The 57,671-nt window shown below is 65.2% G+C and carries 45 protein-coding genes and 3 pseudogenes (2 of these 48 only partly in view); 14 read left to right on the top strand and 34 right to left on the bottom strand.

Annotation, left to right across the window (positions count from 1 at the left end; genetic code table 11):
- Nucleotides 1-211: the 3' portion of a YbjQ family protein gene (locus O1Q03_RS09695; protein WP_269503045.1), read on the top strand. The gene continues 152 nt to the left of window position 1, outside the view; the window shows 211 of its 363 coding nt (coding positions 153-363); its start codon lies beyond the left edge, outside the window; its stop codon occupies nucleotides 209-211.
- 27 nt (nucleotides 212-238) lie between these two features.
- On the opposite strand, the gene O1Q03_RS09690 is transcribed toward O1Q03_RS09695, so the two are convergent.
- A complete protein-coding gene (locus O1Q03_RS09690; protein ID WP_269503044.1) occupies nucleotides 239-1,489 on the bottom strand; it encodes an MFS transporter in 1,251 nt (416 codons plus the stop codon).
- A 547-nt stretch (nucleotides 1,490-2,036) separates the two neighbouring features.
- Nucleotides 2,037-3,653, bottom strand: coding sequence for a hypothetical protein (locus tag O1Q03_RS09685; protein ID WP_269503043.1), 1,617 nt, complete (start codon nucleotides 3,651-3,653; stop codon nucleotides 2,037-2,039).
- A gap of 80 nt (nucleotides 3,654-3,733) precedes the next feature.
- Between O1Q03_RS09685 and O1Q03_RS09680 the strand changes: the two genes are divergently transcribed.
- Nucleotides 3,734-4,039, top strand: coding sequence for a hypothetical protein (locus O1Q03_RS09680; protein WP_269503041.1), 306 nt, complete (start codon nucleotides 3,734-3,736; stop codon nucleotides 4,037-4,039).
- On the opposite strand, the gene O1Q03_RS09675 is transcribed toward O1Q03_RS09680, so the two are convergent.
- The 5 genes and pseudogenes from O1Q03_RS09675 to betC all read right to left on the bottom strand — a co-directional run bounded on the left by O1Q03_RS09675 (nucleotide 4,019) and on the right by betC (nucleotide 10,025).
- Entirely contained in the window at nucleotides 4,019-5,134 is a 1,116-nt protein-coding gene (locus O1Q03_RS09675; protein WP_269503040.1) for a LuxR C-terminal-related transcriptional regulator, read from the bottom strand. The genes O1Q03_RS09680 and O1Q03_RS09675 overlap by 21 nt on opposite strands.
- Nucleotides 5,135-5,454: 320 nt before the next feature.
- Nucleotides 5,455-5,768, bottom strand: a pseudogene (locus O1Q03_RS09670) (hypothetical protein).
- 310 nt (nucleotides 5,769-6,078) lie between these two features.
- The gene (locus tag O1Q03_RS09665) at nucleotides 6,079-7,218 is read right to left on the bottom strand and encodes a porin (protein WP_269503039.1); all 1,140 of its coding nucleotides are present in this window, start codon (nucleotides 7,216-7,218) and stop codon (nucleotides 6,079-6,081) included.
- A 257-nt stretch (nucleotides 7,219-7,475) separates the two neighbouring features.
- Entirely contained in the window at nucleotides 7,476-8,444 is a 969-nt protein-coding gene (choX, locus tag O1Q03_RS09660) for a choline ABC transporter substrate-binding protein (protein ID WP_269503038.1), read from the bottom strand.
- A gap of 45 nt (nucleotides 8,445-8,489) precedes the next feature.
- A complete protein-coding gene (gene betC, locus O1Q03_RS09655) occupies nucleotides 8,490-10,025 on the bottom strand; it encodes a choline-sulfatase (protein ID WP_269503037.1) in 1,536 nt (511 codons plus the stop codon).
- Nucleotides 10,026-10,229: 204 nt separating this feature from the next.
- Between betC and O1Q03_RS09650 the strand changes: the two genes are divergently transcribed.
- Both O1Q03_RS09650 and purU read left to right on the top strand, forming a co-directional pair.
- Complete coding sequence (locus O1Q03_RS09650; RefSeq protein ID WP_269503036.1) at nucleotides 10,230-11,156, top strand: choline sulfate utilization transcriptional regulator; 927 nt, start codon at nucleotides 10,230-10,232, stop codon at nucleotides 11,154-11,156.
- A gap of 204 nt (nucleotides 11,157-11,360) precedes the next feature.
- Nucleotides 11,361-12,248, top strand: a complete 888-nt coding sequence (gene purU / locus O1Q03_RS09645) for a formyltetrahydrofolate deformylase (protein WP_269503035.1) — start codon at nucleotides 11,361-11,363, stop codon at nucleotides 12,246-12,248.
- 134 nt (nucleotides 12,249-12,382) lie between these two features.
- Here the strand turns inward: purU and O1Q03_RS09640 are convergent, their stop codons facing one another.
- The 11 genes from O1Q03_RS09640 to O1Q03_RS09590 all read right to left on the bottom strand — a co-directional run bounded on the left by O1Q03_RS09640 (nucleotide 12,383) and on the right by O1Q03_RS09590 (nucleotide 26,670).
- Nucleotides 12,383-14,038, bottom strand: coding sequence for an APC family permease (locus O1Q03_RS09640; protein ID WP_269503034.1), 1,656 nt, complete (start codon nucleotides 14,036-14,038; stop codon nucleotides 12,383-12,385).
- A 178-nt stretch (nucleotides 14,039-14,216) separates the two neighbouring features.
- A complete protein-coding gene (locus O1Q03_RS09635) occupies nucleotides 14,217-15,080 on the bottom strand; it encodes a glycine betaine ABC transporter substrate-binding protein (protein ID WP_269503033.1) in 864 nt (287 codons plus the stop codon).
- A gap of 136 nt (nucleotides 15,081-15,216) precedes the next feature.
- Entirely contained in the window at nucleotides 15,217-16,365 is a 1,149-nt protein-coding gene (locus O1Q03_RS09630; RefSeq protein WP_269503032.1) for a hybrid-cluster NAD(P)-dependent oxidoreductase, read from the bottom strand.
- 29 nt (nucleotides 16,366-16,394) lie between these two features.
- Nucleotides 16,395-17,636, bottom strand: coding sequence for an aromatic ring-hydroxylating oxygenase subunit alpha (locus tag O1Q03_RS09625; RefSeq protein ID WP_269503031.1), 1,242 nt, complete (start codon nucleotides 17,634-17,636; stop codon nucleotides 16,395-16,397).
- Between the two features lie 52 nt (nucleotides 17,637-17,688).
- Entirely contained in the window at nucleotides 17,689-18,474 is a 786-nt protein-coding gene (locus O1Q03_RS09620) for an electron transfer flavoprotein subunit beta/FixA family protein (RefSeq protein ID WP_269503030.1), read from the bottom strand.
- Nucleotides 18,471-19,640 carry an electron transfer flavoprotein subunit alpha/FixB family protein gene (locus O1Q03_RS09615; RefSeq protein ID WP_269503028.1) on the bottom strand — a complete coding sequence of 390 codons (1,170 nt, stop codon included), beginning with the start codon at nucleotides 19,638-19,640 and terminating at the stop codon, nucleotides 18,471-18,473. Before O1Q03_RS09615 ends, O1Q03_RS09620 begins: the two co-directional genes overlap by 4 nt.
- A gap of 4 nt (nucleotides 19,641-19,644) precedes the next feature.
- The gene (locus tag O1Q03_RS09610) at nucleotides 19,645-21,570 is read right to left on the bottom strand and encodes a (Fe-S)-binding protein (protein ID WP_269503027.1); all 1,926 of its coding nucleotides are present in this window, start codon (nucleotides 21,568-21,570) and stop codon (nucleotides 19,645-19,647) included.
- 2 nt (nucleotides 21,571-21,572) lie between these two features.
- Nucleotides 21,573-23,636 carry an NADH:flavin oxidoreductase gene (locus tag O1Q03_RS09605; RefSeq protein ID WP_269503026.1) on the bottom strand — a complete coding sequence of 688 codons (2,064 nt, stop codon included), beginning with the start codon at nucleotides 23,634-23,636 and terminating at the stop codon, nucleotides 21,573-21,575.
- Between the two features lie 74 nt (nucleotides 23,637-23,710).
- Nucleotides 23,711-24,244: a DUF5943 domain-containing protein gene (locus tag O1Q03_RS09600; RefSeq protein ID WP_269503025.1), complete on the bottom strand. Its 534-nt coding sequence runs from the start codon at nucleotides 24,242-24,244 to the stop codon at nucleotides 23,711-23,713.
- A gap of 136 nt (nucleotides 24,245-24,380) precedes the next feature.
- Nucleotides 24,381-25,352, bottom strand: a complete 972-nt coding sequence (locus O1Q03_RS09595) for a dipeptidase (protein ID WP_034186088.1) — start codon at nucleotides 25,350-25,352, stop codon at nucleotides 24,381-24,383.
- Nucleotides 25,353-25,395: 43 nt separating this feature from the next.
- Nucleotides 25,396-26,670 carry a serine hydroxymethyltransferase gene (locus O1Q03_RS09590; protein ID WP_269503023.1) on the bottom strand — a complete coding sequence of 425 codons (1,275 nt, stop codon included), beginning with the start codon at nucleotides 26,668-26,670 and terminating at the stop codon, nucleotides 25,396-25,398.
- A gap of 444 nt (nucleotides 26,671-27,114) precedes the next feature.
- Between O1Q03_RS09590 and O1Q03_RS09585 the strand changes: the two genes are divergently transcribed.
- The 3 genes from O1Q03_RS09585 (at nucleotide 27,115) to O1Q03_RS09575 (ending at nucleotide 29,780) form a co-directional block, all read left to right on the top strand.
- Entirely contained in the window at nucleotides 27,115-28,140 is a 1,026-nt protein-coding gene (locus O1Q03_RS09585) for a GlxA family transcriptional regulator (RefSeq protein ID WP_269503022.1), read from the top strand.
- Nucleotides 28,141-28,926: 786 nt separating this feature from the next.
- Nucleotides 28,927-29,244, top strand: coding sequence for a hypothetical protein (locus tag O1Q03_RS09580; protein WP_269503021.1), 318 nt, complete (start codon nucleotides 28,927-28,929; stop codon nucleotides 29,242-29,244).
- Nucleotides 29,245-29,315: 71 nt separating this feature from the next.
- Complete coding sequence (locus O1Q03_RS09575; protein WP_269503019.1) at nucleotides 29,316-29,780, top strand: hypothetical protein; 465 nt, start codon at nucleotides 29,316-29,318, stop codon at nucleotides 29,778-29,780.
- A 125-nt stretch (nucleotides 29,781-29,905) separates the two neighbouring features.
- On the opposite strand, the gene O1Q03_RS09570 is transcribed toward O1Q03_RS09575, so the two are convergent.
- Nucleotides 29,906-31,318, bottom strand: coding sequence for a discoidin domain-containing protein (locus O1Q03_RS09570; protein ID WP_269503018.1), 1,413 nt, complete (start codon nucleotides 31,316-31,318; stop codon nucleotides 29,906-29,908).
- A 331-nt stretch (nucleotides 31,319-31,649) separates the two neighbouring features.
- On the opposite strand from O1Q03_RS09570, the gene O1Q03_RS09565 reads away from it, so the two are divergent.
- From O1Q03_RS09565 to O1Q03_RS09555, 3 genes are all read left to right on the top strand, one after another.
- Entirely contained in the window at nucleotides 31,650-33,068 is a 1,419-nt protein-coding gene (locus O1Q03_RS09565) for an aminotransferase-like domain-containing protein (protein ID WP_269503017.1), read from the top strand.
- 8 nt (nucleotides 33,069-33,076) lie between these two features.
- Nucleotides 33,077-33,877, top strand: coding sequence for an ATP-dependent serine protease (locus O1Q03_RS09560; RefSeq protein ID WP_269503016.1), 801 nt, complete (start codon nucleotides 33,077-33,079; stop codon nucleotides 33,875-33,877).
- Nucleotides 33,878-34,006: 129 nt separating this feature from the next.
- Nucleotides 34,007-34,894 (top strand): DMT family transporter, encoded by an 888-nt coding sequence (locus O1Q03_RS09555; protein ID WP_269503014.1) that lies wholly within the window; start codon nucleotides 34,007-34,009, stop codon nucleotides 34,892-34,894.
- Here the strand turns inward: O1Q03_RS09555 and O1Q03_RS09550 are convergent.
- From O1Q03_RS09550 to O1Q03_RS09510, 9 genes are all read right to left on the bottom strand, one after another.
- Nucleotides 34,883-35,797: a LysR substrate-binding domain-containing protein gene (locus tag O1Q03_RS09550; RefSeq protein ID WP_269503013.1), complete on the bottom strand. Its 915-nt coding sequence runs from the start codon at nucleotides 35,795-35,797 to the stop codon at nucleotides 34,883-34,885. The genes O1Q03_RS09555 and O1Q03_RS09550 overlap by 12 nt on opposite strands.
- Nucleotides 35,798-35,978: 181 nt before the next feature.
- Nucleotides 35,979-37,175 carry a formaldehyde dehydrogenase, glutathione-independent gene (gene fdhA, locus O1Q03_RS09545; RefSeq protein WP_011547090.1) on the bottom strand — a complete coding sequence of 399 codons (1,197 nt, stop codon included), beginning with the start codon at nucleotides 37,173-37,175 and terminating at the stop codon, nucleotides 35,979-35,981.
- A gap of 255 nt (nucleotides 37,176-37,430) precedes the next feature.
- A complete protein-coding gene (locus O1Q03_RS09540; RefSeq protein ID WP_269503011.1) occupies nucleotides 37,431-38,621 on the bottom strand; it encodes an HlyD family secretion protein in 1,191 nt (396 codons plus the stop codon).
- Nucleotides 38,621-40,444 carry an efflux transporter outer membrane subunit gene (locus O1Q03_RS09535; protein WP_269503010.1) on the bottom strand — a complete coding sequence of 608 codons (1,824 nt, stop codon included), beginning with the start codon at nucleotides 40,442-40,444 and terminating at the stop codon, nucleotides 38,621-38,623. The genes O1Q03_RS09540 and O1Q03_RS09535 overlap by 1 nt, the downstream gene beginning before the upstream one ends.
- Nucleotides 40,445-40,452: 8 nt before the next feature.
- Complete coding sequence (locus O1Q03_RS09530; protein WP_269503009.1) at nucleotides 40,453-41,391, bottom strand: glycosyltransferase family 2 protein; 939 nt, start codon at nucleotides 41,389-41,391, stop codon at nucleotides 40,453-40,455.
- Between the two features lie 10 nt (nucleotides 41,392-41,401).
- The gene (locus tag O1Q03_RS09525) at nucleotides 41,402-42,997 is read right to left on the bottom strand and encodes a DHA2 family efflux MFS transporter permease subunit (protein ID WP_269503008.1); all 1,596 of its coding nucleotides are present in this window, start codon (nucleotides 42,995-42,997) and stop codon (nucleotides 41,402-41,404) included.
- Nucleotides 42,994-44,277, bottom strand: coding sequence for a glycosyltransferase (locus tag O1Q03_RS09520; protein WP_269503007.1), 1,284 nt, complete (start codon nucleotides 44,275-44,277; stop codon nucleotides 42,994-42,996). The genes O1Q03_RS09525 and O1Q03_RS09520 overlap by 4 nt, the downstream gene beginning before the upstream one ends.
- Before the next feature lie 17 nt (nucleotides 44,278-44,294).
- On the bottom strand, nucleotides 44,295-44,864 hold the full coding sequence (locus tag O1Q03_RS09515) for a methyltransferase family protein (protein WP_269503006.1): 570 nt from the start codon (nucleotides 44,862-44,864) through the stop codon (nucleotides 44,295-44,297).
- A gap of 67 nt (nucleotides 44,865-44,931) precedes the next feature.
- Nucleotides 44,932-45,831 carry an alpha/beta fold hydrolase gene (locus tag O1Q03_RS09510; RefSeq protein WP_269503005.1) on the bottom strand — a complete coding sequence of 300 codons (900 nt, stop codon included), beginning with the start codon at nucleotides 45,829-45,831 and terminating at the stop codon, nucleotides 44,932-44,934.
- Between the two features lie 720 nt (nucleotides 45,832-46,551).
- Here O1Q03_RS09510 and betI point away from each other — a divergent pair.
- From betI to betA, 3 genes are read left to right on the top strand one after another with little or no spacing between them, the layout of a single operon-like run.
- Entirely contained in the window at nucleotides 46,552-47,136 is a 585-nt protein-coding gene (gene betI / locus O1Q03_RS09505; RefSeq protein WP_006482690.1) for a transcriptional regulator BetI, read from the top strand.
- 32 nt (nucleotides 47,137-47,168) lie between these two features.
- Nucleotides 47,169-48,638 carry a betaine-aldehyde dehydrogenase gene (gene betB / locus O1Q03_RS09500; RefSeq protein WP_078041628.1) on the top strand — a complete coding sequence of 490 codons (1,470 nt, stop codon included), beginning with the start codon at nucleotides 47,169-47,171 and terminating at the stop codon, nucleotides 48,636-48,638.
- Nucleotides 48,639-48,654: 16 nt separating this feature from the next.
- Nucleotides 48,655-50,355 carry a choline dehydrogenase gene (betA, locus tag O1Q03_RS09495; protein WP_269503001.1) on the top strand — a complete coding sequence of 567 codons (1,701 nt, stop codon included), beginning with the start codon at nucleotides 48,655-48,657 and terminating at the stop codon, nucleotides 50,353-50,355.
- A gap of 396 nt (nucleotides 50,356-50,751) precedes the next feature.
- Here the strand turns inward: betA and O1Q03_RS09490 are convergent, their stop codons facing one another.
- The 6 genes and pseudogenes from O1Q03_RS09490 to O1Q03_RS09470 form a co-directional block, all read right to left on the bottom strand.
- Nucleotides 50,752-51,459, bottom strand: coding sequence for a hypothetical protein (locus O1Q03_RS09490; protein ID WP_269503000.1), 708 nt, complete (start codon nucleotides 51,457-51,459; stop codon nucleotides 50,752-50,754).
- 37 nt (nucleotides 51,460-51,496) lie between these two features.
- A complete protein-coding gene (locus tag O1Q03_RS40155; RefSeq protein WP_442865775.1) occupies nucleotides 51,497-53,461 on the bottom strand; it encodes a glycoside hydrolase family 19 protein in 1,965 nt (654 codons plus the stop codon).
- Nucleotides 53,462-53,543: 82 nt separating this feature from the next.
- Nucleotides 53,544-54,059 (bottom strand): annotated as a pseudogene (locus O1Q03_RS09485) (contractile injection system protein, VgrG/Pvc8 family); the annotation flags it as partial.
- A gap of 521 nt (nucleotides 54,060-54,580) precedes the next feature.
- On the bottom strand, nucleotides 54,581-55,084 hold the full coding sequence (locus O1Q03_RS09480; protein ID WP_269502998.1) for an activator protein: 504 nt from the start codon (nucleotides 55,082-55,084) through the stop codon (nucleotides 54,581-54,583).
- 119 nt (nucleotides 55,085-55,203) lie between these two features.
- Nucleotides 55,204-55,870: pseudogene (locus O1Q03_RS09475) on the bottom strand (OmpW/AlkL family protein); the annotation flags it as partial.
- Between the two features lie 575 nt (nucleotides 55,871-56,445).
- A complete protein-coding gene (locus tag O1Q03_RS09470) occupies nucleotides 56,446-56,742 on the bottom strand; it encodes a cupin domain-containing protein (protein ID WP_269502997.1) in 297 nt (98 codons plus the stop codon).
- 430 nt (nucleotides 56,743-57,172) lie between these two features.
- On the opposite strand from O1Q03_RS09470, the gene O1Q03_RS09465 reads away from it, so the two are divergent.
- On the top strand, nucleotides 57,173-57,671 hold the 5' portion of the coding sequence (locus O1Q03_RS09465; RefSeq protein ID WP_269503131.1) for an ABC transporter ATP-binding protein. The gene runs 446 nt beyond the window's last position; 499 of the gene's 945 nt are visible here — the first part of the coding sequence; it begins with the start codon at nucleotides 57,173-57,175; its stop codon lies off the right edge, out of view.

Raw genomic sequence — 57,671 nt, 5'->3', positions numbered from 1 at the left:
GCTGCAAACGCTGTTCGGTGGCAACATCACGTTGTATACGTCGCTGTGCGAGAAGGCGCGCCAGCAAGCCTTCGACAAGATGCTCGCCGATGCGCGCAAGCTCGGCGCGAACGCGATCGTCGCGATGCGCTACGACTCGACCGAGATCGGGGCGGGCGTGACCGAAGTCATCTGCTACGGCACGGCCGTGCGCGTGACGCCGGACGCGTGACGCACGGCAGATGACGCATGACGCCCTTCAAGCGTCGCGTTCGAGCGACTTCATGTTGGTCAACTGAGGAAAGAGCCGCATCCACGTGAGCGCGACGGCGATCGTCGCCGCGCCGCCGACGACGATCGCGGCCGGCGCGCCCCACCACGCGGCCGTCACGCCCGATTCGAATTCGCCGAGCTGGTTCGACGTGCCGATGAACAGCGAGTTGACCGCGCTCACGCGCCCGAGCATGTCGTCCGGCGTTCTCAGCTGCACGAGCGACAGGCGCACGACGACGCTCACCACGTCCGATGCGCCGAGCGCCGCCAGCGCGACGAGCGACAGCACGAAATGCCGCGACAGCCCGAACACGATCGTCGCGATGCCGAACGCGACCACGCCGCCGAACATCGCGCGGCCGGGCCGCCCCTTCAACGGAAAGCGCGTGAGCCACAGCGTGCCCGCGAGCGCGCCGACCGCGGGCGCCGCGCGCAATGCGCCGAGCCCCCACGGCCCTACCTGCAGGATGTCGCGTGCGTAGATCGGCAGCAGCGCGGTCGCGCCGCCGAACAGCACCGCGAACAGGTCGAGCGACAGCGCGCCGAGGATCGCCGGCTCGCGGCGGATGAACGCGATGCCCGAGAACACCGAGCGCAGCGTGACAGGCTCGCGCGCGGGCGGCGCGCTACGCAGCGGGATCGTGCCGCTCAGCATCGCCGCGATCGCGAACGCGACGACGCTCGTGCCGAATGCAACCGGCGCGCCGAGGCCGTACAGCAACCCGCCAAACGCGGGCCCGAGAATCTGCGCGGCCTGGTTCGCGGACGTCGACAACGCGGTCGCGCGCGGCAGGTCGCTGCGCGGCACGACGGCCGGCAGCAGCGACGACACCGACGGCGATTCGAACGCGCGCGCGGTGCCGACGATCGCCGCGAGCGCATAGACACCCGGTGCCGCCAGCCACCCTTTCGCCGCGCCGAGCAGGAACACGCCGGCGGCCACCGCCTCGACGCTCTGGCAGATCGTCGCGATACGGCGCCGGTCGTAGCGGTCGGCCACCTGCCCGACGACGAGCGTCAGCGCGAACATCGGCACGAACTGCGCGAGGCCGACGAGGCCGAGCGCGAATGCGCTGTGGGTGAGCGTATACACGTACCAGCCGATCGCGATCGAGAGGATCTGGAATGCCAGCGACGACATCACGCGCGTACCCCAGAAACGCTGGAAGGGTGCGTGGCGGAACAGGTTGGCGGGTAACTGCGATGGGGAGCTGGATTCGGGTATTGGGGTGGTCATCGGGAAGGCGTTATCGAAGGGTGGCCGGTGATCGATGATCGCGCGATGCGGCCAAAGCGGGATGATATCGCCAAGGGCGGAAGGCCGGCAGGCGGCCGGTGCGGAGGACGAGAGCCCGCTTCAGGCGTGGACGCAGGTCATCGCACGGCGTTGCGGGAAAAAACGGTTCTTCGTGGATTATTGGGGATGTCTCTTGCCGACCCTTCTGCGCCGTTCGAGTCTTCCGCAACTCGATGGCGGCTATCCGAGTCCAACGGTCATCCGCCTTCACATTCGCTCGGCCAGGTGATCGGCCGACCCTGCCGCTGCATCGGATTGCACGGATTTGCCGGGCAGATGGTCACAACGCCCCGTCCGGCTAGACGGCGACTCCTCGACGGGCTGTCCTGTAGGACTCCGAGCAAGTGTCGGTCCGATCAACAATTTGCCGAAGGTGAATTCCGTAGCCGGCCGGATTCGATGCGAATCTCGCAAAAAACCCCTCGCACGAGGCGAGGGGCCCAAAGCCAGGCCGAGGGGAAAGCCTCTCGGCGAGAGGCTCGACAGCTTAGGGACGGTCCATACTCAGGTTGTAGAAGTTTTGCGCGGCATCGGCGCTGATCGATGCGGAAAGTCCCGCAGCGGCGATTCTCAGGCCGATCGATTCGTTGACGTTCGTGGCAGCGGCCCGATGCCGCAGGCCAACGACGGGATCGTTGATGGTCCAGGTATCCACGCGCCCATCCTCGATACGCGTCCGGGTATAGGAGTTCGCGGTGGTGTCGACAGAGTCGATCCTATTGCTGTAAGCCTCGAAGGCACCCATTGCGCCGCTCCGATTCATCGTCAAGTCCCAATATGCATTCGTCGTGCCGACGGTCGGCAGCGTCATGGTATAGGCCTTGGTAGCAACCGTGAAGCCACCAGGACGCGTCCAGAACATGGAGACGTGGCCATCGGTGCCGACAAAAGTGATCGCATACCCGGTGCCACCGTTGGAAGGCGTGCTTGCCAGACCGTCCGCCCCTTCGGTGAAGACCGGGAAATCAGCGTCCGTCCAGACGTAGCAAGGGATGCCGGCATAGCAGCGGCTGCCGGCCGTGACCTTGCCGTCGGCGCCGAGCGTCATGTTGACGCGACTCGGTACCAGATTGCCGGCGCTGTTGGCATTGGTCGCGTAGGTAAGACCCACCCAATTTCCCGCCTTTTGGTCCGTGGAGATCTTTTGCGCCGGTACCAGGAACCTTGCGTACGTGGAGGCGCCACGCACGTCGCGCAAGAGCGCGATCCCGCCCTTGCCGACGACCATGTCATAGCCGTACTGACTATCCGAATTGAGGAAGCGGCACGCCTGACTGGAATCAGCCGTAAGCGTATCGACCGCGCCATCGCGCTGATAGGTCACGTTGAGCTTTGCGGCGTCCACTGTCACCGACTCGATCGAGTTGTCGGCCGTATTGATACTGAAGTACTTGCCGCTACGAAAGCTGGCGCAGGACGCCGCCGAAGGTTGCAGGATAGTTTGAATCGGGCCGGTCGAATTGCCGCCGGGATTCGCCGCGACTGCCGTGGATAGATCTTCCAGGGTCGTGCCGGACGCGGCCATCGCGGCACCGAGTTTGTCGATGGCCTGGTCCATGGCGTTGCCGGCAGTGCTGCCGGTTGCTGCGACAAGCGTGTCCGAAATGGGGTTCGCCGCACCCAGATCGACAATGCCGCTAAGCGTGAGGCTGACTGCCGAGACCGCGCTGGTGACGCCATCGGAGGTCAGCTTGCCTTGCGCGGTCGTGTCGAAAGTATTGAAAAAATCAGTAGTGCTACCGCCTGCGATGGCCGCCGTAACGAGCTCGGTCAGAGGCGTGATATTCGCAACCGCAGCTGTGCCGGAGCCCGCATCCACGACCGAGTGCATCACCGTCCCGTTCGGAGCCTGGACGCTCAGCACGCACGGGCGCACGGCGTTCGGAATATCAACAGTGAAAGTGCCATCCGCGGCAGTCGTGGCCGTACCCGCCCCCGTCGCGCATTTGGCTTGAACGGTGGCTCCCGCCAGTGCCGCACCCGTCGCCGCGGTGCCGCTGATCTTCGTCGTCGAGGTAGTCGTAGCCGCCCCACTGTTCTCGCCACCGCCACAAGCCGTCAAGGTAGCCGCAGCGACAGCCACGGCAAGCAGTTCTGCTTTCATTTTTCTGGCTCCTTAAGGTATCCCGCGCCCGGATCTGAACGACCCGTAGCGCCTTCCCGTCCGCTGTTTTTGGTTTCGGCATGCGCAGCAAACAACCTGTGCAGCCGGGGAAAGTATGCGAGTGGAGCCAGAATGTCCGCATCATCAATATTGATAGTGAAACAACAGACCGTTTCACGGTATCGAACACACCTGCCATAGAGCGGCCGCCCACGCGAGCGAGCTTCAACGACCGATCCGTTTTTCCGACAAGCCCGGTATCGGCGATGCGTTCGGCAACGCGGTTGCTGCGAACAACCCTGTCTGCTTTGAAATACCATGCAGCAACAGGCTCGGTCATCGGAGCGCCGCTGTGCCCGCGCCAGTCAATTGACCTTGTGTTGTGAGAGTACCGATAACATCGTGCTCACGGCTTTGACCTGCGATCGAGCGTCGGTCTTTGCAAGAATGGCCCGCACCTGGTATCTGACCGTGTTGGGTGAGACCCCTTTGGTGTCCGCATAATCCTCCGGCGGCGTGCCTTCGATCAGCGCCTCCGCCACGGCCGCTTCCGCTGGCGTCAAACCAAAAGCCTGCTGCAACTGCTTGGCGGTGACAGGCGGCCCGTTTCCACGCATCCTTGCCGAAATCAGGACCGATGCGGAGCCGAAAGTGGTCAGCGATTGCCCCGGAATGGCGGCAATACTCATGAACAGGTCGTGACTGGCTCCGGTGGCGTTTCGCAGCGCCAGGCTTTCCCCGTGTCTGGATCGCGCAACCCGAAGGATCGCCGCGAGCAGTGCGTCATTCTCCGGAGCGTGTGGCGCTGCCAGTCGACCGTACCTGAGCCTGAGCGCAGTGCCGGCTTTCAGCATCGCCTCCCCAGCCTGATTGGAAAACACGAGGCGCCCATCCTTGTCGAGCGCGAAGACGGCAAGGCCCAGTTGCTCCATGAGTTCAGTCCCCAGCGCGGCGTCCCGGTGCAGTGCGTTGGCATCCTGCCAAAGATTGATCGTTCGGTGCAGGTGTGGGATCAGGCTGGCGGCAGTCTCCCGGTCTTCGTCCGAGTACGGAGTCCGCCCGGCGGCGCGCAGCAGGCCCAGGAGGGTGTCGCTGCTGCCTGGTCGGGTAAGGCGGGCTCCCAGAAGATAGCGCAGCCCTGCGGTCGGGATCTGGTAGTCCTGGTAGAACTCGCTTTGCGCTACGTCACGCTCGCTGATGTGATCCTGGCAGGCGACGAGCGTGCCGGCGGGCGCTCGCTCCACCAAGCTCCGTCTCGGGTCCAGCGCACCATAGTATTGCTCGTAGAGCGTGATGATCGGGTCCCAGTCGATCCCTGGTGAATACACCGAGAGCCCGGGGCGGTTGTTCTCCGAATCCCAACTGAACATATGGAACCACGTCGCGCCGATCGCCTCTGTAGTGCGCTGCAGGACTTCCAGGAAATCATCTTGCCGGATGGCGGCCTCGTAGAGGTCTCCAATCAGATGGTCTCTTAGCATGTCCGCTCCCCAACGGATTAGCGACCGGAGCCTGTCGGGCGGCTCTTGGGTCGAGGCTCGTAGATTTACTAGGTAAGGACGATAGCGAATCGTAATAACCCTGTAAAGCCACGTTGATCCGGAGGTGCGTAAACGCGAACACCGTGTCCGTAATGGATTTTTCGCCCGAGCCAATTAACGGGACGGTGTCAAGTAGGCAAACTGCGGACGCAGCCGCTCGCGCGGCCAGTTTTTAATTTCAGGACCCGGATGCAGTGGACTGGCCGCGTCCGTTTCTTCGTTTGCTGCTAAGACGGATCGCGCCACACACAGGTCAAGATCTACGAGATCGCAAGCGTCAAGAGACCTGAAATTGCATCCGTCACGATGTGCTCGACATAGGGGATGCGGTAGTGACTCGTGTGTGAGTACGCGTCGCCCAACGTTGTCAGGACGCCAACGATCAGCGCATTGCCGTATCGATGCGCGTAGAGTTTCGCCAAAGGCGTGAAAGTCAGCAGTACGGCGAGAGTCTAGCAAGCAGTCCTGTATGAAATGCAATAGTCCAGCGCGCGAGGCTCATGACATTTCCCCTGCTCCCCGGCATGCAGGTCATGCACGCACTGGTCGGCTGCCAGAAACGCTGGATAAACAGTCTGACGCGGTGCTTCTACTCGGTTGACATGATGCATTCCCATCGGTGACTGACCTGGGTGCCGGTTGTGAATGGCTGATAATGGCCGAATGCAGCCCGACGCGCGCTCTGCTGTAGTTGACTAGGGGCGGTGCTCGCTACAACCGTGAACGGCCCCTCGACCGGGAATTGTCGTGAGGACTTCCGACCGCCGGCATTCCTCCCCGCTGTCCCGCACAATTCCACAAACAACAAAAAAAAGCGCGAACCGCAGTTCGCGCCAAAGAGAGACCTCGCTGAAGACATCGAAATATCTACCGCACCACCCCGTTCAGAACGAATGCCGCATGCCGATCCGCACGTCGGCTTGCGTCTGCGTCGTCGACGGCGTGAAGCTATAACCGATGACCGCATCGACGCCCTGCGACGCGCGCAGGTAATCGCCCGAGATATACACGTCGGTGCGCTTCGACAGCAGGTAATGCAGGCCGGCCGTGCCCTGGTTCCAGTGGTGGCCTTCGAAGCGCGTGTGCTGATAGCCCGCGATGAAGCTCAGCGCCGGCGTGAACTGGTACAGGCCACCGCCTTCATACACCTGCATGTGCGACGACTGGCCGAAGCCCTTGATCGTCGTGTACGAGAAGTTCGCGTCGAGCGACAGCTTGCCGATCGTGTAGCTCGTGCCGATGCCGAACGTCCCCTGGCTGTCGACGTCCATCGCCGTGTTCGAGAACAGGTCGGTGCGCGCGCCGGTCGCCGGATCGACGGTGACGGTCTGCTGGCCGAGGAACGTATGCGTGCCGATCATCGCGTACGGGTCGAACGCATAGATGCCATTCGGGTTGTTCAGGCGCGTGTACGCGGCGCCGACCGAGAAGTCGCCCTGCGTGAAGCTCGCGCCCGCGCTCCATGCGCTGTTGCGGTGGAAGTTGCCGGCGACGTTGCCGAACGAGTACATCGCGCCGAACTTGAAGCCGCTCAGGTCGTTCGACAGGAATTTCACCGAGTTCGGGAGGCGGTCGCCGTTGAAGCGGTCGAAGTCGCCCTGGTGGATCGCATAGCCGCTGCCCCATGCGGAGATGTTGTAGATCGACACGAGCTCGTTGGTGATGTCGAGCTGGTTGCCGAACGACAGCGTGCCCCAGTTGTTCTGCAGACCGACGTAAGCCTGACGCCCGAACTCCGCACCGCCGAAGCCGAGCTGCCCGTTGCCGAGGTGGAAACCGCTCTCGAGCGCGAAGACGGCCTTCAGTCCGCCGCCGAGATCTTCCGTGCCCTTCAGGCCGAAGCGGTTCCCGTACGCGACGCCGTCGTCGAACTTGACCACGTGCGAACCGCCCGTATTGTTCACGTACGTGATGCCCGCGTCGAGAATCCCGTACAGCGTCACGCTGCTCTGCGCGTGGCCGATGGCGGGAATACAGGCCGCGCAAACCAGCGCGGCAGCTACGGCAACTTTCTTTTGCTTCATTCTCGCCCACCCTCCCTGAACCGTTCAATGGAAAGAACCGTGGCCTGGCGCGCGCCGCAATACGCCGGCTGATTCGAATGCAGTACGTCCGATGGCTTCGGCATTTCTGTTTTTGCAATAACGCAGCCATTGGCGAAAAATACAAACCCATATTTCGGGTCACCCGTCTGAAGGCGACACCAAATGGTCTCGATGCGACTGCTCGGGAAAACACGGAGACGGGCAGCCGGGCAAAAAAGCCGGCCGCCCGGACGAGCTCAGTGGCCGTCGAGCGCCGCGCGCACGGCCGGCAGCGCGGGTGTGCCGGACGCGGTGGTCACGCCGTCGAGCCAGCCCTCGACGAGCGTGGGGTCGGCCTTCAGCGCACGCTGCGCCGCGACGGAAGGCGACGACTTGTTCTCGAGCATGTCGGCGATCATCTTGTTCTCGACGTCGACGGAGAACGTCATCTGCCGGAACAGCCGCGCGAGGTTCGCGCACTGGCCGGCAAAGCCCGAACGCGTCACGGTGTTGACGGTCGCGCCGCCGTAGTTCGGCCCGAAGTACGCGTCGCCACCCGACAGGTAGGTCAGGTGGAACTTCGTGTTCATCAGATGCGGCTCCCACGCGAGAAACACGATCCAGCGCTTGTCGCGCACGGCGCGCTCGACCTGCGTGAGCATCCCCGTCTCGCTCGATTCGACCAGCGACCAGTTCGCCGAACCGAGCGCATGGTCGGCCAGCATCCGCTTGATGTTCTGGTTCGCGGGCGCGCCGGGCTCGATCCCGTAGATCTTGTCGCCGAAGCGGTCCGCGTAGCGCGCGAGATCGGCGAACGTGTGCACGCCGGCGGCCGCGACGTAGTCGGGCACCGCAAGCGTGAACTTCGCGCCGCTCAGGTTCGCGTGCAGCACGTCGATCGATTTCTCGTCGACGAACGGCTTCACGAGCGGCGCCTGCGCGGGCATCCAGTTGCCGAGGAACACGTCGACCTGCCCTTTCTTCAACCCCTGGTACGTGATCGGCACCGACAGGTTCGCGACGTCCTGCCGGTAGCCGAGCGCCTTCAGCACGACGCCGGCCATCGCGTTGGTCGCGTCGATGTCGGTCCAGCCGGGCGCCGCCATCTTCACGTCGCGGCATGTCTGCGGGTCGGCGGCGTGCGCCGGCTGTGTCGCCATCACGCAGGCCGCTGCGGCGAATACCGCGCCGATGCTTCGGATTGCTGCATTGCACTGTCGTTTCATGATTCGCTTCCTCCGTCGTTCGTCAATGTCCGCGATGCGGTACGTTCAGCGCCCGACGCGCGGAAAGCGCGCCATCGCTTCGAGCGTGTCGAGTTCGATGTGATTGCGCATGTAGCGCTGGGTCGCATCGGTGAACGGCTGCCAGTCCCACGCCTGGATGCGGCCCTGCGTCGTCGCGGCGTAATGGAAACGGCGCCGCCGCTGGCTGGCGCGCACCTGCGCATCGAGCTCGCGCAGGTTCCAGCGCTGCGCGGCCTCGGAACGGAATGCGGCGAGCAGGTCGGCGGCTTCGGGCGTCCCGGCCAGGTTGGTGCGCTCGCGCGGATCGTGAGCGAGGTTGTAGAGCTGGTCGGGATCGGCCGGGCAATGCACGTACTTCCAGTCGCCGCGGCGGATCATCACGACGGGTGCGACCGCCCCTTCCGCGAGGTATTCGCCGAGCGCGACGTCGTGCGCGGGCTTGCCATGCAGATGCGGCACGAGGCTCGCGCCGTCCACTGCATCGGGCCAGCCGCCGGCCGGTGCGGCGCCGGCCAGATCGACGAGCGTCGGCAGCAGGTCGACGTGCGACACGGGCCCGCGCACGCGCGCCGCGTCGAAGCGGTTCGGCGCGTGGACGATCAGCGGCACGCGGCAGCCGCCTTCGAAGAACGTCATCTTGTACCAGAGCCCGCGCTCGCCGAGCATGTCGCCGTGGTCCGACGTGACGATCACGATCGTGTCGTCGGCGAACCCGCATTGCTCGAGCGCGCCCAGCACGCTGCCGAACTGCGCATCGACGTAGGACGTCGCGCCGTAGTACGCATGGCGCGCGGCACGGATCTGCGCGTCGGTCGGCGGGGTGCGGTCGTTTTCGCAGACGAAGCGCAGCCGCTGCGAATGCGGGTCGCTTTCGGCGGCATCGAGCCGCACGGCCGGCATGTCGATTTCGTCGTCGCTGTACAGATCCCAGTATTCGCGCGTGATCGCATATGGATCGTGCGGATGCGTCAGCGACACGACCATGCAGAACGGCCGCTCGTCGTGCCCGGCCGCCCGCTCGCGCGCGACGTCATACAGCTTCTGCTTGGCCGCGAACGTGACTTCGTCGTCGAAGTCGAGCTGGTTCGTGCGCACGCACGGGCCGGCGTCGAGCACCGAGCTCATGTTGTGATACCAGCTCGGCCGCTCGGTGGGCCGATCCCAGTCCGGCACCCAGCCGAAGTCGGCCGGATAGATGTCGGTCGTGAGCCGCTCCTCGAAGCCGTGCAGCTGGTCGGGGCCGCAGAAGTGCATCTTGCCGGACAGCATCGTCCGGTAGCCGCCCGCGCGCAGGTAGTGCGCGAACGTCAGCGTTTGCGCCGGCAATTCGGCGGCGTTATCGTAGGCGCCGATACCCGACGGCAGCTTGCCGGTCAAAAGCGAGAAGCGCGACGGCGCGCATAGCGGGCTCGCGCAATATGCGGCGTCGAACACCACGCCTTGCGCGGCCAGCCGGTCGAGCGTCGGCGTGCGCGCGACGCGGTTGCCGTAGGCCGGCAACGCGAACGGCGTGAGCTGGTCGGCCATCAGGATCAGGATGTTGGGAGTCGGGTTCGTCATCGGCGGTCGTGGAGAAATCGGTGTTCGAACGGAATGTCGCGCAGCATGAGCAGCGATGCAGTCGACATGACGGACACGGCCTGCAGAAAGTGCCGCGCGCGCCTGCCGCGACTGGCAGAATCGCGGAAGGCCTGGCGCAGCGCTGGCGCGCCGTCCGAAGCACTATCGCCCGCCCGAATTCGCGCGGGAAGATATCCTCCCCTTATGGGGCCATTAGAGAGACTTATGTCGAGATCCGAAGCGTTACCGTCGATGCAGGCGCTGCGCGCGTTCGAATCGGCCGCCCGTCTCGCGAGCTTCACGGCCGCCGCGCGCGAGCTGGGCTCGACGCAGCCGGCCGTGAGCCAGCAGGTGTTCCAGCTGGAGGCGGAGCTCGGCGTGCCTCTGTTCGAGCGCAGCCCGCGCGGCGTCACGCTGACGACCGACGGCCAGTGCCTGTACGAAGCGGTGCGGCAGAGCCTCGACACGCTGCGCGGCGCGACCGCGACGCTGCGCGCGCGCCGCGAGCACGGCGCGCTCACGATCGTCACGGATTTCGGGTTCGCCACCTACTGGCTGATGCCGCGCCTGGCCGGCCTGAAGCACGTGATGCCGGACGTCGACGTGCGGGTCGTCACGTCGCAGGATTACGACGCGCAGCGCGACCATGCCGACATCGCGATCCTGTTCGGCGACGGCCACTGGCCGTCGTGCACGGCCGCGCGGCTCTTTCCGGAATCGGTCACGCCCGTCTGCTCGCCGGCGTTTCGCGCCGCGCATCCGCATGTCGCGCGGCCCGACCACCTGCATGCGCTGCCGCTGCTGCACGTGCAGCCGACGCGCCCCGAGCGCTGGCTGTCGTGGGCCGGCTGGTTCGACGCGCACGGCGTCGATACGCTGGCCGCCGCGCGCGGCGTGACGTTCAACAGCTATGCGCTGGTGATCCATGCGGCGCTGCTCGGCGAGGGCGTCGCGCTCGGCTGGTCGCCGCTCGTCGACGAGCTCGTCGCGTCCGGGCAACTGGTGAAGCTCGTCGACGCGCCGGTCGTGACGTCGCGCGGCTACTTCCTGGTGCGGCCGCCGCAGCGGCCCGAGCCGGACGCCACCCACGTGTTCCGCCGCTGGCTCCTCGACGCGTGCGCGCCGGCGTGACGGGCCGCCCGGCGGCGTGAACACCGCCGCATCACCCGCGGCGCGCCGTGCGCCCCTGCTGGCGTACCGATACCAGCCACACGGCGCGTTGGTTCTATCCGCGCAAAAATCGTCCTGATTTACTTGAGTCTCCCGCTACCCGCGTCGCGCGGCGCCCCGCTGCGCCCCGCGCGGGCTCGCGCCCCATGACACCCGAGGATTCTCATGACCGCCGACTCACGCCCCGATCAATTCGTCCTGACGCTGTCGTGCCCGAGCGCGGCCGGCCAGGTCGCCGCCGTCGTCGGCTTTCTCGAACGCCATCGCTGCTACGTCGATGCGCTGAACGTGTTCGACGACGATCTCAGCAATCACTTCTTCGTGCGCTGCGTGTTTCATCCGACGGATGAGACGCTGCAGATCGACGCGCTGCGCCAGGAGTTCGGGCCGATCGCGGCCACGCTCGGCGGCGACGCCGAAGGCGCTGCGCAATGGGCGATCCACGACGTGAACGCGCGCCCGAAGGTGCTGATCATGGTGTCGAAGCTCGAGCACTGCCTCGCGGATCTGCTGTTCCGCTGGCGGATGGGCGAGCTGAAGATGGACATCGTCGGCATCGTGTCGAACCATCCGGACTTCGAACCACTGGCGACGCAGCACGGGCTGCCGTTCCGGCACTTCCCGATCACGGCCGACACCAAGGCGCAGCAGGAAGCGCAGTGGCTCGACTTCTTCGAGTCGAGCGGCGCCGAACTCGTGATCCTCGCGCGCTACATGCAGGTGCTGTCGCAGGAAACGAGCGCGAAGCTCGCGAACCGCGCGATCAATATCCATCACTCGTTCCTGCCGGGCTTCAAGGGCGCGAAGCCGTATCACCAGGCGCATGCGCGCGGCGTGAAGCTGATCGGCGCGACCGCGCACTTCGTGACCGACGATCTCGACGAAGGCCCGATCATCGAGCAGGTGGTCGAGCGGGTCGATCACGCGCTGCGGCCGGAGCAACTGCTCGCGGTCGGGCGTGACGTCGAATCGATCACGCTCGCACGGGCGGTGAAGGCGTTCATCGAGCGGCGGGTGTTCCTGAACGGCGATCGGACGGTGGTGTTTCCGTAAGCGCGTCGGTTCGGCCAGCCGCCCACAAAAAAACCGACCGGCAATCAGCCGGTCGGTTTTTTTTCATGCAGTTCGTCGCGTCGCGCGACGGCCCGGGTGCGGTGTCCGGGTTCGCCGCGCGAAGCGTCACGCGCTTACTTCACCCACGCGAAGTAATACGACAACCAGATCGTGAGCGCCGCGCCAACCAGCGCCGCATACGGCATCAAACTCAGCCACATCGCGCGCTTCGGCACTTCGAGTTCCATGTCGCGCTGCATCTGCGCGGGGAAACGGCCGCGATCCTGCCAGTAGTGGCGGAACAGGAACACCGGCACGATCAGCAGCATCGCGATCAGCCCGTTGCGCAGCGTGCCTTCGCCCTGCAGGTTCGCACCCGCGCCGACGTAGACGAGGTTCGCATAGCCGCAGATCGAGCCGGCGACGAGCAGCCACGTCGGGCAGCGGAACGGCCGATCCCAGTTGCCGCGATCCATCCGGTGGATCCAGCCGGACTGAAGGTTCAGGAATACGAACAACATGTAGCAGACGTTCGAGATCGACAGCACCGTCATGTAGTCCGACATCATCAGCAACACGAGGTTGAAGCCGAGGTCGGTCCACATCGCGCGCGTGGGCGAGCCGTGCTCGTTCACGTGCGACAGGTACTTCGGCAGCCAGCCGTCGACCGATGCCTGGTACAGCGTGCGCGACGAGCCCATCATCGACGTCATCACGATCAGCAGGATCGACAGCATCAGCATCACGACGACCGCATTCGCGACCCACGCGCCGCCGCCGACGATCTTCGCCATCGCGGCCGCGACGCCGGTGCCGTCGCCGATCGCCGGATCGAGCATCGCCTGCGTGCCGAGCGCGCCCTGGAACGCCATCGGCACGAGCGTCATCACGACGAGACACAGCGCGCCCGACCAGAAGATCGCCTTCGCGGTGTCGCGGCGCGGATCGCGGAATTCGCGCGTGTAGCAGACGGCCGTCTCGAAACCGTACGACGCCCAGCCGGCCATGAACATCGCGCCGAGCGCCATCGTGACGCCCTGCCCGTTCCACGAGCCGAACGTCGCGGTCGTGAGATTGCCGTGCGCGTCGTGACCGAGCGGCAGCAGCGGAAGCAGGTTCGACATCGGCACGTCGCCGGTGATGAACGGCACGATGCCGACGATCAGCAACGGCGTGAGCGACGCAATGCCGAGAATGCGCTGCGTGCGTGCAGCCTTCGACGCACCGCTGTGCTGAAGCTTGAACGTGATGAGAAGCAGAATCGTCGCGATGATGAATGTCGCGTTGATTCGCAGAGACAGACCCGGCTTGATGAAACCGAGATCCGCGATCTTGAACTGCCAGTGCAGCACCGCCGCATTGGCGGGAAAGAGACTCGTGAGCGCATAGCTCGCCGCGAGGCCGCAACCGAGCGCAAGCATCGGCGACCACGCGAGCCAGTTGCACCACACGGAAACCGGGGCAATCAGCTTGCTGTAACGCACCCAGCCAATTGCGCCATACACCGACGCGCCGCCCGATTTATGGGGAAATAGCCCCGATATTTCCGCATAAGTCGCGCTCTGGATCAGCCCCATCGTGATCGCGGCGATCCAGATCGCCCACGCGGGTTGGCCGACCGTCGCGCATACGCCGCCGATCGTGAACAGCACGCCAGCCGGCACGCCGCTCGTCACCCAGAATGCATCCTTCCAAGTCAGGCCACGATGCAGCGTATGGCCCGTCGAATCATGTGAGATGGTTGTTCCAACATCACTGGTGCGATTCGCACGCAGTCCTGCCTGACTCATCCAATTCCTCCTGAGATGACTCCGCACAAGTGGCGTAGTGTAACAACTTACGCGCTTTTTTGCAGAATCAGTAAAAGAAAGCCGGGATATGGCCGCATTACATCCTGATTATTTCGGATTCCTGCGTGTCACTCCCGGCGTATTTTTATGATGTTTCGTGCGACGTATGTCGCGATGCTTATTGAGCGCCTTCAGTCCACGAATTCACGCGGTCCGCATGCGCTGCAATCCATGCATCGGCGGCGGCTTCCGGCTTCGAGCCGTTCTGGATCGCCAGCATCACGCTGTCGATTTCACCCGGCTTCCACTGGAATTTCTTCAGGAATGCGACGACCGGCTTCGCCTTGGTTTCGAGGCCCGGATTCACGACGCTGTCGACATGCTCGGCGCCGCCGTACACCTTCTTCGGATCCTCGAGGAAGCGCAGCTTCCACTTCGCGAACATCCAGTGCGGCGCCCAGCCCGTCACGATCACCGGCTTGCTCGCGCCGACCGAGCGCGACAGTTCGGCCGTCATCGCACCGCCCGAGCTCGGCATCAGCGTGTAGTTCAGGCCGTAGTTCTTGATCGCTTCGTCGGTCTTGCGCATCACGCCCGCGCCCGCATCGATGCCGACGATGCGGCCACCGAAGTCGCTCTTCTCCGCGTTCAGATCGTCGATGCTCTTCGCCTTCACGTAGTCGGGAACGATCAGGCCGATCTTCGCGTCAGGAAAGTTCGCGCCAAGATCGACGACCTTCGACTTGTATTCGCCCCAGTACGAGCCGTGCGTGACCGGCAGCCATGCGGACAGCGTCGCATCGAGGTCGCCGCGTGCCACGCCCTGCCACATGATGCCGGCCGCGACCGGCACGAGCTTCACCTCGTAGCCGAGCTTCTTCTCGATCACGCGCGCGGCGACGTTCGACGTGGCGACGCTGTCGTCCCAGCCTTCGACGTAGCCGATCTTCAACGTCGGTTTCGTGTCGGCGAGTGCCGATGCGCTCAACGCCACCATTGCCGACAGTGCGCCGGTATACAACAGTTTTCCGAACAGTTTCATGGTCGATCTCCTTGATATGCGCTCACCGCGCGGTGTCTCTCTAGGTTCTTCAACCACAATTCGGCGATCCGGTCGGTTTACGACGGATGCTTGTCCGGAGGCGACGCCTCCGGGCCGACCGATGGCGCGTCTTTTTTTACTTGTCGACGACGAGATCGGACAGCGGCTTGCTGCAGCACAGCAGCACCATCCCCTGATCGATCTCGCGCTGGCGGATACCGCCGTTGTGCTTCATCTCCACCTGCCCCGACACGAGCTTCACCTTGCAGGTGCCGCACATGCCCTGCGTGCACGAAGCGGGAAGCCGCACGCCCGACTGGCGTGCCGCGTCGAGCACGTGCTGCTCCGAGCCGCACGAGATCTCGCGATTGCTCTTCGCGAAGCTGACCGTGTATTGCTTGGTCGCAGCGTCGACGCCATCGGCCGCCGGCACGAGTTCGGCGAGCACTTCGTCGCTCGCGGTCTGCGCGAGCGTTTCGAACGAGAAGCTCTCCTCGTGATACTGCTTGCGGTCGAAACCGGCTTCGTCGAGCAGGTCGCGCACGGCCTTCATGTACGGCGCGGGGCCGCACGTGAAAATCTCGCGCTCCATGAAGTCCGGTGCGATCAGCTTGAGCAGCGGCAGCGTCAGGAAGCCCGTGACGCCCGGCCAGTTGGTGCGCGCACCGACGCGCTCGACGACGAATGACGTGCGGAAGTTCGTATGGTTCGATGCGATCAGGTCGAGCTCGCGCGCGAAGATGATGTCGTCCGGCGTGCGCGCGCTGTGCACGAACAGGATGTCGCGATCTTCCGCGAGATCATGGTGCGCGCGGCTCATCGACATCAGCGGCGTGACGCCCGAGCCTGCCGACAGGAACAGGTACTTGCGCGCCGGATGCCGCGCACACGTGAATTCGCCGGCCGGGCCGAGCACGCGAACCGACGCGCCCGGCTGCAGGTTGTCGTGCAGCCAGTTCGACACCTTGCCGCCCGGCACGCGCTTGACCGTGATCGAGATCGTGTGCGGCCGCGCCGGCGACGACGAGATCGTGTAGCACCGGTTGATCGTCTCGCCGTCGATGTCGAGCTCGAGCGTGATGAATTGCCCGGGCTCGAACGAGAACGTACGACCTTGCGGCGAACGGAAGAAGAAACTCTTCACGTCGTGGGTTTCCTGCCGCACGTGGCAGCACACCAGCGTTTCCTCGACGTCGCTCGTCCAGCGCTCGGGAAGGGCACTCCAGAAAGCCGGGTGCGTCACCCGGCTTTCTGCCGGCTCGAAATTGGCCGCATCTCGCATCATGTCTTGCTCCGCTTGTCCGCTGCTGAGTACTACGCGCCGGTTTTTTCGGCGAGCCGGCCGATATACCAGGCCGAGAATTTTTCGACGAGACCTTCCGTGAACGGCGAATACGGGCCCGGCTCGTAGGCGCTGCTGGTCGCGCCGCGCTGCGAGAATTCGACGAGCGCGCGATCCTGGTCGTTGGTTGCGTTCCACACGGCCGTGAGGTTCTTCACGTCGTAGTCGATGCCTTCCTTCGCGTCCTTGTGCACGAGCCACTTGGTACGCACGAGCGTCTTGCCGGCCGACAGCGGAATCACCGAGAACGTCACGATGTGATCGCTCATGAAGTGGTGCCACGAGTTCGGCTGCGTCCAGAACGACAGGCCACCGAGGTCGGCCTGGTCGAACTTGCCGAGCAGCTTCTTCGACGCGACCTTCGCATCGAGCGTCTGCGATTCGCCGTGACGGTCGAGCGGCAGGCGCTGCGTGCGGAAACCCGTCACGTCGTCCAGCTTTTCGATTTCGGCGGACGGCAGGCCCATCTCGGCCCACTCCTTGCCGCGACGCACGCAGGTTTCCGCGAATGCGTCCATGCCCTCGGCGTTCGCGTCGGAACGCTGGTAGCCGAAGCCGTATTCGTACAGCGAGATCGTCAGCTCCGGATGGTTCGCGACGCAGTGATAGCACTCGCGGTTGTTCTCCATCGTGAGCTTCCAGTTGCCTTCCTCGATGATGTCGATCTGTGCGGCGATCTTCGTATTCGGCAGATCGTGCGGCAGCAGGTACGGCTCCATCTCGGCGCGCAATTGCGCGAAGTCGGCGGGCGGCTCGTCGGCGAGGCACACGAAGATCAGGCCCGCCAGGTTCTGCACGTGCACCGACTTCAGGCTGTGCTTGCAGCGGTCGAACTTCTCGCCCATGTGCTCGGCGAACATCAGCTGACCCGTCAGGTTGTAGGTCCAGCTGTGGTACGGGCACACGATGTTGCCGACCGAGCCTTTGTCCTCGTTGCACAAGCGCGCGCCGCGGTGACGGCATACGTTGTGGAACCCGCGGATTTCCATGTCGTCGTCGCGCACGATCAGGATCGAGTCGCTGCCCAGTTCCACGGTCACGTAGTCGCCCGGCTCGGGAATGTCCGGTTCGACCGCTACCTGGATCCAGTGCTGCCGGAAAATCGCCTCCATGTCGAGGGCGAAGATCTCCTCGCTCGTGTAGAACGGCGCCTCGAGGCTGTAGCCTTCCTTGCGGCGTTCGATCAGTGCGCGAATGTCTGCCGATACTTTCATCGTTTGCTCCGGATTCCTTGCGTCCCAGTGTTGTTGCCGACAGGCATCAAAATCAGTAGTCGATGAGTTGATGCTCGCGCAAATACGCGAGGATCACTTGTGCTTTTTCGACTGAACTCCCTTCATTTACGACGTTGCCGCCGCGGCTTTCGGTCGTCGTCGCGGACAGCATCCGCGCATGCCCGGAGCGCTTCTCGGCAGCCACGAGCTTTACGGGTTTACGCTCGATCGGACCGACCCGCCATGCCGCGGCGTCGGCATCCGCGCCGGTCGCCGTGAGCGCCGGGCGGATCGCGCCGGCCCGCAGCCGCGCGTACGCATAGCGCGGCTGCGCGTTGGCGAGCGGATGCACCGCGACGACGGCCGGCAGCGCCGCGTCGACGCGCCGCCGCAGCCCTTTCGGCAGGAATTGCCGCACGGTCGCGCGGCCGCCTTCGACCGTCACGTCGACGGCCGAGCCGACGAGCGGATAGCCGAGCGCCGCGGCGACGCGATACGGCAGCATCCCGGTGTCGTACGCGCCCTCGGCGCGGGTGCCGGTCAGTACCAGGTCATAGCCTTCGACGCGCGCGGCGAGCGCATGCGCGACATCGTCGCTGTCGCGGCAGGCCAGCACTTCGACCTGCCGTGCGCCGAGTGCGAGGTATTCAGCGAGCGCTTCATTCGCGGGGTCGCCCGCATGGATCACGTCGAGCTTCGCTTGATGCTTCTCCGCGAGCTGGCGGCCCACTTCGAGCGCGGCCGCGTCGTTGCGGCTGTAGCGCGCGGTGCCGCTGACGGGGTGCCGGCCCACGGACACGAGCACCGCGATGCGTTGCAACTGGCGGGGGGCGTTCATGCTGCGACTCCTTCCGTTTCACGGCTGCCGACCGCGGCCGGCGATTGTCCGCGCGACGCGCGCGCGGCCTGCACCTGTTCGATCAGCGCGGCGATGGTTGCCTGCGCGTCGCCCACTACCGTCAGGTTCGCGCGCTTCGCGATCGGCGCGCTGCCATCGAGGTTCACGGCGATCACGTGGCGGCAGTCCTTGATCCCCTGCAGATGCTGCACCGCGCCGGAGATGCCGAACGCGATGTACACGCTCGCCTCGACCGTCTTGCCGGTCGCGCCCACCTGCTTGTCGCGCGTGAAATGACCGTTGTCGACGGCGACGCGGCTCGCGCCGATCGCCGCGCCGAACGCACCGGCCAGCCGCTCGAACGCCCCGATGTCGGACACGCCGTTGCCGGCCGACACGATGAAGTCGGCTTCCTCGAGCGCGACCTGCGCCGCATCGATTTCCTCGAGGCCGAGATCGCGGTACGTCTGCGCCGCGTCGCCGGCCGGGCGGATGAAGTCGGCGGCCAGGCGCTCGCCCGCGCCGACGAACGGCAGTTTCGCTTCGACCGCGTTCTGCGCGAGCAGGATCACGTCGGGCAGCCCGCGCGTCGCGAACGCCCGCCCGGCTTGCGCATACGCGCCGACATGCTTCGCGTCGATCTCGACCACATGGGTCGCGACGCTCGCGCCGGCCGCTGCCGCATAACGCCGGCCGAGGTCGCCGTCGCCGGTCGCGTTGTCGGGCACGAACACGTGCTTCGGCGCGAGCGCCGCCGCGCATGCCAGCAACGCTTGCAATTCGCTTTCAGGCGCGAACGCGCGACGGTCGAAGTCGGCCAGCTCGATCAGCTTGTCGACGCCGAGTTCCGCGGCGTCGTCCTTCAGTTCGCCGAACGCCAGCAGCGCGACTTCCGTCTGCGCGTCGGCCAGCACCGCGGCGGCGGCGATCGCCTGCCGCGTGTGATCGTCGAGCGCGCCGCGCTCGGTGTGCGCCACCACCAGCATCACGTGCTTCGGGTCCTGCACCGCGCGGCGCGGCTTCGCCGCCGCCGCGCCGTGACCGTGCGCGGACCACTGCGCGGCGTTCGCATCGGCGCTGCCTTCCTCGCCGAGCGTGATGCGCTTCAGGCCCTCGGCCGTGATGATGAACGGCCGGCGCGGATCGATTCGTTTGATCGTGTTCATCGATTCACTCCAGCGAAGCGGCAACGAGTTCGGCCACGTCGAGCACGTCGGGGCGCGGGCCCACGACGCCTTCGAGCATCGCCGTGCAGTTCGGGCAACCGACCGCGACCACGTCCGCGCCGATCTCGCGCGCGTCGGCGATACGGATGTCGGGAATCCGCTGCTTGCCCGGGATGTCGGTCAGCGGCGCACCGCCGCCACCGCCGCAGCAGCGGCCGCGCATGCCGTTGCGCTCCATCTCGACGACCTGGATGCCGATCGTCTTCAGCAGCTTGCGCGGCGATTCCGTTTCGCCGTTGTAGCGGCCGAGGTAGCACGGGTCGTGATACGTGGTGCGCTTCTCGCGCAGCGCTTCGACGGCCTTCGGCGCGATCTTGCCGCTGTCGGCCAGCTCCGCCATGTACGTCGTGTGATGCTTGACCGTCACGCGCAGCCCGAGCGCGCGGTATTCGTTGCGCAGGCTGTGCATCACGTGCGGGTCGGCCGTCACGATCTGCTTGTACGACAGCGTGCCGAGCGTGCCGATCAGGCGCTTCGCCATCTGCTGGAACGTCGCTTCGTCGCCGAGGCGGCGGGCCACGTCGCCGGTATCGGTCTCGGTCGAGCCGAGCACCGCGTAGTCGACGCCGGCCTTGTTCAGCACCTTGACGAACGCACGCAGCGTGCGCTGGTAGCGCATGTCGAACGCGCCTTCGCCCGCGACGAACAGCACGTCGACCGGCTTGCCGGGTTGCGCGACGGGCGCGTTCAGGTCGACCGACCAGTCGTAGCGTGCGGCCGTGTCGTAGCCGCCCATCGTGCCGGTCTCGCGCAGGTTCGCGAGCACTTCCTGGCCCTTGCCCGGCACCGTGCCGTGCACCAGCGTGCGGTTGCGGCGCATGTCGACGATCGCGTCGACGTGCTCGATCAGCATCGGGCACTCCTGCACGCACGCGCGGCAGGTCGTGCACGACCACAACGTCTGCTCCTCGATCAGGCCGGACACGATCGGGCCGTTCGGCTCGCCGCGATGCTGGCCGACCGCGAGGCCCGGCGTCGGGCTGCCGGCGTACGCGGCATCGGTGCCGCCCGCCATCCCGACGACGAGATCCTGGATCAGTTTCTTCGGGTTCAGCGGCTGGCCCGACGCGAACGCGGGGCACGCGGCTTCGCACTTGCCGCACTGCACGCATGCGTCGAAGCTCAGCAGCTGGTTCCAGCGGAATTCGACGGGCTTCGCGACGCCGTACTCCTCGTGCGCGATGTCCGGCAGCTTCAGCGCGGTCGGCGGCGTGGCCGTGCCGTTACCGGTGAACGCGTCGCGGGTGGCCGCGAAGCGCTCCTGGCGCGGGTGGAACGCGAGGTGCAGCAGGCCGGCGATCGCATGCTTCATCGGGCCGCCCTTCGCGGCACCGACGGTCATCGTGAATGCGCCGGCGCCGATCAGCAGCGCGCAGAGCACCGCGAACCCGCCCGACATCGCACGCGTCGGCACCACCATGAACAGCACGAGGCCGAGCGCGAACGAACCGAGCAGCCACGGCAGCGCATTCCACGGGCCGCGCGACAGGCGTGCGGGCACGTCCTTCGCCGCGCGGCGGCGCCACACGAACACCACGCCGACGAGCATCGCGAGCGCCGCGAGGAAGATCAGCTTGTCGAGCCACGGCGAGTAGATCGCGAGGCCGTAGTTGACGAACACCAGCGCAAGCGCGGCGATCGCGCCGCCCGCCGTCGCGACGTGGGTCTTCGCGATGTACGGATCGCGAGCCACGACGTGGTGCAGGTCGACGAAGTAGCGTTTCGGAATCGCGAACAGGTTCGCGACGCCGAACGAGCCGGGCGCGGTGGCGCGCCCGAGACGCCAGTAGGACGAGCGCTTCGCGACCGCGAACGCGAGCCCCGCCACCGACAGCCACAGCAGTGCGGTAATGAGGAAAGCCGGATTCATGTTTAGAAATCCTTCACGAGACGCAGCGAGTCGTAGATCGCACCGTGGACGTTGTGCATCGAGATGCAGTCGCCGACACGGAACAGCAGGTAGCGGCCGTTGCCGAGTTCTTCCGACAGGCACGGCTGCGGCTCCGCCGCGAACAGCGTGTGCGGATCGATCTGGCCGCGGTTCACCGATTCAGGCTTGAGCTTCCAGTACAGCTCGTCGTTCGGCGACGAACCGTTCTCGATCACGACCTGGTCGACCGCACGTTCTTCCAGCTCCTCGGTGTATTCGTTGCGCAGCACGGCGATCTTCTTGCCGTCCTCTTCGTACACGCGATCGAGCATATAGTTCGGCGTCGGGATCACGCCGAGCGCGTACAGGCGGCGGTAGAAGATCGGGAACGTCGTGCCGCCGCAATCGTCGGCCACCTTCACGTCGGGCGTCACCACCTCGACCTTCGAGCCGCGGCTCGCCATGAAGTCGGCCACGCCCGCGCCCGCATGCGTGCTCACGCCGTCGAACAGCAGCACGTTCTGCTTCGGCTCGACCTTGCCGGTCAGGATGTCCCACGAGCTGACGGCCAACCCTTCGGCCACGCCCCATGCCGGCACCTGCCACGTGAAGCTCGACCCGCCGGTGGCGAGCACGACGATGTCCGGCTTCTCGGCCATGATCATCTTCTCGTCGGCGGCCACGCCGAGGCGGCGATCGACGCCCAGGCGCTTGGTTTCCATGTCGAACCAGCGGATGATCCCCGACATCTGTTCGCGCTGCGGCGCCTTCGCGGCGATCATCACCTGGCCGCCCACTTCCGCATTCTTCTCGAACAGCACGACGTCGTGGCCGCGCAGCTTCGCGACGCGTGCGGCCTCGAGCCCTGCCGGGCCCGCGCCGACCACCACGACCTTGCGCTTCGGACCGCGCGACTTCTCGATGATGTGCGGCATCGTCGCTTCGCGCGACGTCGCCGCGTTCTGGATGCACAGCACGTCGAGGCCGTTGTACTGGCGGTCGATGCAGTAGTTCGCGCCGACGCACTGCTTGATTTCGTCTTCGCGGCCGTCGCGGATCTTGATCACCATGTGCGGATCGGCGATCTGCGCGCGCGTCATGCCGACCAGGTCGATCATGCCGTTCGCGAGCAGGCGCTCGGCCTGGCCCGCGTCGCGAATGCTCTGCGCGTGCATGACCGGAATCTTCACCACCGACTTGATGCCGGCCGCGAGGTGCACAAACGGCTCCGGCGGCAGTGCCATCGGCGGCATGCAGTTGGCGATCGTGTTGTGCGTGTCGCCGCCCGAGCCGACCACGCTCAGGTAGTCGATCAGGCCCGTTTCCGACATCGCCTGCGCGATTTCCTTCAGCGCTTCGTGGTCGAGGCCGTCTTCATGGAATTCGTCGCCGCACATGCGCAGGCCGACGCAGAAGTCCTTGCCCACCGCCTCGCGCACGGCCGTCAGCACCTCGATGCCGAAGCGCAGACGGTTCTCGAGGCTGCCGCCCCATTCGTCGGTGCGGTGGTTCGAACGCTTGCTCCAGAACTGATCGATCAGGTGCTGGTGCGCGGCGGAGATTTCGATGCCGTCCATACCGGCCGCCTTCACGCGCTTCGCAGCCGCCGCGAAGTCGCCGATGATGCGGCGGATTTCCTCGATCTCGATGATCTTCGCGTTACCGCGGTGCACCGGCTCGCGCACGCCCGACGGCGACATCAGGTGCGGCCAGTGCTCGCCGTGGAACGACGAGCGGCGGCCCATGTGCGTCGCCTGGATCATGATCTTCGCGCCGTGCTTGTGCATCGCATCGGCCAGGCGCGTGAGCGGATCGATGATCTTGTCGTTCGACAGGTTCACCGACTTCCACCAGCCCTGCGGGCTGTCGATCGACACGGGGCTCGAGCCGCCGCAGATCGCCAGGCCGACGCCACCCTTCGCCTTCTCTTCGTAGTACCGGATATAGCGGTCGCCCGGCAGGCCGCCCGGCTCGGCATACACCTCGGCGTGCGCGGTGCTGACGATCCGGTTGCGCAGCGTCAACTGGTTCAGCTGCATGGGTTTGAACAGGTGGGGATAACGCATCGCAGGCGACCTCTGGCGTTCGAATATCTCGTGTTGCGGGTGTTGTTGTATTGCAGTGTCGTGACGTCAGTGCATCAGTGCGCGATCGGCGACACTTCGAAGACGCAGTGATCGTGGTGCTCGGCCGCGCACTGCACTTCCTTCGACTGCGAGCGCGGCGCGCCCTTGCCTTCCGGCGTCGTGTCGTTGACCCAGTCCATCGCGCCGGCGAACCAGCCCGCGAACATGTAGCAGAGCTTGCCTTCCTTGCCCGGCTGCTGGAGCACGAACGACGAGTGGCGCAGTTCGATCCGTGCGTGCGCGCTGGCCGGATCGGCTTCGATGATCGAGAACAGGCCCCAGCCGCGTTGCGACAGGCGCTTCAGGTAGTGCTCGAACACGGCCATGCCGGTCAGGCCGTGCTGCTTTGCTTCCTTGTCGCACCAGTGGTACGCGGACTTGTAGCCGGCCTTGTAGAGGATCTCCGCATACGCTTCGGCGCCGAGCGCTTCCTCGACCGCGACGTGGTTGTTCGTGAAGAAGTGACGCGGCACGTACAGCATCGGCAGCGCGTCGGTGGTCCAGACGCCGGTATCGGGATCGACGTTGATCGGCAGTTGCGGTTGCATCGTTGTGACTCCGTGAGGAAAGTGGCCGCGCGGCTCATGCGCAGGCGCGACATCGTCCGCGTGCCCGCGCGGCAAGCGCTGGCACGTCCCGATTTTTCTAGTGTTGAATGCTGTGGCGGTTCGGCTCGGCGCGCGCTTATGCGCCCCACACGTCCTTGAACACGCGCACCCAGTTCTCGCCCATGATCTTGCGGATGCGCGACTCCTTCCAGCCGTGGCGTTCCATCGCCGCGGTCAGGTTCGGGAATTCGCCGATCGTGCGGATGCCGTCCGGGTTGATCACCTTGCCGAAGTTCGTCAGCTGGCGATAGCGGCCCTTGTCATGCGTGAGCATGTCGAAGAATTCCTTCGCGAAATCCTGCGTGAAGTCCGTGCCGATGCCGACCGCGTCTTCGCCGATCAGGTTCACGACGTAGTCGATCGCCTCGATGTAGTCGTCGATGTTCGCTTCGATGCCGCGCTTCAGGAACGGCGCGAACATCGTCACGCCGACGAAGCCGCCGGCGTCGGCGATTTCCTTCAGCTGCGCGTCGCTCTTGTTGCGCGGATGCTCCTTCAGGCCCGACGGCAGGCAGTGCGAGTAGCACACCGGCTTCTTCGAGAACGCGATCGCTTCGGACGACGTGTTGCCGCCCACGTGCGACAGGTCGACCATGATGCCGACGCGGTTCATCTCGGTGATTACTTCGCGGCCGAAGTCCGACAGGCCGCCGTCGCGCTCGTAGCAGCCCGTGCCGACCAGGTTCTGCGTGTTGTAGCAAAGCTGCACGACGCGCACGCCCATGTCGGCGAACGCCTCGATGTAGCCGAGGTTGTCCTCGAACGCATGCGCGTTCTGGAAGCCGAGGATGATCCCGGTCTTGCCTTCCTTCTTCGCGCGGAAGATGTCGTCCGTCGTGCGCACCAGCGTCAGCAGTTCGCCGTTGTCGCGGATCTTCTTCTTCATCACGCCGATGTTGTCGACGGTCTTGGTGAAGTTCTCCCACACCGACACCGTGCAGTTCGCGGCGGTGATGCCGCCCTTGCGCATGTCTTCGAACACCGGCTTCTCGAACTTCGAAATGTTCAGTCCGTCGATGATGATGCTGTCCTGATGCAGCGTGCTCATATCTGCCTCTCGCTCCAGTCTCTGCTTTTGTGGGGGTCGTCGATCAGTAAATCGGGAAGCGCTCGCAAAGCGCGAAAATCTCGCGGCGCACGCGTTGTTCGGTCGCAGGGTCGCCTTCCGGGTTCGCGCGCAGCGCGTCGAACACTTCGAGAATCAGGCGGCCGATTTCGCGGAACTCCGCGACGCCGAAGCCGCGCGTCGTGCCGGCCGGCGTGCCGAGGCGAATGCCCGACGTGACCGTCGGCTTCTCGGTGTCGAACGGGATGCCGTTCTTGTTGCAGGTGATGCCCGCACGCTCCAGCGCCTGTTCGACCGGCGCGCCCTTCAGGCCCTTCGGGCGCAGGTCGACCAGCAGCAGGTGGTTGTCGGTGCCGCCGGTGACGAGATCCACGCCGCCCGCCTTCAGCACTTCGCCGAGCGCCTGTGCGTTCGCGAGCACGTTGTCGATGTAGGCCTTGAAGTCCGCATGCAGCACTTCGCCGAACGCGACGGCCTTGCCGGCGATCACGTGCATCAGCGGGCCGCCCTGCAGGCCGGGGAACACCGCCGAGTTGATCTTCTTCGCGATCTCTTCGTCGTTGGTCAGCACGAAGCCGCCGCGCGGGCCGCGCAGCGTCTTGTGCGTGGTAGATGTGACGACGTGCGCGTGCTCGACCGGGTTCGCATGGCGGCCCGCGGCGATCACGCCCGCGATGTGCGCCATGTCGACCATCAGCTTCGCGCCGACGCTGTCGGCGATCGCACGGAAGCGCGCGAAGTCCAGTGCGCGCGGGTACGCCGAGAAGCCGGCGATGATCAGGTTCGGCTTGTGCTCGTGGGCCAGCGCTTCGACCTGGTCGTAGTCGATGCGCAGCGTGTCGCGGTTCACGCCGTACTGGACCGCGTTGAACCACTTGCCCGACAGCGCCGGCTTCGCGCCGTGCGTCAGGTGGCCGCCGGCGTCCAGCGACATGCCGAGCACCGTGTCGCCCGGCTTGGCCAGCGCGAGCATTACCGAGCCGTTCGCCTGCGCGCCCGAGTGCGGCTGCACGTTCGCGTAGCCGGCGTTGAAGATCTGCTTCACGCGCTCGATCGCCAGCGCCTCGACTTCGTCCGCGAATTCGCAGCCGCCGTAGTAACGCTTGCCCGGATAGCCTTCCGCATACTTGTTGGTCAGCACCGAACCCTGGGCTTCCAGCACCGCGCGCGACACGATGTTTTCCGACGCGATCAGCTCGACTTGCGACTGCTGGCGCTCGAGCTCCTTCAGGATGGCGCTGCGCACCGGCGCATCGCGCTCGGCAAGGGGCTGCGAGAAGAAAGGCTGGGGGTTCGACATAGTGCGTCCGTGACAAGAATGAAGGGCGGAAAACCGAAGCTCGAGGCCCGCCGTACCTGGGTTTCCACCGAGTCCAGAGCAAGGCTGCCGACGGCTCTATTCTTGTCGTTCGGATTTTCGACGGATTGATGAATTTAGACGCGTTCTTTGCCTTTTCCGCCATGCACGTCCGTTTTGTACAAGTGACCGCTCGTGCTTTTTCGGATGACCAACCGAACCGGCCCTCGCGGTTCACCTATGGACAGGCACTTCGTCGGTGCTGCGGCGCGCGCCCGGGGTGCAGCGCGGCCCATTTACGGTGCAGTGCAACATCGACCTGATGCCCATACAACGTATGGAGCTAGGGTTTAGCCGTATGGCACGCTTGTTGCGCTCGCTCACACAATACGGCAGCCCGATCCGTGCGTCGGGCCGAAAGCTATTAGAGATTCAAGGAACGCCCCCATGTCGCCCGACCGCACAGCGTCGCTGTCCCACTTCGCGTTCATGCCTTTACCGAATTTCACGATGATCGCGTTCACCAATGCGATCGAGGTGCTTCGGATGGCGAACTACCTGAGCGGACAGCCGCTCTACCGCTGGTCCGTGATCAGCCCGGACGGCGGCCCGGTGACGGCGAGCAACGGTCTTACGGTCGACACGGGGCCGGCCGACTGCGTCGGGCAACCGGATATCGTCTTCGTCTGCGGCGGTGTCGACGTGCAGCGCGCGACGACACCTGCCCACCTGTCGACCCTGCGCCGTTTTGCGCGCCAGGGCATGCCGCTCGGCAGCCTGTGCACGGGCACCTATGCGCTGGCGAAGTCGGGGCTGCTCGCGGGCTATGCGTGCGCGATCCACTGGGAAAACATGTCGGCGCTGAAGGAAGAGTTTCCGGACACGCGCTTCCTGAAGGAACTGTTCGTGGTCGATCGCGACCGCATCACGTGCACGGGCGGCGTCGCGCCGCTCGACATGATGCTGAACCTGATCGCCGCGCGCGTGGGCACCGCGCGCGTCACGCAGATCGCCGAGCAGTTCATCGTCGAACACGTGCGCGACACGAGCGCGCAACAACGGATGCCGCTCGTCGCGCGTCTGGGCTCGGCGAACAAGTCGTTGTTCGAAGTGATCTCGCTGATGGAGAACAACATCGAGGAGCCGCTGTCGCGCGAAGAGCTCGCGCGGCTGGCGAACATGTCGCAGCGTCAGTTGCAGCGACTGTTCCGCGAGCATCTCGGGATGACGCCCACGCACTATTACCTGACGCTGCGGCTGCGCCGCGCGCGCGAGTTGCTGCTGCAGACCGACATGTCGATCATGCATATCACGATGGCGTGCGGGTTCCAGTCGGCGTGCCACTTCAGCAAGAGCTACCGCGATGCGTTCGGCGTTGCGCCGACGCGCGAACGCCGCAAGCAGGTCGCCCCGCTCGCGCCGAGTGCGGCGGGCGCGGGGGCGGGGTTTCCTGCGCGGGTGATTCATGCGTGACGGGTGGGTGGTGCGGCGCGGTTAAAAATCACGCGGCCTTGAACCTGCTGCACGCGTGGTCGCATGCGCCATGCAGAAGCGTTAGCGTCCGGCTCGTGCTCTCGAGCCACTTCATCTGACGACAGTGCCGCTGTGGCGGCCAATCACCGTTTGCCCGTGCGCTTCCGTCACGTTCGCCGGAGATCTGGGGCGTTGCGGCGAACAGTGCTGCCTGTCCGCATCCTGCAATTACCTATAGCGGAAATTCCGCGTCCATCATGCGATGTCGTCCGCTGTCGCCCGGCGCGGCGATATGCGCAACCATGTGACCTTGCATTTGCATGCGTACGTTGGGTCGTCGCGCCTCATGCGCAAAGTGCAGCGCGATCCGAGATCAAGTGATCCCCCCTCTCCGCGACATTGCTGATCGTCAGGCATCTCGTCTTTCGTCGGAATCCAAACTAAAAATCATACTCGTCCGATAGACACGCCGATCCTTTCCGGCGACCGTTCATAGCTCGTCCACACATGAGGTTTTCCGAGCCTATGACAGAAAAAGAGCGAGCCGATTGTCCGTATTTTTCTTCACTCGTCATCAGCGCATACATCTCGACCTTTGACAAGATAATTAAATGACGCGCAGAATTTCACTCAAATCCGGTTTTATGGTTTGCCTTTTCGGGCTGATAGCAATTCTTCCCGGCGCGGCGACTGCATGTACGATAGGCGAAGAAGTACAGGTACAATTTCCATTCAACACGACCGAGTTTTCAAACTCAGACAGAATAGCAATAGCAAGCAGCGTTATTGAAGCAAAAAAAATGGCCTGATGTGACAATTCAAGCAATCTTAATTGCCGGTGCCTATATCAATGAAGCAAACGTTGACAATTTGAAAGACGAACGCGCCGAAAATGCGAAATCGTATTTACAGCAGCTTGGCATCCGCGCCGAAAACACCTTGATCGACAAGAAGACCTTTACAGATGAAATGGTCGTAAAGCAGCCGGACGGCACTATCGACGTTCATCAAATGGTTGTGGAATTGACACCACTATGCAAGGGCAGCTGCGCTTGGATGTGTGATGACCCGCGCGTGACGCCGCGAAGTAAAGCCATCGAGTGACGACTGGGAATGGAGCATCTGCGTATGCGAGTACTCTTTTCCGGGTGCCGACAGCATTGCGGGACACGTCGTTGACATTGACTAAATTCCTGACTGCGATCGCAGTCACGTTGAGTTGCGCACATACCGCATGGGCCTGTGACGGTCCGTCGAACTTGCCCGGCTGGGACTTTGACGTTCGATTCGACAAGGATTCAAGCGACCTGTCCGTCGCCGAGCTGGCGAAGCTGTCAGTGTGGTCGACCGGCATGCGCAACCGCTTTTCCATTGTCGATGTAGTGTCGGTTGTCGGATTGGCAGAACCGGCAGAGAAAGATCCGAAAGCGCTTGCTGAAAGACGTGCCGCAAACGTCAAGGCTGCGTTGGATCAATTTTCGATTCGAGGCGAACGGAATTCCATCATCGCTCGAATCTACGAGCTGCCGTTTCCCGCGAGTGAGTTCGACGATACAGGGAGGCGGGTCGAGATCACGTTCGGCCCGGGTTGCCCCGATCACTGCTGCCCGAACCTGAACCCGATACCCAGGAAGCACTGACAGTCCATCGTGCACAGACCGGCCCGCACAAAACGGGCCGTCCTGCCCTCTCCCTTCCCGCATCGTCGCCTGCGTCGGCCTCGTCACCGAAGCCGACACCATGCACAGATCGTGAAAAGCGCCTCTTACGATCCCCACACCTGCATTTCGTCGAGCGAATACCCCCACTGCGTCGCGCGCTTCGTGCCGAGCATCCGCACGTAGCGCCCCTGCGCATTCAGGTTCGGCAGCGTCACGTGACCGTACGACACGCCGTTGTTCGTCGAGTAGACGGTGGTCCAGTTCGCGTTGTCGTTCGACGTCTGGATCTGGTAGACGAGCGCGCCCGCATCCCAGTAGAGATCGACGCTGCTGATCTTCTTCACCGCACCGAGATCGACGGAGATCCACTGCGGATCGACGCCGGTACCTTCAGGCGAATCCCAACGCGTGCTCGTCGTGTTGCCGTCGAACGCCTTGTCCGCCGTCAACGATGTGTTGTAGCTCGCCGATGCGCTAGCCGGACGCCCCTGCGACAGCAGCGTCGGCTGTGCAGCAGCCGGCCCGCCGTAGTAGCTCGAGCCGAGCTTCGCCTTGGTCGCATCCGCGTTCACGCCGAACTGCGACAGGCTCCAGCGCTGGCCGGTCGTCACGTCGCCGACGTAGAGCTGGTAGCCGCCCGCCGTCGTCGACGAGAAGAACACGTAGTTCGTACCGCTCACCGGTGCCGGATCCGAGTTGTTGCTGACGCAGTCGTTGATCGGCAGCGCGTTCGGCGTCGATGCGGGATCCGCGGTCTTCGCATAGATCTGATCGGCACCGCCCGTGTCCTTCCAGCGCGCGTAGAACACCATGCCGTCGCCGCGCACGATCGGATAGTAGGTCTGCAACCCGGCCGGATGATCGAACGTGGCGGTCTGGCCGGTCGCGATCGTGCGCTTCATCAGCCCCATGTTCGCGCCGGTGCCGGTCGCGTAATACACGGCGCTCGCGTCCGGCGCGAGGAACGGCATCGAGTACTCCGCGCCGGCCGGCGCGTTGGTCAGGCTCACGACCGACGTGAATACCGGGCCCGCGCTCGTGTACGACAGCGTGCCCTGCTTCACGTCGCCGTTCTGCTTGAACACGAGCGTCTTGCCGTCGGTGCTGAACTTCGGATCCTCGTTGCGCGTCGCGCCCGTGCTGTGCGTCAGGTTGACGGGCGGCGTGCCGGCACCGAGCTGCAGCATGAACAGGTTCCATGCGCCGTTGCTGATACCCATGAACGCCAGCCACTTGCCGTCGGGGCTGAACACGCCGTTCATCGGATCGGTGATGCCCCACGCGCTCTTGCTCAGTTGCGTGAGCGTACGGGCGGAAAAATCGTACAGGAACAACTGGCTCGTGCCGTCACCGTACTTGACGTAGCTGTGATAGACGAGTTTGCCGGTGAGTGCCGCGGGGAATGACGCGTTCGACTGAGTCGGGGGATTGCTGATGCAGGCTGCCGCTGCGGTGCCGCTGAACAGGGGGAGGGTAACGCCGGCCACGAGGCTCGCGGCCAAAAACTTCGATTTCACGCTGGTTGCTTCCGGATAAAGGTGAAGACGCCGCAGACAAGGCCCGCACACGCTGCGCGGTGTCACTGATCCGGCTTCGGATTGCATGGAATTCCGTATCGATCAGGCATCGGGAATGAAACTTGCCCGAGCGTCGGCAATGAACGTGCGAACACGTCGGGAACGAAACTTGCGCAGCATGCCCGTTCGGTTGTCTGAAGAAAAGACTCAGAATGGTCTGAGAATTTGCGGATCAGCGACAGGCGTATCAGCGATGGGGGGTGGGATTGAACGCGGCGCGGGCCGTGCTAATCTTTTTTCAGCGACGGCCGCGGTCGGCCGGAGGGCAGGCATGAAGCGATACGCGGAGCTCGCACAGACGATTGCCGATGCGATCCGGCGCGGCGACCTCGCCGCCGGAGCACGCATCCCGACCGTGCGTTCGGCATGCCGCGCTTACCGAGTAAGTCCTTCCACCGTGTTTCGCGCGTACTACACGCTCGAAAGCGAGGGCCTGATCACTGCGCGCGCGCGTTCCGGCTATTTCGTTGCGAATGTCCATGACGACCGCGTGCGGTCGGCCGACGACGTGCCGCGCAAGCCGGCCGTAGCGGAGACCGTCAAGGAAGAAGCGCTGTTCCGGCTGGTCGACTCGCTCAAGTGCGACGACATCGTGCCGCTCGGCTCCGCATTCGCCAGCTATACGCTGTTTCCGATGAGCAGCCTGTGGCGGTATGTGGCGGCGGCGGCCCGCGGCATGGACCGCGCGAAACTGCTGGCCGGATTGCCGCCCGGCCATGAAGCACTGCGACGCCAGATCGCGCGCCGCTACCTGAACGCGGGCGGGTCGCTGCCGATGGAAGAAATCGTCATCACGACCGGCGCGTCCGAAGCGCTGACGCTGTGCGCGCAGGCGCTCACGCGCCCCGGCGACATCATCGCGATCGAACGCCCGGCCTTCCCCGCAGTGCTGCAGGCCGTGCAGCGGCTGCATCTGAAGGCCGTCGAAATCCCGGTCGATCCGCGCACCGGTCTCGATCTCGATGCGCTCGCCGACGCGCTCGCCATGCATCCGGTGCGCGCGTGCTGGTTCATGACGTCGTTTCACAACCCGACCGGCGCGACGCTGTCCGACGAGCGCAAGCGCGCGTTGATCGACCTGCTCGCGTCGCACGACGTGCCGCTGATCGAGGACGACGTGTTCGGCGAACTGCATTTCGGCCCGACGCCCACACGCCCCGCGAAGCTGTACGACGACAGCGGGCGCGTGCTCCATTGCGGATCGTTCTCGAAGTGCCTCGCGCCTGGGTTCCGGGTCGGCTGGGTCGCGGCAGGCCGCTATGCAAGGCAGGTGCACGCGGTGAAGAACGCGGCCGCGCCCGCTGCCGACGTGCCCGCGCAGCTGGCCCTCTCCAGCTACCTGCGCAGCGGCGGGTACGACCGCTTCCTGCGCCGGCTGCGGCGCAATCTCGCCGCGCACCAGGCGCAGATGCTGGCGGCGGTGCGCGCGTACTTCCCGCCCGGCACCGAAGTGTTCGCGCCAAGCGGCGGCTATTTCTTGTGGATCGAACTGCCGCCGCGCGTTGACGCGCTGCGGCTGTTCGGTGATGCGATGGACAACGGCGTCAGCCTCGCGCCCGGCCCGATTTTTTCGTCGACGGGCGCGTTTCGGCGTTATGTCCGGCTGAACTACGGCCGGCCGTGGACTCCCGCCGTCGAGAACGCGATGCAGACCATCGGGACGCTCGCGCAACGGCAACGAACGAGGTAGCAACGATCATGCAAGTCCTGCCCAACCGGAAAGTCCGCGCCCGCGACACCGTACGCGGCGCGCTGAACCTGCGTGCCGAGCCACGCGATGCCGTTAGCCAGCGCTGCCGACACTGCGGCTTCATGGCGTTCCGTGCCCGCGAACGTTGCCCCGTGTGCGGCGAAAGCGGATGGCCGTTCGATCCGCTGCGCGAGCGGACCGACGACGCGCACGCCGCGCACGCCGGGCGGCCTGTCCCGACGTGGTCGTCGCGCGTCGCCGCGGCGGTTCGCAGCGCGGCATTCAAGCGGCCGCGCGCGTCGAGCGCGCCGCTGCTGAGCATCCTGACCGTCGTGCTGATGGTGGGCGGCTACGTGACGTTCGACCAGATGTGCAAGGCGGATCCCGTCTGTCGCGGCCCGGCCGCACCGGTCCCGACGACGGTCGACGCAAGCGTGCAGGCCCCGGACGTGCCCACGTTGCCGGTCGTGGCCGCACCCGTTTCGCCCGTTTCGCCCGTTTATGCAGCGCATCCGGACGACGACGCACAGGTCGCCGCCACCCCGTCGCACCGCTCCGACGCGGGCAGGCACGCGCCAACGATGCTCGCGCACAACGCGCCTGCGGCTCGCCCGCCGGGCGGCGCACACGCTGGCGGTACACGCGCCGGCGGCGCACGCGCGGCCGGCATTCGCGTCGCCGAGTGGAAAGGCGGCACCAACCCCGTACGGCGCACGCATCCGATCCGCCGCGTGAGCGCGCATACGCGTCATGGGCGGCGAGCGGCGGCGAGCGAGACGCAAATGGCGATGCTCTATCACGGACACTGAGCCACACAGCACGCGGTGCCCATCCGCGCCGATTCGTTTTTCTAAACCGGCCGTCACGAAACCGGGTTTGCATCGCGACGCACGCGTGACGTTCAATGGGTTATCCGACCCATTGAACGGAGTTCGTCGATGAATGCACTACAGCTCGTGACCCTGGCAGCCATCTGGGGCGCGTCGTTTCTGTTCATGCGCATGGGTGCGCCGTCGTTCGGCGCCGTGCCGCTGATCGCGCTGCGGGTGGCGATCGCCGCCGTGCTGTTGCTGCCGGTGTTGCGCAGCGCGGATGCACGACGCGAATTCCGCACGCATGCCGCGCCGCTGTTCGTCGTCGGCATCGCCAACTCGGCGCTGCCGTTCTGCCTGCTGACCTATGCGGCGCTGTTCGTGTCCGCCGGCACCGATTCGATCCTGAACGCCACGACACCGTTGTGGACCGCGCTCGTCGCGTACGTGTGGCTGCGCGCGCCGCTGACGAAGCCGCAGGCAGTCGGCCTCGCGGTCGGCTTCGCCGGGGTCGTCGTGCTGGCCGGCTCCGCGATCGGCGCCGGCACGCCCGGCGCCCCGCGCGCGATCGCGGCCGCGATGCTCGCGACGCTGTCGTACGGATTCGCCGCGCATTACTCGAAGCGCAAACTGGCGAACGTGCGGCCGTTCGTGTCGGCGTTCGGCAGCCAGCTGTTCGCGGCGATCGTGCTCGTGCCGCTGGCGGTGCCGATGTGGCCGCACGCGCCGGTTCCCGCATCGGCATGGATCGCCGTGGTGCTGCTCGGCGCGATCTGCACGGCCGTCGCGTACCTGCTGTATTTCGGGCTGATCCGCAGCGCCGGCGCGCAATACGCGGCGTCGGTCACGTTCCTGATCCCGATCTTCGGCGTGGTATGGGGCGCGATCTTCCTGCACGAGACGATTACCGTGCAGACGATCGTCGGGTGCGCGATCATCCTGCTCGGCACCGCGCTCGCGACCGGCAAGATCAAGGGGTTCGCGGCAGGCGTCGTGCGCCGGTCACGCCAATAGGTCGCGCGAGTCGTCGTCGGGCTCGCCCATTTCGCGCGCGAGCCACTCGCGGAACGCGGCGATCTTCCACTCGTGCTGACGCGCTTCGCTGCATACGACGTAATAGGACAATTCGGTCGGCCACGGCTGCGCCAGCACGCGCACCAGCCGCCCCGCCGCGACTTCGTCGCGTGCATAGATGTCGCGGACCAGCGCGATGCCCTGCCCGGCGACGGCCGCCTTGATGAGTAACGCGTCCTCGCTGAAGCTCGCGCCGCGCTGCGTACGCGCATCCTCGATCCCCTGTGTGCGCAGCCACAGCGCCCAGTCGGCGCGATCGGCATCCTGCAGCAGCGGATACGCGAGGCAATCGGCCGGCGTGTGGATCGGGCGGGCGGCGTCGAGCAGTTGCGGGCTGCAGACCGGCCACATCTCGGGCGTCCAGATGCGAAACGCCGCGTGCCCCGGATAACGGCCCAGCCCGTGGCGGATCGCGACGTCGACGTAGTCGCGCCGCAGGTCGACCAGCTGCGCGCGGGTCTCGACGGTGATTTCGATTTCGGGATATTCGGCGTTGAACGAGCCGAGGCGCTGCACGAGCCACGTGTTCGCGAACGACGCGGTGGTCGTCACGGCGAGCCGCACGACGCGTCGGTTCGCGCCATGAACGTTCGCCCACGCGGCTTCGATCTCGTTGAACCCGCCGGCGAGCTGGTCGAACAGCGCGCGGCCCGTGCCGGTCAGCTCGAGTTCGCGGCCGGTGCGCTCGAACAGGCGCACCGCGAGCCGGTCCTCGAGATTGCGGACGTGCTGGCTGACCGCGCCCGGCGAAAGGCACAGCAGGTCGGCCGCCTGCCTCATGCTGCCGCATCGGGCCACTTCGACGAACGTGTGCAGCGCGGCGAGAGGAAGTGACTTGGCCATCCGTGTGGTCGCCGCCGGACGGCGATAGAGGGTGGGGATCGGGCGATGATTATCGCAGCAAACGCCGGGCCGCTGCGATCGCGATCGGCACGCGCAGCGGCGGCGGCGACTCGCGTTGCCGCACAGCAAAAACGGGCGGCGCCGTCTCCGGCGCCGCCCGCTTCATTGCGCTGTTCGTGCGTCAGGCTGCCAGCAAACCGTGCGGATCGATCACGAATTTGCGCGGCGCGCCGCCGTCGAACTTCTTGTAGCCTTCCGGCGCCTGATCGAGCGAGATCACTTCGACGTTGACGATCTTCGCGATCGGCAGACGGTCGAACAGGATGGCCTGCATCAGGTTGCGGTTGTACTTCAGCACCGGCGTCTGACCCGTGAAGAACGAATGCGACTTCGCCCAGCCGAGGCCGAAGCGGATGCTCAGGCTGCCGTGCTGCGCCGCCTTGTCCTTCGCGCCCGGATCGTCCGTCACGTACAGGCCCGGGATGCCGATCGCGCCGGCCGGGCGCGTGATTTCCATCAGCGAGTTCAGCACCGTCGCGGGCGCTTCCTCCGAGTGGCCCGACGAACCGTGGCCGTGCGCCTCGAAGCCGACGCAGTCGACCGCGCAGTCAATCTCCGGCACGCCGAGGATCTGCTCGATCTGCTCGCCGAGCGACGCGTCCTTCGACAGGTCGACCGTCTCGAAGCCCATCGCACGTGCATGCGCGAGGCGTTCCGCGTTCATGTCGCCGACGATCGTCACCGCCGCGCCGAGCAGGCGCGCCGACGCGGCCGCCGCCATCCCGACCGGGCCCGCGCCCGCGATGTAGACCGTCGAGCCGGGCTTCACGCCCGCGCTCACCGCGCCGTGATAACCGGTCGGCAGAATGTCGGACAGGCAGGTCAGGTCGCGGATCTTCGCCATCGCCTGGTCGCGGTCCGGGAATTTCAGCAGGTTGAAATCGGCGTACGGCACGAGCACGTACTCGGCCTGGCCGCCGATCCAGCCGCCCATGTCGACGTAGCCGTACGCGCCGCCGGCACGCGACGGGTTCACGTTCAGGCACACGCCCGTATGCGTGTCCTTGCACATCGCGCAGCGGCCGCACGCGACGTTGAACGGTACCGACACGAGATCGCCGAGCTTCAGCGTCTCGACGTCGCGGCCCACTTCCACCACTTCGCCCGTGATCTCGTGACCGAGCACGAGGCCGACCGGTGCGGTCGTACGGCCGCGCACCATGTGCTGGTCGGAGCCGCAGATGTTCGTGCTGACCACTTTCAGGATCACGCCGTGGCCGATCGCACGGCCGCTCGGGTCGACCATCTTCGGATAATCGATTTTCTGGACTTCGACCTGGCCCGGCCCAAGATAGACGACACCTCGATTGCTGCTCATCGTATTGTCTCCATGTCTCGTTGGATGGCGCGGCTGCGCGCCGATGCGGCGCGCACGCAACGTGCTGTTCGAGAGTAGTCCCGGAGGCAGGGGCGCCGATGTCTCAAACGCGACATGCGTTTGATCGACGCCGACATCGATGGCGGAAAGACGAAAGTCGGGGGCGGTAAGCAGACGAAATGCCACCAGGCGGAACGCGCGGCCGCCCAGCCCGGCCGATCGTCGCGCTCGGCCCGCGCCGCGGGCCGGCACGCGTTACCCGCCCTGATTCTCGCGTACGATCGCAGCGGCCGCCGCGTCCGCATCGCGCGCGACGCCGTCATGCACGCGCGTGCCGACGGCCGGCGTCGGCGGCTCGCTGTCGAGCGCGTGCCCGTCGCGGTTGCGCGTGTCGACCGTTGCGCGCATCGACAGCCCGACGCGCAACGGATGCGCGGCCAGGTCGCGCGGATCGAGCGCGATCACGACCGGCACGCGCTGCACGACCTTGATCCAGTTGCCGGCCGCGTTCTGCGACGGCAGCATCGAAAAGGCACTGCCGGTACCGGCCGAGAAGCCCTGTACGCGGCCGCGATAGACGACGCGGGACCCGTACAGGTCGGACACCACGTCGACCGGCTGGCCGACGCGCATGTGCCGGATCTGCCCTTCCTTGAAGTTCGCCTCGACCCACAACTGATTCAACTGCACGACGGACATCAGCGGCACGCCAGGGCCGACCTGCTGGCCGACCTGCACCGAACGCTGGCCGATCGTGCCGTCGACCGGCGCGACGATCGTCGTGCGCTTCAGGTTCCGGTACGCGAGCTTGAATTGCGCGGCCGCCTGCACGACGGCCGGGCTTTCGTCGACGGGCAGCTTGCTGCCGAGCGCGCGCGCGGCTTCGAGCTGCGCCCGAGCGGCCGCGAGATTCGCCTGAGCGCCGGCGACCGCCGCGCGGGCGCGCGCCAGCTCCTCCGGCGCGACGATCTCGACCGATGCGCCCGAGCGCGCGGCGAGCGCGCGCTGCGCGAGCGACAGGTCGGCCTGGCGCGCGTTCACGGCCTCGACGTACATCGTGTTCGAGATCTTCGCGTTCGCGACCTGCCGCACGGCCTGCACGAGCTGCGCCTTCGCCTGCGCGAACGCGACGGAGGCTTCCGTATCGTCGAGCCGCACGAGCGGCTGCCCGGCGCGCACGGCCTGCGTATCGCCGACTAGCACGTCGGTCACGGTGCCGGGCGTCTGCGCGGCGACCTGCACGATGCTGCCGGCAACGTACGCGTCGTCGGTGTCTTCGTAATAGCGGTCGCGCAACAGCCAGAACGCGATCCAGACGAGCGCGGCCAGCAGCACCGCCGCGAAGAACAGCGTGAAGCGCTTGCGACGGGTCGCGCGGCGCGCGTCGACTGCCGGGTCGTTCAGAGCGGCCGGCGGTGCGGCGGTATGAAGGTTGTCGTGGTGCATCAGTCGCTTTGCGTAACGATCAGGCGGTCATGCTGGAACACGGGTATCGCGGGTGCGTTGGTGGAGACGGCGACGGCCGTACCGCGCGCCGACGCATTCGCGCTCGGGGTATCGGCAACCGCACCGCGCGGCGGTCGGACGATCGGCGGCGGGTCGAGTGGCGCAACAGGCAGTGCGGTGCCGATAGCAACCGCGCGCGACGTTTCCGCCGCTGTACCCGGTGCGTTGCGCGCAGCGGCATTCGTCGTCACGGCGCGCTTCGTCCGCGCACCGTGCGCGGCACGCGTCGCCGGTGCCGACGCCGACGCCGACGCCGACGCCGATGCAACAGCCATCGTTGCGCCCGCATCGAATCCGCCGCCGAGCGCGCCGACGAGGCCGACGTGCAACGTCCGCTGCCGCCCTTGCAACGCGATCAACTGCGCGCGCTCGTCGATCAGCGTCAGATCGGCGACATCGACGTCCTTCTGCATCAGCACGCCGCGCCGATGCCGGTCGGCCGCGATCTGCACGATCTTCAGCGCGGCCGCGACCGCATCCTGCTGCTGCGCGACGAGCGTGCGCGACGTCTGCAGCGACGTGACGATCTGCGCAACCTGCCCGAGCGCGTCGTCGACCGTCTTGTTGTACAGCCCGATCGCGACGTCGGCCTGCGCGACGTCCGCGCCGAGCTTGGCCTTCAGCCGGCCGCGATCGAAGATCGGCAGCGAGATCGCGGGGCCGACGGAGCCCGCGAGTGCGTCGCGCGAGAACATCGACGCGGGCGTGAGCGCGAACACGCCGCCGAGCGCGACGAGGTTCACGTCCGGATAGAACTGCGCGCGCGTCGAATCGGCATTCGCGAACGCGGCTTCCACACGCAGCCGCGCGGCGACGATGTCCGGCCGGCGGCCGAGCAGATCGGCCGGCAGCCGCGCGGGCAGCACGCCGCCCGGAAACGCCCCGACGCGCGGCCGCTGCAGCGCGAGGCCGCGCTCGGGGCCGCGGCCCGACAGCACGCCGAGCTGCAGTTGCGCGAGCTTGATCTGCTCGTCGTTCAACGCGATCTGTTCGAGCAGGCGGCTGCGCTTGATCGATGCGTCGCTCGCGTCGTACGCGTTGTCGAGGCCGCGCGCGGTGCGCTCGCGCAGCACGGCCGTCACGCGCTGGCTGATCTTCAGCTTCTGTTGCAGCAGCTCGCGCACCGCGTACGCCTGGTCGAGCTGGCAATACACGGTGACGATCGCGACCGCGAGCGTGAGCCGCACCTGCTCGGCCTCGACACCCGCCGCGTCGCGCAGCGACATCAGGCTCCTGGTCGCCGCGCCGTTCTTGCCCCACAGGTCGAGCTGGTAGTTCAAACCGACGAACACCGACGACGGCGACACGACCGGATCGCCGAAGATCTCCACCGGCACGCGATAGCCGCCTGCCGTCACGTCGGCGATGTCGCCCGGCTTCGGCATCCGCGCGCGGCTGACCGTCGCGCCCGCGGTGCCCGTGAGCCCGGTCAGCGAATCGAACTGCTGAAGCTGCGCCTGCGCCATGCGCAGCCGCGCCTGTGCAACCTGCAGATCCGGGTTGTTCCGCGACGCCTCCGCCACCAGGTCGTCGAGCTGCGGATCCTCCAGTTGCTTCACCCAGTCGGGCGCGGGCCATGCGTCGTTCGCGCCGGGGCCCGCCGTGTGTGCCAGCGCGTCGGCGGCCGGCGCGCGCAGCGACAGCGACGGCAGGAATCCGGACGGCACGCAGCCGCCGAGCGCGAGCAGCGCGGCGGCCGCCAGAATCGTCCAGGCGCGTTGCGTGCCGCGTGCCGGCTCTGCGGCTTTCGTGATGCGTTCCATCGCGCGCGTCACCCCTGCTGGATGCGCTGCGCACGCGCGGCCAGCCGCGGCCGCGTGCGCTCGAGCGGGCCGAGCCGGCCGAACAAGCCGTCCGCGATGCCCAACAGGATGCCGGCGAGCTTGTCGCGCTTGTCGTGCTCGACGAGCGCGATCTGCACGATCTGCCACACGGTCAGCAGGTTCGGCACGATCGCCACCGGAAAGCGCAACCCGTACTGCATCGCGAGCTGCACCGCATTGCGCGCGCTGTAGTAGCGCCGTTGCCACGCGTGATTCATCGACGTCATTTCGAAAGGGCCGAACGCATGGCGCTGTTTCGCGCCGATTCGATGCGACAACACCAGCGACGGCACCACATAGAGCGGCACGTTGTGCGCGAGCGCGCGGAAGCTGTACTCGGTGTCGACGTGATCGATGAAGAGCGTCTCGTCGAAGCGGCCGAGTGTGTCGAACGCGGCACGCGACACCACGCAGCCGGACGAGATCAGGAACGCGCAGCGCTGCAGCGGCATGCCCGGCTCGATGCGCAGCCGGCGCAAGCCGATGCCGTTCGTCGCGAGTTCGGGCAGGAAGCTGCGCGCGTTCTCGTCGAAGATGCGCGGGCCGGCGAGGAACGCGCGCCCGGCAAGCCCCGCGCAGATGTCACCCATCGTCGGGAAATACGCGGCCGGCACCGACGAATCCTGGTCGAACAGCGCGACCGCGTCGACGTTCTCGCGAAACAGCGCGGCGAGCCCCACGTTGTACGCGCCGGCGATACCGCCGCGATTGCCGTGATGCAGCAGCGCGATGCCTTTGCGCGCGCACAGTTCACGGGCCCGCGCATCGGGCGTCGGCGTGTTGTCGACGACGAGCAGCGTGTCGCACGCATGCCGCCATGCGCCGAGCGCCGCGAGTTGTGCGTCGGTCGGGTGATACAGGATCACGAGTGCGCCGAGTGTCGTCATGCGGGTTTCCTCAATGTCCGAACGAAGCGGCCGCGCCGCGTCTGGGCCGCGTGAGCCACATCATCGCGGCGAGCACGAGACAGGTCATGCTCGCCATCCAGAACATGTCGCCCGTCGCCATCATGTAGGCCTGCTGCATCACGACCTGATGCAGCGTCGTCAGCTCGCGCACGCCGTCCACGCCCATCGCGTTCAGCGTGTGCACGAAACGCTGCGTATTCGCCGATGCGTGCGTGACCGATTGCGACACGACGTCGTAGTGATAGGTCGCGCGGTTGTCCCACAGCGTCACGCTCATCGCGGTGCCGAACGCGGCCGACAGCGTGCGCAGGAAATTCGACAGGCTCGACGCGGCGGCGAGCCGGTCGTCCGGGATGCGCGACAGCGTCGCCGCGGTCAGCGGAATGAAGAAGCACGGCAGCCCGATCCCCTGGATCAACCCCGGCGCGGCGATCTGCGCGAACGTCATCTTCAGCGTGAAATGCGCATCCCAGGCGAGCACGGCCGCGAATACCAGGAAGCCGAACGTCGCGAGCACGCGCGCGTCGAAGCGGTGCGCATGCAGCCCGACGAGGATCGAGAAAACGAGCGCGAGCACGCCGAGCGATGCGGTCGCGAGCCCCGCATGAAACGCGTTGTAGCCCATCACCGCCTGCATCCACAGCGGGAAAACGACGCCGACCACCGAGAAGCTCATCATCCCGAGCGAGATGATCAGCACGCAGAACGAGAACGTGCGGTCGCGAAACAGGCTCAGGTCGACCACCGGATGCGCTTCGCCCGCTTCCCAGATCAGCAGCGACACGATCGCGAGCGCCGCGACGACCGCGAGCGTGACGATCAGCGGCGAATCGAACCAGCCGCGGTCGTGGCCGAGATCGAGCATCGCCTGCAGCGAGCCGACGCCGATCACGAGCAGCACGATGCCCGGCACGTCGATCGGGCCGGCCGCGCCGCGCTGCGCGTCGGGGCGCAGCATCGCGGTGCACACCGCGAACGAGAACAGCCCGATCGGCAAATTGATCAGGAAGATCCACGGCCACGAGAAGTTGTCGACGATCCAGCCGCCGACCACCGGCCCGAAGATCGGTGCGAGCAGCACCGTCATCGCCCACAGCGCGAGCGCGACGGTGCGCTTGTCCGGCGGAAATGTGCGCAGCAGGATCGTCTGCGACAGCGGCACCATCGGCCCCGAACACAGCCCCTGCAGCGCGCGGCAGATCACGAGCACGTGCAGGTCGCGCGCGAGCCCGCACAGCAACGACGTCAGCGTAAACAGCAGCACCGCGCCGACGAACAGCCGCAGTTCGCCGACGCGGCGCGCGAGCCAGCCGGTGAGCGGCACCGCAATCGCGGCCGCGACCGAATACGAGCTGATCACCCACGTGCCCTGGCTGTTCGATACGCCGAGACTGCCGGAGATCGCCGGCACCGCGACGTTGGTCACGGTCGAGTCGAGCACCTCGATGAAGGTCGCGAGCGACAGCGCGAACGTCAGCAGCGCGAGCCGGATGCCGCGCACCGGCTGCGCGGCGGGCGCCGGCGCCGGCGCGTCGAACGCGGACGGCGTGACGGGCCCGTCGTGAAGCGGCGACGCGGCGCTCATGCGCCGGCCACCGCGACATCGGCCCGCGTGGCCACCCGCCCGCGCTTCGGCACGAAGCGTTCGATGAAAGCGGCGGCCGCGTCGCAGCCGTCCGGCGCGGCCGCGAGCAGCGCGCGCGTACGCTCGGCATGCACCGCGAACGCGGGTTCGTCGAGCACGCGCGCGAGCGCCGCACCGAGCCGTGCGCCGTCGAGCGGGCCGTCGATGCGCACGCCGCAGCCGTTCGCGACGACGCGTTGCGCGTTGTCGAACTGATCGTGCGCGAACGGCGTGACGACCTGCACGATGCCGGCTTCGCACGCGAGCGCCGCGGTGCCGATCCCGCCGTGATGCACGAGCGCGCGGCAACGCGGCAGCAGCGTGCGCATCGGCACGAAGCGGCGCACGAGCAGCCGGTGGCCGTCCTGCACCGCATCGTGCGGCGTCAGCAGGATCCCGCGCGCGCCGGTCGCGCGCAGCGCGTCCGCCACCGCGCGCGCATAGGCCGCGTGATCGACGAGCGTCGACCCGGCCGTAAACACGACCGGGGCTTCGCCGGCCGCGAGAAACGCATCGAGTGCCACATCATCATCGGAGGTCGCAATATCGTTGAACAACGGAAAACCGCTTTGCAGATGGTTCGACGGCCAGTCGGGCTGCGGCGGCGCGAACCACCGGGGAAACAAGCACAGCACGCCGTCGGTCGAATGCAGCCAGCGGCCGAGCACGCGCCGCGCGGGCGCGAGCCCGAGTTCGCGGCGCACCGCGTCGAGCGCCGGGCCGCACACGCGGTCGAGCACCTGCCGCTCGATCAGCGTCATCAGCGCCGATTTCACCGGCAACGGCCAGCGCGCGGGAATCGTCAGGCGCGGGTGAGTCGGCGGCGCATGCGCGGACAGCAGCGTCGACGGCGACACCTGCACCGACACGTACGGCGTGCCGTGCAGTTCCTGCATGAAGCGCGCGGAGAACGCCCACAGCGTGCCGACCAGCACCGTGTCGGCATCGGTCAGCGCGCGCAGCGCGTCGTAATGCGGGCGCAGCGTCGGCGCGATCACCTGCCACAGCGTGCGGAACGACGTGCGCGGATCCCACAGCGCGGGGTTCGCCATCGCCGCGTCGTATTCCGCCGCGGTGCCGACCGGCACGAACGCGAACCCGCAGCGGCGCACGGCCGCCTCGAACGGCGCATGCGTGCAGAACACGACGTCGTGACCGCGCGCGGCGAGCGTGCGCGCGACGCCGAGCAACGGATGCACGTCGCCCGCCGAGCCGATCGCGGTCACGATCATCTTCGCCATCGCGCGCCTCGCGGGTGTCAGTAGAAACCGGGGATCAGCGCCGCGACCTCGCGGCGGTACTGCGCATACGCCGGCCCGAAATACCCGGTCAGCCAGCTCTCCTCGACGCGCACCTTGTACGCGAGCGACGCGAACACGAGCAGCACGCCGATCGCGCCGCGCCATTCGCCGCCGATCAGCGCGGCGCCGACCAGCGCGATCAGGCAGCCGGTGTAGATCGGGTGGCGCACGAGCGCATACGGCCCCGTGCGCACGAGTTCGTGGTCTTCCTTCAGCGTGACCGACACGCTCCAGTTGGTGCCGAGGTGCAGCCGCGCCCACACCGAGAACAGCAGCCCCGCGACCAGCACCGCGAGCCCGCACTGCGCCTGCAGCCCGAAGCGCTGCCAGTCGGGCACGAGCGCCTGCCACGACGGATCGGGCAGGATGATCAGCGCGCCGCCGACGATCAGCGGAATCGACTGCAGCGTGCGCGAGCGCGACGCCTCCTTGCGCACGGTCGCCTTGACGCCCTGCGACGTGGCGATCCAGTACGCGAGCCACGCGGCCCACGGAACGACGATGGCGATGCTCTGAACGATATTCACGGCTGGCCTGCCTCGTATGGATGAGAATTCGGATGCGCCCGGAGTGCCCGATACGCGACGTGCTGCGTCACGACATCGCCGGCATCGGTGCGGACACGCATGCGCGCGCGGCGCCGAGCGCGATGCCTGCGGCGGCTGGCGACGCATCGCAGAAGAAGTCGAGCAGCGCCGCACGCGTGGTCTCGCGCTGCGTGCGGCCTTCGATGTCGAGGAAGTGGCCGGCGTCGGGAATGGTCGTGAAGCGCGCACGCGGCACGTGCGCGGCAAGCTGGCGGACGTCGGCCGGCGTCGTGTACTCGTCGCGTTCGCCGTTCACGAACAGCAGCTCGCAGCCGATGTTCGAGAATTCGCTGAAGTAGCGCTCGGGCTGCAGCGACAGGATCTGGTCGACGTGGAACGCGACCTGGTCCTGCTCGTCGCGCGGCAGGCGCGTCAGATACCGGTAGTTGTACAGCTTCATGATGCGCGGCAGGTAGCGACCGACCGTATCGTTCAGCAGCTGCGCGGCCTTCAGGTTCTCGCCGGCCGCGATGTGGTCGCGTGCACGCGTCACGTAATCGACCATCGCGTCGTTCAGGAACGGCGAGAACGAGCAGATCGCTGCGCGCCGCACGCTCGGGCAGCCGCGCGCGAGCGCGAACAGCGATGCGACGCCGCCCCACGACACCGACACGAGGAACGCGGGCGCGAAGCGCTCGACCAGATGCTGGAGGATCGCGGCTTCGTCGTCCTTCGTCAGGATGAAGCAGCCGGGATTGTGCTGGCGCGACTGCCCCGCATACGGCAGATCGAAGCAGATCGTGTTCATGCGCTCGCCGAGATACTGGACCGTCTGCCCGAACGACGCGGTGGTCGCGAGCGCGCCGTTGACGAGCATCGCCGTGTCGAAGGACGGATCGAATACATTCCGTTCGACGTAGACCTTCAGACCATTCGGCAGCGGGACCACGTGTTTTTCGGTCGGCATCGTCGTTCTCCGGTGGATGCGGCGTCTCGGCGTCGCGGCATGCTGCAGGTGCGCAATGGGTGGCGCCGGCCGTGTGCGATCGTCGAGCGCGCGCATGGCCGACGCAGCGCGGTCAATGCGCGCATCGCCGATTCATTCCTTGTAGTGCGGCGCCATACTAATACGGGCAATATTGCTTACTCAAGTCGTCCCAACGAACCCCTCTACTTCAGGGGGAAATACGAGCGATTCAAATCTTTTTGGTGTTTTTTATGGTATGCGAGATCAACCGAAAAGCGATCGCAATCGTTTGCGCAAATCCTTTCCGACAGGCCGACCAGACAAATACATCGTTTGAATTCAACAACATACATAATTTAAATCGCTCGATTGAAACGATTTTTCAGAAATTAGCCGGACTGCCATCGGAGGCGTGAATTTTCGTATCCCACTGAATCTCACATACCTCGACATTCTTTCGACGCGTAATAAATCGAATCCATAAACTTTAGCGACGATTACACCGCTTTTCCGAAAATCGCTTTAAACAAATTTCAATTTATTTAACCATCTTTCAAACGGTTTTCCTGCACCTGCACAACTGTGTCAGGCAGCCTCGTCCGCATCCGTAGCGCGACGATTCGCCGTCGGACCCCTATTTTTTTATTGATTGAACGGTCAATAAAAAACCGCTAAGCTCTCGACTTCCAGGAACGGCCCGTCCGGGCGAAGGGAGTCGCGATGCCGAAAGTCGGAATGCGGGAGATTCGTCGCGCACAGCTGATCGACGCGACGCTGCGCTCGATCGACGAAGCCGGCCTGCCCGGCACGACGCTCGCATCGGTCGCGCAGCGCGCGAACATCTCGACGGGCATCGTCAGCCATTACTTCGGCGACAAGGACGGCCTGCTCGAAGCCACGATGCGGCACGTGCTGCGCGATCTGTGGTCGGCCACCACGCGCCGCCGCGTCGCCGCACGCAAGGATCCGCGGTCCCGGCTGCGCGCGGTCGTCGCCGCGAACTTCGACGACACGCAGGTCAGCGCGCCCGTGATGAAAACATGGCTCGCGTTCTGGTCGCAGAGCATGCACGACCCGATGCTCAAGCGCCTGCAGCACGTGAACACGCGGCGCCTGCATTCGAATCTGTGCGCCGAATTCGCGAAGGCGTTGCCGCGCACGAAAGCGCGCGAAGCCGCCAGCGGCCTCGCCGCGCTGATCGACGGCCTGTGGCTGCGCGGCGCGCTCGCCGGCGGCCCGATCGACACCCGAGCCGCGTTGAAGCTCGCCCACGATTACATCGACCTGCTGCTCGCGTCCGACTGACGCGCGACGCAGTCGCCCTCAAGGAGATCCTCATGTCCGTATACGGTTTGCAGCGCCTCTACATCGGCGGCGGTTACGTCGACGCCACTAGCGGCAAGACTTTCGACACCTTCGATCCCGCCACCGGCGAGCTGCTCGCGCAGGTGCAGCAGGCGAGCGCGGCCGACGTCGACCGCGCGGTCGCGTCCGCCCAGGAAGGCCAGCGCGAATGGGCCGCGATGACCGCGATGCAGCGCTCGCGCATCCTGCGCCGCGCGGTCGATCTGCTGCGCGAACGCAACGACGAACTCGCGGCGATCGAGACGCGCGACACCGGCAAGCCGATCGGCGAGACGCTCGCGGTCGACATCGTCACCGGCGCGGACGTGATCGAGTACTACGCGGGCCTCGCGACCGCGATCGAAGGGCTGCAGGTGCCGCTGCGCGCCGAGTCGTTCGTGTACACGCGCCGCGAGCCGCTCGGCGTGTGCGCGGGCATCGGCGCATGGAACTACCCGATCCAGATCGCGTGCTGGAAGACGGCGCCCGCGCTCGCGGCCGGCAACGCGATGGTGTTCAAGCCGAGCGAAGTCACGCCGCTCACCGCGCTGAAGCTCGCGGAAATCTATACGGAAGCCGGCGTGCCGGCCGGCGTGTTCAACGTCGTGCAGGGCGACGGCTCGGTCGGCGCGCTGCTCACCGGCCACCCGGACATCGCGAAGGTGTCGTTCACCGGCGGCGTCGAGACCGGCAAGAAGGTGATGTCGCTCGCCGGCGCGTCGTCGCTGAAGGAAGTGACGATGGAGCTCGGCGGCAAGTCGCCGCTGATCGTGTTCGACGATGCCGATCTCGATCGCGCGGCCGACATCGCGGTGACCGCCAACTTCTTCAGCTCGGGCCAGGTCTGCACGAACGGCACGCGCGTGTTCGTGCACCGCTCGATCAAGGACGCATTCACGCAGAAGGTGCTCGAGCGCGTGAAGCGCATCCGCGTCGGCAAGCCGACCGATGCCGACACCAACTTCGGCCCGCTCGTCTCCGCCGCGCAGCTCGACAAGGTGCTCGGCTTCATCGAAAGCGGCAAGGCCGAAGGCGCGAAGCTGCTCGCGGGCGGCACGCGCCTGACCGACGGCCACTTCGGCAGCGGCCAGTACGTCGCGCCGACCGTGTTTGGCGACTGCCGCGACGACATGAAGATCGTGCGCGAAGAGATTTTCGGGCCGGTGATGAGCATCCTCGATTTCGAATCGGAGGACGAAGTAATCGCGCGCGCGAACGACACGCACTACGGGCTCGCGGCGGGCGTCGTGACCGAGAACCTGTCGCGCGCGCACCGCACGATACATCGCCTCGAAGCCGGCATCTGCTGGATCAACACGTGGGGCGAATCGCCGGCCGAGATGCCGGTTGGCGGATACAAGCAATCCGGTGTCGGACGCGAGAACGGCATCACGACGCTCGAGCACTACACTCGAATCAAGTCGGTGCAGGTCGAGCTCGGCCGCTACAACCCGGTGTTCTAAGACAAGGAGATCCGTCATGACGACACGCGAATACGACTACATCATCTGCGGCGCCGGTTCCGCGGGCAACGTGCTCGCAACGCGCCTGACGGAAGATCCGGACGTCACGGTGCTGCTGCTCGAAGCGGGCGGCCCCGACTACCGCTTCGACTTCCGCACGCAGATGCCGGCGGCGCTGGCCTACCCGCTGCAGGGCCGCCGCTACAACTGGGCGTACGAGACCGACCCCGAGCCGCACATGGACAACCGCCGGATGGAGTGCGGCCGCGGCAAGGGGCTCGGCGGCTCGTCGCTGATCAACGGGATGTGCTACATCCGCGGCAACGCGCTCGACTACGACAACTGGTCGACGCACAAGGGCCTCGAGAACTGGACCTATCTCGACTGCCTGCCGTACTTCAAGAAAGCCGAGACGCGCGACGTCGGCCCGAACGACTATCACGGCGGCAGCGGCCCCGTGTCGGTCACGACCAGCAAGCCGGGCGTGAACCCGCTGTTCGAGGCGATGGTCGACGCGGGCGTGCAGGCCGGCTATCCGCGCACCGACGACCTGAACGGTTACCAGCAGGAAGGCTTCGGCCCGATGGACCGCACCGTCACGCCGAAGGGCCGGCGCGCGAGCACCGCGCGCGGCTACCTCGACCAGGCGAAGGTGCGATCGAACCTCGAGATCGTCACGCACGCGCTCGCCGATCGCATCCTGTTCGACGGCAAGCGCGCGTCGGGCGTCACGTACCTGCGCGGCAGCGAGCGCGCGACCGCGCATGCGCGCCGCGAAGTGCTCGTGTGCAGCGGCGCGATCGCGTCGCCGCAACTGCTGCAGCGCTCGGGCGTCGGCCCCGGCGCATGGCTGAAGGCGCTCGACATTCCGGTCGTGCTCGATCTGCCCGGCGTCGGCCAGAACCTGCAGGATCACCTGGAGATGTACATCCAGTACGAGTGCAAGGAGCCGGTGTCGCTGTACCCGGCGCTCAAGTGGTGGAACCAGCCGAAGATCGGCCTCGAATGGATGCTGAACGGCACGGGCCTCGGCGCGAGCAACCACTTCGAGGCGGGCGGCTTCATCCGCACGCGCGACGACGACCTGTGGCCGAACATCCAGTATCACTTCCTGCCGGTGGCGATCAACTACAACGGCTCGAACGCGATCGAGATGCACGGCTTCCAGGCGCACGTCGGCTCGATGCGCTCGCCGAGCCGCGGCCGCGTGAAGCTGCGCTCGCGCGATCCGAACGATCATCCGAGCATTCTGTTCAACTACATGGCCGAAGCGCTCGACTGGCGCGAGTTCCGCGATGCGATCCGCGCGACGCGCGAGATCATGCGGCAGCCCGCGCTCGATCGCTATCGCGGCCGCGAGCTGAACCCGGGCGCCGACTGCAAGAGCGACAAGGAACTCGACGCGTTCGTGCGGGCGCGCGCGGAAACCGCGTTCCATCCGTCGTGCTCGTGCAAGATGGGTTATGACGACATGGCCGTGGTCGACGAAGAAGGTCGCGTGCACGGGCTGGAAGGGTTGCGCGTGGTCGATGCGTCGATCATGCCGATCATCACGACCGGCAACCTGAACGCGCCGACGATCATGATCGCGGAGAAAATCGCGGACAAGATCCGCGGCCGCGCGCCGCTCGCGCGTGTCGACGTGCCTTACTTCGTCGCCAATGGCGCGATGGCGCGCAATGTCGCGAAGGCGGTGCGGCAGCCGGAGACCGTTTGACTGAAGGGGGCGATACCGACAATGGACATGACCGAGATCCACGTGAAGTCTGCTCTATCCCGGTCCGTACTCGCGGTGACGCCCCTTTCTGGTCAAATGCGCGTTTGATCGGTTCCCTGTTCTGATCGTGGATCGATTGCATCGGCGCCTGATCCGATCGCTTCAGCCACCGCGCGATGCCCGCCTCGAAACTCAAGGGATTCTTCTTGTTTTTGCCGAACATCAGTTTGTCACCTCGAATTTCATTTCGGGATCGCTGAAGGCATTGGGCCAGTAACGCACCACGGTATCGCCCATCAGCGTCGACGTATCGAACGTCAGGTAGTACGCCTCGATCACTGTGACTTCAATTGAATGGCTACCCGCTACCCAAGAAGGAGTCAACTCACCACTACTTTACTCATCAAGGAGTTTTATTGAATTTACCACCTCCATAAAAATTCCATAACTCAGGCCAGCGTCAAGATCGAAATCTTCATGTCGACGCACGAAGCAATACTGAGCCATCGTTATCGTTTCTTTATTATTTCCGATAATTAATCTAATACATCTATTTTTTTCATCAAAAGTCTCACAATATTCCGGAGGCGATTCAAAGCTAGTATTTTTTTTATAAAAATCCTCGGCAATCCACCCGCGCCAATTCGATCCGCGAATCTTCGATATGGTTGTCCTTCTGGATAACCCGCACTCTCTCTCAACGGAACTAGTTGTCGAGCTCACCACTCCTTTTTCCGTACCGCGTATGCCGCTGCCATTGGATGAAGCCATGGCAATATCGAGGTTTCGCCTGTAGATATGTAGCATTGGTAGGTTTTCGAGGGCACTGGGATTCTGCCCTCCCCCGAGAAACATGCCAAGCGGCAACGTCGCGCCATTTTTTCCAATATATGAATCCAAACACGGATTGATTTGGTAATTAACAACCGAGTCAAGAATTTTCGGGAAAGAGAGAGATATTCCACATTTTTCGTAAAAGCCATGGCTTTGCGTCGAACCATGATCCTTCGAAAAAGAATCTCTAGAAAAAAAGGAAAAAACTAGCGTCAGAAAGCACGCAAGATACTTCCTCGAACAAGCCATACCCTCCTCCAAAAAAACCATTCAATTCTCGATTTGAGATATGCCAGCCTTCCGAAGGTCACCCTTCTAATTGCCTGTTTAATGTGGAGGTCTTCGGCATATTTGGATCGTCACTCAAAATAAAATATGCGTATCTAAAGAATTCTTGGCGCTCCAATAAGCCAGTACTGTCACCATTCACCGGAGTCGTGATTGCTGACACGTTGCTATCACCCATACCCAGGTCAGCTCGGCGATGGATATTCATACCACTACGGAGAGCCCCAGTGTTTGGTGACACCATCACCTTGCTTGTCCAAAAGTACCCGGCGGAGTCCGCTGCTACAGCGGGATCGGTTGACAAGAGAAGGGAGTTGGGATCTTTTGAGAAATTCAGATTGCGAAATACCTCATAAGCTTGATAGCTATTGCGACCAGTGAGATGAATCAACCCACGCCCCCGAAAACGGGGGCCATCACCAAGCTGAGTGTTCCCCAAGCGTTGTGCTTTTTCTTGAACTTCTCCTGGACGTTGTGAGACATAAGTCGGACGATCTCGCCCTCTTAGAAACCCCATAGCTTGCAGCCAAGGTTTCTTATTATCATAATCCTCCCCAGCCTCAATTGGCGTTAGAACCTCGTACATAGTTCGAAAGTAACGCTCGTCACCGCTCTCAGCAGTCGATTTAAACGCCCCGCTCTCCTTGTATATTTGCGCCAAAAAATGAGCTTGTCGTAGTGGCGTGACAAACCCATACTTCAACCACATGTGGTTGATGAAGATGTGCATGTTTGGCGGCATAAAGCCGTTGCCACTATAGCCCCGAGTCCAGCGCTCCCAAGCAGTTGTCCACGCGGTCGTTCCTCCAGCATTTCGGGAGGAACGTCGAGGCAATGTTTGTACCAATTCGCGTGTACTGCGCCAACTACACCGCCTCAATGTGTCAATAAACTGCATCGGATGAAAATGATAATGCTCCGCTTTCAGCGTCAATCCTCCCTCCACCGCCTCTTCCCAAAACGCCAAAGCCTGATGATGGCGCTTAAGCCGTTCATACGCCGGTTCGTCAAGGTTTATCGGAAACACAATATTTTTAACCGGATTCGCCCCTTCGGTGCCTCGCAGCCAACCCCAACGCTTATCGAAATCGTCCCGCGCCCATTCAGTCGGCATCTTGACCACGCAGTAAGTAAGTCGATCCCGCAATTCGCCCGTCTGCGTCTTGGCATAGGCGAGCATCAACCGACCACGGTGTGCCGTAGCGGCATCGATCACGACGGTAGTACCGGGCGCGCTCTCGCCCGGGCGAGGCGTAGACGCCTTGGGCTCGATCAGGTCAAGCAGCTGCATCGAGTCGCAACGACTATTGCCGTCGGTGTCGTCATCGATAAAGGTCCAGCCCAACCAATGGGGAAAGTCGGCATCGCTGTAAACTTTGACACCTGCGTGATTCAGGTCAACGAAGGCACGTGCGTTCGCGTCAACGGCGACCTTGCGGAAATGCGGTAGGCGGCTCTCATGCAGATCCGTCGCGGCTGGCGCATCGGGCCCCAGGATTCGACCGAAACGCAGCATTTCGTAGCCGGCACTGGGGCAGCCGGGGTACGTGTCCGTCGCCGTCTTGTAGAGCTTGTACGCGCCTTCGGGCTCAGGCTCGCTACCGATGCGTTCACCGTCGGCATTGCGTGTGGTCAAGGTGATGGTGCCGCGTGCTTCGCTCAGGGAGATGATGAGCGGAGCCTTCGTGCGACCGATGGGTTGTACGGTCCACCGCGCCCATACGTCCGGGGTAAGGTCATTGGGCGGCGTCGTGGCCGCAGCACCATAAACCGCCGGAACACGGATGGTGCGCTGCGCTACGGTAGGTGCGGGCTTTCTCAAAGCACTTTGCTCAGAGCCGATTACCCGTGGCCACCACGTTCCGGCATCCTTCGCCTTCTTGCCGTTGACGGCAAGGATACGCTCCGGGGTGGTATGGAAGCGCTGCGCGACGCTTCCGAGCGTGTCGTTGCGCGCACCGAAGGTGGAATCGAACGCACGCACAACGTAGTTTCGGGTCTCGGTGCGAGGATTGACCGCGTACATGGGCGTACCCGCCGGCAGCACGATATGCATGACCGTCGACGCGATGCTGGAACGCATAGAGGAAGCCTTCCTCGTGCAGGATGCGTTCAACGAAATCGTAATCGGTGTCACCGGCTTGTACGCAATACTCGCGCGGCAAATGTTCGTTGGTGATGCGCTGCTCATAGTCCAACGTCAGACCGTGCGCCTTGAGCACTGCGCTCGCGATTTCCGTGACGTTGAGCGTCTGGAAGATGCGCCAGTCCGACGAAAGCTTCAAGCGCGCCAGACCCGGTTCCATCACGGCCGAGTAACGCGTGCGCCGGAAGCCGGTGTCCCCCTGCTCGAACGACGACACCGTGCCATGCACGTAGCGCACCGGCCGGGCGCCTTGCCAGATCGTCAGCAGGCCGTTGTGGTCGAGCACCTGACCGAAGTCGATCGCGGCGTTGCCGCTGGCCAGTTCGACCTCCAACACGAAGGTCTCGGCCAACCCCTCATGCAGCGTGAACTCGACAACCTCGAACGGTTCGTCGCCAACAGCAAAGGTAAAGCGCAGGTCGGATTGGATAGCCATAGTCGGGTTGCTCGCTGAATGCCAAGCAGCAACGATTGACTATTGCGAACTCGATGTCTATTGGACGAATCCGAAAGTGGAGTGTCTTGTCGAGTTAAGCAGTGCCCAACGGCAAACGAGCCAGTAGCGACGCGGGCGATGAGCCTGGATGAAGTGAAACGATGCGCCGGTCGACGATAGCGATCGTCGACAAGATCCTCGGGCGGAAGCCGCTTGCGTGTTTCGAACGTGTCGTATTTCGTCGCGAGCGGGGCACCAGCGCGCAACGTCGCGAAGGCGGTGCGTCAGCGGGAGACGGTCTGACTGTCCGGGCGCCCCGCCCGGCCGGCGCCGCAGCAAACGCCGCTGACGATCGCCGTCAGCGGCGTTTTCACTTTCGGCTTATCCATTTTTGACCTGTTGCCGCAACCGCTCAGCGTCGACGTGCTCCAGGTCGTTCGTGATGTTGTGCCAGATCGGATGAACCCGTACCCCACGGCCGTCGCGTGCGGCGGACCCGCTTCGATCCGCGATGTTCATGTTTACTGCACGTGGAACTTCGGCGACGTGGCAACCGTGCCGCTGACCGTGCAGTCCGGCGCCAGCACCGCATTGTTGAACGTGAGCGACGAGTTCGGATCGCTCCACGTCGTGACCACCTTGCTGGGCCCGCATGCGCCGAGCAGCGTCACGGTCACCTTCGCGTTGTTGATCGACAATTGCGTCGCGCTGTCGACCTGCCCCGTCCACGGCGACGCGCTGCTCGCGCTGCCGCTGATCAGGCCGCACGTCGCGCCGCCGGTGAACGTCGTCGACGTGATGTTGACGATGCCCGTCGACGAGATCGTGCCGTTGAACGTCGCGTTGCAGGCCGCGTTGATCGCCCCCTTGCTGAGCGTCGTGAGGCCCGTCGCGGAGAACGGCTCCCCGTTCGGATTCATGGCCAGACCGTCGGCGCGCGTCACGGTCACGGCGAAAGCAGGCGCGGCCGACACCGCGGTGAATGCCACTGCAGCAACAAGCGATACGATTTTGCGAATGCTCATTTGAACTGCCCCCTCTCTTCACAAATGGCGGCACACCGCCAGGAACGCGACGCGCCGGCCGGATCGCCCCGCCCGGCCCATCGCTGGAAGCCGGCAGCGCATGCTGCACGCCGGACGACTCAGAACTTGTAGGAAATCCCGATGAACGAGATCAGCGGATCGGCCTTCAGCCGTGTACGGGTGGTGGCGAGCGTCGTGCCGTCCGCCGCACTGATCACGAGCGACGAGTAGGTTTTCAGCGGCATATAGGTCAGCGTCGCCGTGAGCGCCCTGTGCTTGTCGATCGCATAGCTGGCGCCGATGTTGTAGACCGGCGTGAACGACGACGATGCCTTGCCCTCCACCGACGTCGGCCCCGGCTTGCCGGCGCCGGCCGCGAGCACGCTGCCGAGGTTCTCGTTGATGTCCTTCGCGAAGTTGCCGTTCAGTTCGATGTTGCTGAACCAGCTGTACGCCACGCCGATCCCGACGAACGGTCGGAACTTCGCCGTTCGGTGCATTGAAGTAGTACTGCAGAATGATTGTCGGGCTCCATTGGCGCGCGTTCTTCACGGCCGGCTGGTTCGACGGATCGTCCATGTTGACGCTGCCGAGCGCGCCGGCCGGGCCCGGCGGCCGGATCACGCCGTGCCCGGTCAGCGTGAACTCGGGCGGCACGCCGAGCACCGACGTCACCGCGATGTGATCGGTGAAGAAGTGCGTGAGCGTGAGGCCGACCGTATCGGCATTGTTGACCGTCAGGCTCGTGCCCGGCGACGTGAACGACCCGGGCAGGCGCAGCGGGCGGCGGGTCGCCGTCGCCGCCGCCGGCAGCAAGCACGGGCGCGAGCGATGCCGCGGCCATCCAATGCTTTACATTCATAGGAATCCAATGCGATCAGAACCGCCGCGGCAGGCAAGCGCGCTCCGAGCGCGCCGTCATGCGGCACGGCGCCATCGGGGAACTCGAAACGGAATAGGCGCGTCGCTACAGCGACGACGCAATGCGATGACGCTCGCGCGCAACTCGCGTCGCGCCGGCGTCAGACGAAAAACAGGAAAACGGCAGTCCGGCTGGCCCCTCGGATAGGCGTCTCATGAAGTGGTCTCCATACGTACGCTTGATTCGTTATCGTGATGCGTCGTTTGTCGAGACTATGAGCGGACGATCCGCACAAGTAAATGGATGCAGAGTTCCAAACGGGTCGCGCCGCGCGATCCTGGCGATTGCAGGCCCCTTGACAGTTTTTCAAACGGCCTTCATTTTCTTTGCTCAGACAAATACCCGGGCGGTATAACGCGCGTTTGAACGATTGCGGCCGACCGGCGCGCAACCCGATGGGCCGGCCCGCGGCGGCCGGCCGCCATGCGGCGGCGCAACGTCACACGTCGACGATCACCAGCGTGCCGTGGCTGCCCGGCAGCACCGCGTGGCGCGTGCCGGCGAGCGCGAGATACATCTGGCCGGCCTCGACCACGATCGTTTGCGCGTCGACCTCAAGCATCAGCCGGCCGTCGAGCACGAGCAGCCCTTCGTTGTAGTCGTGCACTTCCGCTTCGTACGGCTGCGCATCCATGCGCAACACCTTGATCCTGGCCGCCCCGACTTCACCGACGACCGTGGACTTCCAGGCGACGGCCTGCGCGGCCGCAACGGACTTGAAATCGACCAGAGACATGCGCACCGCTCCGCATACGTGAAAGAAACGCATTATCGCGAGCGCCGCGCGCGGCGTCCCGGTACGGCGCGGCGGTGTGTGGGCGGCACAGTTCGCCGCGCCGCTGTCGTGCCGTCGCGCGAACGCGCGATCGACGTCCGCGTTGCAGAAAACAATACTTATTGTTCGCACATCTCAAATAAAGCGCGGCGCTATTGAGCAACGTGCATACATTGGACGCAAATCCGGCACCGACATCGCTCGACCTTTCCACCAGAATGCATTTCCATCTACCGATTGCTAATATGGCGGTCCTGCGATCCCGCACCACAACGCCGTTCGACATGACGCACGCTCGCCATGCCGCACCCGCAGCCGGCCGCTTCGCAGCGGCGGCGCCGGGCACGCGCGGCGCGCAGCGTCGGGCCGACCGGCCGTGCCATCCGTGAGCATGCAACCGATCCTTTCCGTTTCCGACCTCTCCAAGACTTACGCGTCCGGCTTCCAGGCGCTGAAGCACGTGACCCTCGACATCCGCCCCGGCGAGATCTTCGCGCTGCTCGGGCCGAACGGCGCGGGCAAGACCACGCTGATCGGCTCCATCTGCGGGATCGTCACGCCGACCGAAGGCCGCGTGACGGTCGGCGGCCACGACATCCGCGATCACTATCGCGCCGCGCGCGAGATGATCGGCCTCGTGCCGCAGGAACTGACGACCGACGCGTTCGAAACCGTGTGGGCGACCGTGTCGTTCAGCCGCGGCCTGTTCGGCAAGGCGCCCGATCCCGCGTACATCGAGAAGACGCTGAAGGCGCTGTCGCTGTGGGACAAGCGCGACAACAAGCTGATGACGCTGTCGGGCGGGATGAAGCGCCGCGTGATGATCGCGAAGGCGCTGTCGCACGAACCGCGCATCCTGTTCCTCGACGAGCCGACGGCCGGCGTCGACG

The organism is Burkholderia sp. IMCC1007 (assembly GCF_027257875.1).
Classification (GTDB): domain Bacteria; phylum Pseudomonadota; class Gammaproteobacteria; order Burkholderiales; family Burkholderiaceae; genus Burkholderia.
Note: the sequence above shows the minus strand (reverse complement) of the source record. Positions and strands in the feature narration are given on the sequence as shown.

What these genes read in the sequence shown, in the direction of transcription:
- O1Q03_RS09690 (WP_269503044.1), bottom strand. Translation starts at nt 1,489, where the DNA reads ATGACCACCCCAATACCCGAATCCAGCTCCCCATCGCAGTTACCCGCC.
- O1Q03_RS09685 (WP_269503043.1), bottom strand. Translation starts at nt 3,653, where the DNA reads ATGAAAGCAGAACTGCTTGCCGTGGCTGTCGCTGCGGCTACCTTGACG.
- O1Q03_RS09680 (WP_269503041.1), top strand. Translation starts at nt 3,734, where the DNA reads ATGCGCAGCAAACAACCTGTGCAGCCGGGGAAAGTATGCGAGTGGAGC.
- O1Q03_RS09675 (WP_269503040.1), bottom strand. Translation starts at nt 5,134, where the DNA reads ATGCTAAGAGACCATCTGATTGGAGACCTCTACGAGGCCGCCATCCGG.
- O1Q03_RS09665 (WP_269503039.1), bottom strand. Translation starts at nt 7,218, where the DNA reads ATGAAGCAAAAGAAAGTTGCCGTAGCTGCCGCGCTGGTTTGCGCGGCC.
- choX (WP_269503038.1), bottom strand. Translation starts at nt 8,444, where the DNA reads ATGAAACGACAGTGCAATGCAGCAATCCGAAGCATCGGCGCGGTATTC.
- betC (WP_269503037.1), bottom strand. Translation starts at nt 10,025, where the DNA reads ATGACGAACCCGACTCCCAACATCCTGATCCTGATGGCCGACCAGCTC.
- O1Q03_RS09650 (WP_269503036.1), top strand. Translation starts at nt 10,230, where the DNA reads ATGGGGCCATTAGAGAGACTTATGTCGAGATCCGAAGCGTTACCGTCG.
- purU (WP_269503035.1), top strand. Translation starts at nt 11,361, where the DNA reads ATGACCGCCGACTCACGCCCCGATCAATTCGTCCTGACGCTGTCGTGC.
- O1Q03_RS09640 (WP_269503034.1), bottom strand. Translation starts at nt 14,038, where the DNA reads ATGAGTCAGGCAGGACTGCGTGCGAATCGCACCAGTGATGTTGGAACA.
- O1Q03_RS09635 (WP_269503033.1), bottom strand. Translation starts at nt 15,080, where the DNA reads ATGAAACTGTTCGGAAAACTGTTGTATACCGGCGCACTGTCGGCAATG.
- O1Q03_RS09630 (WP_269503032.1), bottom strand. Translation starts at nt 16,365, where the DNA reads ATGATGCGAGATGCGGCCAATTTCGAGCCGGCAGAAAGCCGGGTGACG.
- O1Q03_RS09625 (WP_269503031.1), bottom strand. Translation starts at nt 17,636, where the DNA reads ATGAAAGTATCGGCAGACATTCGCGCACTGATCGAACGCCGCAAGGAA.
- O1Q03_RS09620 (WP_269503030.1), bottom strand. Translation starts at nt 18,474, where the DNA reads ATGAACGCCCCCCGCCAGTTGCAACGCATCGCGGTGCTCGTGTCCGTG.
- O1Q03_RS09615 (WP_269503028.1), bottom strand. Translation starts at nt 19,640, where the DNA reads ATGAACACGATCAAACGAATCGATCCGCGCCGGCCGTTCATCATCACG.
- O1Q03_RS09610 (WP_269503027.1), bottom strand. Translation starts at nt 21,570, where the DNA reads ATGAATCCGGCTTTCCTCATTACCGCACTGCTGTGGCTGTCGGTGGCG.
- O1Q03_RS09605 (WP_269503026.1), bottom strand. Translation starts at nt 23,636, where the DNA reads ATGCGTTATCCCCACCTGTTCAAACCCATGCAGCTGAACCAGTTGACG.
- O1Q03_RS09600 (WP_269503025.1), bottom strand. Translation starts at nt 24,244, where the DNA reads ATGCAACCGCAACTGCCGATCAACGTCGATCCCGATACCGGCGTCTGG.
- O1Q03_RS09595 (WP_034186088.1), bottom strand. Translation starts at nt 25,352, where the DNA reads ATGAGCACGCTGCATCAGGACAGCATCATCATCGACGGACTGAACATT.
- O1Q03_RS09590 (WP_269503023.1), bottom strand. Translation starts at nt 26,670, where the DNA reads ATGTCGAACCCCCAGCCTTTCTTCTCGCAGCCCCTTGCCGAGCGCGAT.
- O1Q03_RS09585 (WP_269503022.1), top strand. Translation starts at nt 27,115, where the DNA reads ATGTCGCCCGACCGCACAGCGTCGCTGTCCCACTTCGCGTTCATGCCT.
- O1Q03_RS09565 (WP_269503017.1), top strand. Translation starts at nt 31,650, where the DNA reads ATGAAGCGATACGCGGAGCTCGCACAGACGATTGCCGATGCGATCCGG.
- O1Q03_RS09560 (WP_269503016.1), top strand. Translation starts at nt 33,077, where the DNA reads ATGCAAGTCCTGCCCAACCGGAAAGTCCGCGCCCGCGACACCGTACGC.
- O1Q03_RS09555 (WP_269503014.1), top strand. Translation starts at nt 34,007, where the DNA reads ATGAATGCACTACAGCTCGTGACCCTGGCAGCCATCTGGGGCGCGTCG.
- O1Q03_RS09550 (WP_269503013.1), bottom strand. Translation starts at nt 35,797, where the DNA reads ATGGCCAAGTCACTTCCTCTCGCCGCGCTGCACACGTTCGTCGAAGTG.
- fdhA (WP_011547090.1), bottom strand. Translation starts at nt 37,175, where the DNA reads ATGAGCAGCAATCGAGGTGTCGTCTATCTTGGGCCGGGCCAGGTCGAA.
- O1Q03_RS09540 (WP_269503011.1), bottom strand. Translation starts at nt 38,621, where the DNA reads ATGCACCACGACAACCTTCATACCGCCGCACCGCCGGCCGCTCTGAAC.
- O1Q03_RS09535 (WP_269503010.1), bottom strand. Translation starts at nt 40,444, where the DNA reads ATGGAACGCATCACGAAAGCCGCAGAGCCGGCACGCGGCACGCAACGC.
- O1Q03_RS09530 (WP_269503009.1), bottom strand. Translation starts at nt 41,391, where the DNA reads ATGACGACACTCGGCGCACTCGTGATCCTGTATCACCCGACCGACGCA.
- O1Q03_RS09525 (WP_269503008.1), bottom strand. Translation starts at nt 42,997, where the DNA reads ATGAGCGCCGCGTCGCCGCTTCACGACGGGCCCGTCACGCCGTCCGCG.
- O1Q03_RS09520 (WP_269503007.1), bottom strand. Translation starts at nt 44,277, where the DNA reads ATGGCGAAGATGATCGTGACCGCGATCGGCTCGGCGGGCGACGTGCAT.
- O1Q03_RS09510 (WP_269503005.1), bottom strand. Translation starts at nt 45,831, where the DNA reads ATGCCGACCGAAAAACACGTGGTCCCGCTGCCGAATGGTCTGAAGGTC.
- betI (WP_006482690.1), top strand. Translation starts at nt 46,552, where the DNA reads ATGCCGAAAGTCGGAATGCGGGAGATTCGTCGCGCACAGCTGATCGAC.
- betB (WP_078041628.1), top strand. Translation starts at nt 47,169, where the DNA reads ATGTCCGTATACGGTTTGCAGCGCCTCTACATCGGCGGCGGTTACGTC.
- betA (WP_269503001.1), top strand. Translation starts at nt 48,655, where the DNA reads ATGACGACACGCGAATACGACTACATCATCTGCGGCGCCGGTTCCGCG.
- O1Q03_RS09490 (WP_269503000.1), bottom strand. Translation starts at nt 51,459, where the DNA reads ATGGTTTTTTTGGAGGAGGGTATGGCTTGTTCGAGGAAGTATCTTGCG.
- O1Q03_RS09480 (WP_269502998.1), bottom strand. Translation starts at nt 55,084, where the DNA reads ATGAGCATTCGCAAAATCGTATCGCTTGTTGCTGCAGTGGCATTCACC.
- O1Q03_RS09470 (WP_269502997.1), bottom strand. Translation starts at nt 56,742, where the DNA reads ATGTCTCTGGTCGATTTCAAGTCCGTTGCGGCCGCGCAGGCCGTCGCC.